This is a genomic window from Phormidium sp. CCY1219, from assembly GCF_035615515.1.
In the GTDB taxonomy this organism is placed as follows: domain Bacteria; phylum Cyanobacteriota; class Cyanobacteriia; order Cyanobacteriales; family Laspinemataceae; genus CCY1219.
In genome coordinates, this window is sequence record NZ_JAJENT010000875.1 from 1 (window position 1) to 44,759 (window position 44,759).

The following is a 44,759-nucleotide window of genomic DNA, read 5'->3' on the forward strand; positions in this document are numbered from 1 at the left end:
TTCATTTCAATGATACTAGTAGGATCTACTCAAGCAGCACAAATACTCGGGATTTCCGGTTCTTATATGAGAAAACTCTTATTAACTCAGAGAGTTTGCGGGGCCTTCAAAATCGGCAGAAACTGGGCAATTCCGTTAATCAACGGAATGCCGCAAGTCAGGAAAGGGACTCGCGGCCCAAAACCGCGATGGAAACCTGTGCCCAAATCTGCGATTACCTACATTCACGTCAATCAACACAAGATTCGGCAAAATAACAAGCAAGAGGAAAAAGAACCCGTAATTAGCGTCAAACGCGGCAGCAGCAATGAGTATGGGTTTGAAGTAAAAATTTCCGGATCTAGCGAAGTGGTGTATCGACCCGATAAGCCGCTACCTTGCGGGGCGAAGGTTTGGATCGAGACGCTTTCCCCCGTGGAGTTGCTGAGCACTTAAGCCACATCCCAGTGAAATATAGTGGTTCTTCTTGTATTGGTGAGGAGCGAGTATTTTTCACCTCGGAGGTACATCTCGAGGTTGGGACAGTAAAGACTCCTGACCGCATGAAGAAAGAAATTTGCTATCTAGCGATTCTCATATTGATGAGCTAGAGAATTGTTCTGGATTAGGTGCCTGCGCGGTAGGGACTATTCCGTTGCGTGCCAAATCAAGAAAGAGACCTGCTATACACTCGATCGCGTCTTGGGATGCAATGGGGTTTTCTGACAGGAACGCCAATTAGGTAGCACAAATAATAGTATTTGCCGGAAAGCGCGCCTGGATTTCCGTGAATTTTAATCTTTAGTATAAATATTCTCTTCGTTTCCGACTCGATAAAAGGTGGGCTTCCACTGCGCCCATCGGTGGCGAGAGTTGTGCCAAATTCCCCTGACAAAGCAAAGGGCCAACTCTGCTGAAAATGTTATACAGTTAGGAGAATGTACCCAGATGGGCTGGGTCTTCAATTATTCCCGGGGCTTACGCCATCATTTTGTTAACTTATCCTGACATTAGCCATGACAATTCAACACCACCTGCACCCCATCATTCTTTCTCCCTCTGCAATGGGAAAAACTTAAGAAATTGTTAAAGTCAGGAAAACCAAACGTCGGCGGATAGTCCTGGAAGTGGGAATCTGGGAAAACCGAGTCAAATCCGAGACGAAATATTAAAAAATTTGACAAACAATAAAAATTCTCAAGGTTTAACTGTAGACTGAAGTTGTGACACTGGATTATCGGCTGACGCCAAGCCGTGCAGGTGCATGGGGATTAGCGTCGATAGATCCGCGTCGCGGACGCGATCGCCCTTCCCGGCGTGGCCAACGCTCAGTTTCAGGTCGAGTCCTGCTTGCCAACCTACCGTTCATCACCGCGATATCATGGCCCATTTATCCCACACCAACCCACTGACAAAGCCAAAAAAACCACCCCCGATCGCGCGACAAAATAGCAACTCGGATAACCTCAAGGTTTCCCCCAGGTTATGAATCCTTGAAAATCGATCCATCCGATCCATCTCGCCCAAAAACCTGGGAAAATTAGAGCCGGAAGGGCAGAAAAAAGCGATCGCGCGGCGGGCATGTAAGCTAATAAAAAGAATAGATGGTTGTAGCATCGGATCGAGGCACAGTACCCGAAACGAATCGGCAAATTGTAACAGTAGAATAACCTAACCCTTCGCCGAACCAGACAAAGTTTAAATAGAGGACACACTTATGGGAAAACCAACTGGCTTTATCGAATATCTCCGCGAAATCCCCTCCGATCTCGCCCCGGAAGAACGCATCGGGAACTGGGATGAATTTCACCAGCACATGAGCGAGGACAAACTCCGCACCCAAGGCGCGCGCTGTATGGACTGCGGTACCCCGTTTTGCCATACGGGTACGGTCATCAGTGGCATGGCGAGTGGATGTCCGATTAACAACTTGATACCGGAATGGAACGACTTGGTGTATCGGGGGCGGTGGCGCGAGGCACTCGATCGCCTGCACAAAACCAACAATTTTCCCGAGTTTACCGGGCGCGTGTGCCCCGCCCCCTGCGAAGGATCCTGCGTCCTGGGCATCAACAACCCTCCCGTGACCATCAAAAACATCGAATGCTCGATCGCCGATAAAGGGTGGGACGAAGGGTGGATCGAAGCGGAGGCCCCCACAAAACGCACGGGCAAAAAAGTGGCCATTATCGGTTCCGGACCGGCGGGACTCGCCGCCGCCGCGCAACTGAACAAAGCCGGTCACTGGGTCACGGTGTACGAAAGGGCCGATCGCCCCGGCGGGTTGCTCATGTATGGCATTCCCAACATGAAACTAGACAAAGAAAAAGTAGTCCTGCGGCGCATCAAACTCCTAGAAAAAGAAGGGGTAAAGGTGGTCTGCAATACCGAAGTGGGCAAAGACGTCACCGCCGAACAACTGATGCAGGACTATGACGCCGTAGTGCTATGCACCGGTGCAACCCAACCGCGCGATTTACCGGTGGAAGGGCGCGAATTAAAAGGCATTCACTTCGCGATGGACTTCCTCACCGGCAATACCAAAGCCATCCTCGATCGCCACAGAAACGGCACCTATATTTCTGCCCAGGGCAAAGATGTGGTGATTATCGGCGGTGGGGATACCGGAACCGACTGCGTGGGCACGTCAGTTCGCCACGGGTGCAACAGCATCGTGCAACTGGAAATCATGCCCAAACCGCCGATGGAACGCGCCCCGGATAATCCCTGGCCCGAATGGCCGAAAGTCTACAAAATGGACTACGGACAAGAAGAAGCCGCCGCCCAGTTCGGTGCCGATCCGCGCGTTTATCTCACCACCGCCACCAAATTTGAAGGCGATGACAAGGGGCAGGTAAAAGCGGTGCATACGGTGCAGGTGAAGTGGGAAAGAAACGAACAAGGTCGGTTCGTACCCCAGCCGGTGCCCGGTACGGAAAAAGTGGTTCCCGCACAACTGGTATTGCTGGCAATGGGCTTCCTCGGTCCGGAACAACCGCTCCTCGATGCCCTGAAACTGGAACGCGATCGGCGCTCTAATGTGAAAGCGGAACACGAAAAATATACCACCAGCCTGCCTGGAGTGTTTGCGGCGGGAGATTGCCGTCGCGGTCAAAGCCTGGTGGTGTGGGCGATTAACGAAGGACGCGGGGCAGCGCGCGAGTGCGATCGCTACCTGATGGGCAGCACCGATTTGCCCTAAGCGCCCGGAATATCTCTTGTTCTCCGTGGGATGCGGTGGGAGCATTTCCCTCCCGCCCTCTCCTCCCCCATCGGGTGACTCGTGAGGCTGGTGAGGAGATGGAGAATACTCTGGCGATCGAGTATCCCCCGGTGCGACAATTGCAGCCATTTCGCCCTATCACCCGAGGCGAAATGGCTGCAATCTTTTGCCCGGGGTTGCAGATTGCCAATACAGTAGACCCGCAGTTCCTACCCCGGACACAATCGAGGTGAAGCTCGATAGCGGTGATGATGGGTTCGTGAATAAACGGGCAGAGTTGGGGATTCCGGCGACATACAGCCCGGGACTTTTCCCACGGGCTATCGGCGGTGTTTGCGGGGAAAAAGCCGGCTGGCTTTATCGATAAAACGGGCAAGGTTGCCATTCCGATGAATTTTGAATTACCGGCGTGATTTTCCGAGGGGGTGGCCCTGGTGCGGGTCAAGGGGAAAGCGGGGTAGATCGGGACAACTGGCGAGGGGGCGATCGCGCCCCAAGTCGTAGAGAGCGCGCCGTTGTTCTAAAGGATTGGCGGGGGTAGAGGTAGGAGCACATGGGGTAACAGTTGCCCCAAGCGATCGCATCTATACATACTCCCCGAAAATAGCCGCCCACCGAATTAGCCCGCGTAGTATCGGCTTTGTTCGCCTAGCCCCACCCTGACCTACGGGCTTGCTATTTCTATATTTTATCTCAAAATAGCTATTTTCCCATATTGCGCTTCATCCGTTCGAGTTCATCATCGGCTTCCCAGCGGCGAAACTCCTGCTCCAACGGGTCCGCGCCGCTGCTGAAGCTGCGATAACTTTGACTTTGATTCCAGCCGGTATCCCAACTCGAGGACTGAGCGCGGGCTTGAGCGCGGGCGGCTTCGGCTTCCACTGCTTTGCTTCGCACTTCCTGTCGGCGCACTTGAATCTGACGGTAGAGTTCTTTGCCTTTCTCGATTCGTTCTTTCACTCCTTGCATTTGTCCCCACAGTTGATTTCCTTGGCGCAGTAACGCCGCTTCCCGCTCTTGTGCGGCGCGAGCTAAATCATCGCGATTGGCGGCTTGGGCTTTTTGTATCCGTTCGTGCCAGCGCTGGATATCTTGAGCGGTGGAGAGAATGTTATCTTGTAATTGCTTCTCCTTGCGTTGCAGCTCTGCAATGAGTTTGAGGGTATCTTCTTCTTGCTCGCGCAGTTGTTCTTCGAGGACTTGCAACTCCAGATGAGGATTATTCCGCATAAATTCCTCTAATCTGGTTTCCAAGAATCGGCTCATATCTTCAAATAAACCCATTGCAGGCACTCCCAATCATAGTTGCATTTCTATGTTATTCCATTCTTAAATGGGGCTTCAAGGGCAATCGGGAGCAGGTGGCGCGCCTTGCGGGGGAGAAAGGGGCCGATCGCCCCTTTCCGCCGGGAGTCCTTACAACGACTGACCGGTAAAAATCGAGCGCACTTCACCATTGCGGCGAACGATCGCCTCTGCGTCTTTCACTTCCACCAAACTCCAGCCACTCGATCCGATTCGTTCCCCGATATTCACCCGACGAGTCACCCCATCCACTTCAAACAACGCTGCAGAGCGATCGCCCAATTCCAGAATCCCCACCAGCTCATGGCTGACTTGAGACGTGGCGGGCGTCGGCGTCGGCGTCGTGCTTTCTGCCCGAGTCGGTTTCGGTTCCGGTTCCGAGGATTGTTCCGCCTGCGCCGGAGATTGCTCTCGCGCCGTAGCGGAAGCGGCGGGTTGCGGCGAGGGTGCCGGTGCCGAGGATGCCACTTGCGGCGATAAAGCCGTGGGTCTTCCCACCGGTTTAGGCGTTTCCGCCGCCGGAGATGGTGCGGGAGATTCTTCCGGTTTGGGTGCTTCCTCAGCCGCCGGAGAAGGGGCGGGAGAGGGTTTTGGCGAAGCCGCCACCGTGGGTGCGGGAGACGGTGCGGGAGACGGTGCGGGAGACGGTGCCGGTGCCGGTGCTGGTGCCGGTGCTGGTTTCGGCGTGGGCGGCGTAGGTGCGGTAGCGGTTTGCGGCGGCGGTGCCGGATTTCTGGGAATCTGCACCGTGAGGTTAGGTTGCACCAAGGTGGGATTGATGCCTCGTTCCAGGGCGATCGCGATCCGATTGAGGACCTCCGCCAAATTCCCTTGATGCGGGGTATTCACCGTCACATTCGGCGTGGGGACCGTCAGATTCGGATTCACCGTCACGTTAACTGGCGGCGGCGGTGCGGGAATCGGTAACGCCGAGTTCGGTGCCGGCACCGATGCGGTGGGTTCGCCGGCAGCATTGCGGTCCATAATTTCGAGCGATCGCTCCATGTAGTTGATAAACTCCGCATCGGCTTCAGCTTTCAGTTGTTCCGGCGTTTTCGGCGCTGCCACGGTTTCCGCTTCTGGTGCCCGCTGAAACTGTAGCGCGAATTGCTGTAAATAGCCGCGATTCCACAACCACAACCCCAAGGTAACGAGCAGCAACCCACAGGCGGAACCCAACAGCCAGCGATCGAACGATTTGCCGGATTTTTTCGGCTTCTGGGAGGTAGAGGTTGCCTTGGCTTCCACAATCTGCCCCTCTTCTCGGGCCGATTGCGGTACCATCATCGGGGGCAAGACAATTTGCGGCACTTGCACCGATCGCAGGGATACCTTATCCGGTGCGGCGGGTTTCCGTGCGCGGCTACCCCCGGACAAAATCCGGTCCACATCTTCGAACAAATCGTCCATCAAGCGATCGGCGCAATTATCCACGGACCACTCCGGGGTGCCGATGCTATTGACCGGAATTTCTGCTTGCTGGGACTCTATGGTTTTGGTGCTAACATCCTGAGACATGGCTTTATTAATCAAGTGATGCGATCGCTTTTTATTTTACGGCGCGAACCAGCGGTTTTTCCCCCGGGTTTACGGGTCTAGCTTAGTCTTACCACTGGATTTTCGATCGCGCAAGCTTTTGTTACGAGTTGCAACAATTCTGGGCCTGGGGCATCGGTGGTGGAGGGTTCGCGGGCGCGCCCTCCACCCCGGGAGTTAGGCGGAAACCTCTGTGGGCACCTGACGTCTCCGCACCTCCAGATAAATCAGCAAAGCGTTGATATCTGCCGGGTTCACCCCGCCGATGCGACAAGCTTGCCCCACGGTGAGGGGTTTGACTTCGGCGAGTTTTTCCCGCGCTTCCTTGGAGAGGGTGGAGATATTGGCATAATCCAAGTCAGGGGGCAATTTGCGGTTTTCCTCCCGGGAAACCTGCTCGATTTGGTATTGTTGGCGTTGGATATAGCCGGCGTATTTGATGTCGATTTCCGCCCCTTCGAGTTCCGCTAGGGTGAGCGCTGGGTTGTCTAGTTGGTAGCGCTTCAGGTTGGAGTAGTGGAAACCCGGGCGACGGAGCAATTCGGCGAGGGTAATCGACCCTTTGATTTTTTGCTGGATATCCGCCGCGATCGCCACCCCGAGTTCCTCGCGCTCTTTAATCCGGGTGGAGTGCAAGCGCTCTTTTTCGGCGGCGATGTTTTCCTGCTTGCGGGTAAATAGTTCCCAGCGGCGATCGTCGATTAACCCGATTTCGCGCCCCACCGGCGTCAGGCGGCGATCGGCATTATCCGATCGCAGCAATAAGCGATACTCGGACCGCGAGGTGAGCATTCGATAGGGTTCGCGCAAGTCTTTGGTACAGAGGTCATCGAGCAAGGTGCCGATATAACTTTGCTCGCGCGCGAACACCATCATCTCTTCCCCACGCACGAATTTGGCAGCGTTGATCCCGGCAACGATCCCTTGTGCGGCGGCTTCTTCATAGCCCGTGGTGCCGTTAATTTGCCCCGCACAGAATAACCCCTCGATTTTTTTGGTCATCATCGTGGGATAACATTGAGTGGCGGGTAGGTAATCGTATTCGACGGCATAGGCGGGACGCAACATGGCGCAGTTTTCCAACCCCGGTAGGGTTCGCAGCATTGCCAGTTGCAAGTTTTCCGGCAATCCGGTGGAAAAACCTTGGATATACAGTTCCGGAATGTCCCGCCCTTCCGGTTCGATGAAGATTTGATGAGCGTCTTTATCCGCAAATCGGACGATTTTATCCTCGATGCTGGGACAGTAACGCGGCCCTTTGGCATCTACCCAACCACCATAAACGGGAGACAAATGCAGGTTTTCCCGGATTAGGCGATGGGTTTCGGCGGTGGTCCGGGTTAGATAGCAGTTCATTTGCTCTGTTTCTACCCACACCTCGGGATCGAAACTGAACCAGCGCACTTCGGAATCCCCCGGTTGCAGTTCCATTTTGTCAAAGTTGACCGATCGCCGATCCACCCGCGCCGGGGTGCCGGTTTTCAGTCGCCCGGTTTCAAATCCTAGGCGGTTGAGGGTCTCGGTTAATCCCACGGCGGGAAATTCTCCCGCCCGCCCCGCCGGCATGGATTTGTTGCCTACCCAAATAATGCCGCCGAGAAAGGTGCCGGTGGTGAGAATTACGGTTTTGCACCCGAAGGCAACGCCGAAGTAGGTCTCGACGCCGATAATTTCATCGTTGTCCCCGAGCACTACATCCGTCACCATGCCTTCGCGCAAGGTCAAGTTCTCTTGGGTCTCGAGAATGTTTTTCATCACTCGGGCGTATTCGCGCTTATCGGTTTGCGCCCGCAATGCCCACACTGCCGGCCCTCGGGATGAGTTGAGAATCCGCTTTTGCACGTAAGTGCGATCGGCCATTTTGCCGATTTCGCCCCCGAGGGCATCCACTTCATGGGTGAGTTGGGATTTCGCTGGCCCTCCCACTGCTGGGTTGCAGGGTTGCCACGCGATTTTATCTAGGTTTAAGGTTAACAGTAGGGTGCGACACCCCAGGCGTGCGGTGGCGAGTGCCGCTTCGCAACCGGAATGCCCCGCCCCTACGACTACAACATCAAAAATATCTTGGAATTCTGGGGATTGCATGGTTATCGCTTCGGTTTGAGTTGGTTTGGACTCTTTATTAATCATAGCGGCGATCGCTTGATTCCCCACTGGGCAACTTTGGCGATCGCCCCCTGGATTTTCGGATCGATGCCGATTCGCCTCTAGAGGTGCCACACTAGAGATTGGACTTCCAGACAATTTCGGGAGGTTAGAACAATAAATCCTTTATCGCAAGCGTTGTTAAAACAACCGCAACAGCTTTCTTATGAGGAACGTTTGGAGTTAATCCAAACAGTAGCCGAACAGATGAAACAACCCCCCCTCAGCCGAAACCCTAGCATAAAATTAGTGAGTTTGCCGGCATGACCCCGAACTTGCTGGGTGGAAGAGATGCTCGATAATGGGTGAACCCACTCAGGGGTAAGTCGGTAGATCCCGAAACCGGGAGTTCCGATAGCGTATGAAGATAGAATCCGCTTTAGAGGGTATATCTCCTCTCGATCTCGATACCTCATCGGTGATTTATTACGTTCAAGGTGTGACCCCGTTTTTTCCCGTGGTTGAGTTCCCGTTTCAATCAGTCGAAACAGGCGCTTTGGTGGCAATATACTCGCCGATAACGGTGGCAGAATGTTTGGTTTGACCCTTGAGAGTCGGCGCTCCGATTTTACAACCAAGATTTGTCGAATTGTTGACGAATTACCGCTTATTCGCAGAGGGTGAAGCCGAAAGTAGGGCGATCGCCGTCCACCATCCCCTCAGATGGGCTTCTGTATAAAATTCGGAGAAGGTGGGCAATGCCTACCCGATCGCTCGCAAAAAAACCTGTTAGCAAGTTAGGCATTGCCCAGCCTACGTCTTGCATCGCTGCGAGTTCTCGTCGCTCGGTCGAATCCGTATTACAATCAATAACACAGCAGCACCATAAAACAGAGGGGAAACCACGATGAAAGGACTGTGGCTGGACCACAAAAAATTGCAGCTAAAAAGTGACCTGCCGATTCCCGAACCGCCAGCAGGAGAAGCCCTGGTGCGGGTTTTGCGGGCGGGGATTTGCAATACGGATTTGGAATTACTGCGCGGTTACTATCCTTATCAAGGCGTCCTGGGCCATGAATTTGTCGGCGTGGTGGATAGCGGACCGGACAATCTGGTGGGTCGTCGCGTGGTGGGGGAAATTAATGCAAGCTGTGGCGAATGTCGTTTCTGCAAAAGCGGCCAACCCACTCACTGCGAAAACCGCACGGTTTTGGGAATTGTCAACCGCAATGGCGCATTTGCCGAATATCTGAGCTTGCCCGTAAAAAATTTGTACCCAATTCCGGAAAGTATTCCTACAGATGTGGCAACCTTTACCGAACCGGTGGCGGCGGCGCTGGAAATCCAAGAACAAATTAAAATTACCCCAAACGAGCGCGTTTTGGTGGTTGGCGATGGCAAGTTGGGGCAATTGGTGGCGCAAACTCTGGCGCTGACGGGATGCGATTTGCTGGCGCTCGGGCGTCATCGGGAAAAGTTGGACAACCTGGAGGCGCGCGGAATTAAAACCGGGTTCGCCGATGCGCTAACCGATCGCGCGTTCGATATTGCGGTGGAATGTACCGGGAACCCCGCCGGATTCGCGATCGCCCGTCGCGCCTTGCGTCCCCGGGGTATCCTGGTGCTGAAAAGTACCTACGCGGGGGATTTAACCATCGATGCGTCTTCTCTGGTGGTGGATGAAATCACTCTGATCGGGTCTCGTTGCGGTCCGTTTGACAAGGCGATCGCCGCCCTGTCGGACAATCGCCTGGATGTGACGCCGTTAATTCACGCCCGCTATCCCCTAGATGACGCGATCGCCGCGTTCGATCGCGCCCAAACTCGCGGCGTCTTAAAAGTCTTGCTGGAAATTGGCCAAGAATAATCCCCGGCGATCGCTGCCCGTGAGATATTTTGTGTGAATAAGGTGCGAGAGATAAATTGGGTTCGGGACACGGCACCGCCGTGTCCCTACAGGGGTGGTTTTCCTCGCACACAAAGATCGAATATCGCTCTATGTATCTAGCATACTTCCCAGTCCCCGTCATGCGGACTATAGCGCTGTCGCCCCTTCGCGCTTTGCCTGTGCCTCGGCGCGATTTCAATCGCCCGCTTTGACCAATGCTTTGACAAATGCCACGTAGCGACAATGAGTAAATTGCGCGATCGCGTTTCAAAAATTGCAATTAGTCCGCGTAGGCGGGCTAATTGCATAGCGGCAGATTGAAATCTGCCGATACGGACTCCCGGATAACAGATTCACGATCGACAATGACCAAATTACGAATGCTGTCGAAAATCCATACAGCCGATCGCTTTTTCAGTCATAGCGATTTTAGGTTGAACCGGGCATTTCAGACGATGATCGTTGGTAAAGAAGGCGCAATTGCTGCAGGGGATTTGATGCATTCGCTTGGCATTGGCAATCGTAGAAGCGATCGCGCTGGTAATGCTCCAGACAATCATCAGTAGCAGAACCCATGCCAAAACAAAACAAATCGGGACTAAAAATGGCTGGATTGCGTGAATCAGAGGTCTTAGGAATTGCAACACGGCCAAATACTGTAAAAACGACATTTAAAATATAACGATATATCATACCATGCCAAAGCCCGGAGAAAATCAGAAAATCCTCAATTCCCACAGACAAAGGCCAGATTTTATGGCAAAATCACAAGAATAGACGATTTTGCGTTCGACTCGTAGAGAAACGCAGGGATGTTCCTCCGTCGCAGGGATCCGGTTTCCCACTTCACCCCAGTATCGAGGCGAGGTGAAAACCCCTACGATCGCTGGGCGGGGGCGCGCGGCGGTTGCGATCGGGGGTGGGGCGATCGCACCGTGACCCGATTATCGATTTTTAACCCAACTTTTGATTTTCTCATCAAAACCCACCCCATTAAAGCCGCGCGATCGGGGATAATTTTGCCAACAACCACCTAGAGGAATTCTCATGGACATCAGACACGGATTTGTCGGAACTGTGGGCAACACCCCCCTAATTCGACTAAACAGCTTTAGCGAACAAACCGGCTGCGAAATACTCGGGAAAGCCGAATTTCTCAATCCCGGAGGGTCGGTAAAAGACCGCGCCGCCCTGTATATTATTCAAGATGCGGAAGAAAAAGGTTTGCTCAAACCCGGTGGCACCGTTGTAGAAGGAACTGCCGGCAACACCGGCATTGGTTTAACCCACATTTGCAACGCAAAAGGCTACAAATGCCTGATTATTATTCCCGAAACCCAATCCCGAGAAAAAATAGACACCTTAAGAACCTTGGGAGCAGAAGTGCGCCCCGTACCTGCCGTTCCCTACCGCAATCCCAATAACTACGTCAAAGTTTCTGGCAGACTTGCCGAAGAAATGGACAATGCTATTTGGGCCAATCAATTCGATAATGTAGCCAACCGAAGGGCGCATTACGAAACCACCGGTCCGGAGATTTGGCGACAAACCGACGGCAAAATTGATGCCTGGGTATCCGCCACCGGCACCGGCGGCACTTATGCCGGAGTTTCGATGTTCCTCAAACAAAAAAATACCGAGGTAAAATGCGTCGTCGCCGATCCAATGGGCAGTGGTTTATATAGTTACGTGAAAACCGGAGAAATCAACGTCGAAGGAAGTTCGATTACCGAAGGAATTGGCAACAGTCGGATTACCAAAAATATGGAAGGTGCTCCCATCGACGATGCCATCCGCGTGGATGATAAAGAAGCGGTGCGGGTGGTTTATCAACTGTTGGAAAAAGATGGCTTATTTATGGGCGGTTCGGTTGGCATTAATGTGGGCGCTGCCGTGGCTTTAGCCAAAGAACTCGGTTCCGGGCATACGATTGTCACCGTACTCTGCGATAGCGGGCAGCGGTATCAGTCGAAGCTGTTTAATTCCGAGTTTTTGCAGTCGAAAGGACTGTTACTTCAAGGGGATTAAACTGTCTGGAGAAAAGGGTATTTTGCGTCTACTATCATTTTTCTAAAACCGCGATTTAGACCGCTGCCTGTCAGTACATGGCATGCCCTGTCCCTACATTTCATCTGCATCATAACTCGTTTCCAAGCTCCTGCCTGGGAACGAGTTCAATTAAATTTTTATCGATTTTTTTATTTGAATTCACCATATAATTTGCGAGGTAAAAAATGTAAAAAAAATGAGTCCGCGTAGGCGGACTTAGCTTGTAGAGGCGCGATTAAAATCGCCCGTTTGAATGAATCATCCACCGGATGCAGGATGATGTTATAATAGAAATTAAAAAGCTGTTGGGTTGGGGTTTAATAAATTGAATTCATCGGCGAAACGAGTGCGGGTATGTACCAATCGAACTTGTCGCAAACAAGGGGCAAAGAAAGTGTTGGCGGCATTGCGATCGCATCCTCTAGAAAATGTCACGGTGGAGGAAAGCAGTTGCCTGGGACAATGCGGCAATGGTCCGATGGTATTCGTATTGCCCGAGGAAATATGGTATTCGCGGGTGCATCCCGATGAAGTGTCCGCGGTAGTGGAACGACATTTGAAAGGCGGAAACCCGGTAAAAGGAATGCTTTATGATAAATTTCATCGCGAATTAAAGGGGAAGAATTAACCGGTTGGGAGGTAGAGTCTCAAAAATTACGTTCCTAGGTTTTACCTAGGAACGAGTTTAAACGGATTTTTTGCCTGTTATTTGGCGGCGAGATATCCGCGAGTTAAATAAGGCACATCCACCACTTCGGCGTCGGCGTCACCCACCTTAACCTGCAAACCCACACCGCCGGCTTTGGTGCGGATATAAGCCAAACCAAAAGCGCCGTCTGGGGTATCGGCGTAACTGGTGAGGGTGCCGATTTTATTTTCCCCAATGGTGACGGGGGTTCCGGGAGAGGCGGGGGCGCTGAGTTTGAGGCCCCAAAGTTGCTGTTTCACCCCTTGATAGGTATTCAAACGGGCGATAGTTTCTTGACCGATATAGCAGCCTTTTTCAAAAGAAATATTATGCCACAAACCGGCTTCCAAGGGGTTATAATCTTCGGTCAATTCATGGTCGGAAGCGGGACGTCCTTGAGAGACGCGGAGTTGTTTCCAGCACTGTTCTCCCAGGGGAATTGACCCGGAATCGGTCAAAGTTTGCCACAGTTTAGGCCCTTGGTTGGCCGCAAAAATCAGGGTAAAACCTTCAGTTGCCAAACCGCTGCCCACTGCTACGCGAACGTCTGCATCGCCGAGAGTAAGGGTTTGGTGACTGGCAAAAGGTTCATCGCTAGAGAAGCCATGTTGTGCCAAAATACTGCGACTTTGCGGACCGATTATGCTAAAAATGCCCGTGGTGTCGCTGATATCTTTTAAGTCCACTTTATCCGCAGGGAAAATATAGCGATCGAGCCATTCCATCATTTTTTGGCGGCGGTTGGGAGAGACCAACAACAGCACCGAATCATCGGTGACGTAAGCGGTCACGATATCGATGGTGCGGGCGGTGGAGGTGACAAAAACCGTCTCGCATCCTTGACCCGGTTGCAAATTTTGGAAATCGTTGGTGCTTTGGTTGTGCAAAAAGCGAAGTTTGTCCGCGCCAGAGAGTTGCAGGAGTCCCCAGTGGGAGCGATCGCATAACGCCACTCCCTCGCGCACTGCCTGCAACGCTTCTGCATCATTCCCATAGCTCATCGGCACCTCGATTCCCGAGGCAGAGGTGTTAAATGTCGCGCCATTTTTTGCCTGTATGTCGCGTAATTCCCGATCCATTATTGCTCCTGATTGCGCTCGAATTACCTTTTACTAACTTATCAGAATTGCTGACCCTTCTATCGCCGAGGGTCAAACTATGAAACCGACGGCAAATGGGAAAAAATATCCCTAACCACCTGTTTCGCCTTATCGTCCAGACGATTCCAGTCCACCTCACCCTCTTCATCCAGTAAACTGCTGTCTATTTCCACTTCTCGGGATTCCGAGGAGGAATGGGTGGGGGTGTAGTCGAGAAAGCAGATTTGAAAGCACATCTCCCAGACATCAAACCGCAGTTGTGACTCTCCCTGGGTCAAACAGAGGACGTAACCGGGGAAAGGAGTTTGCACTTCTTCATAGGTGCCTTTCCAAGGGGAGACTTCCAGATGCTTGCGGAGGTTATCCAAAACGCGAATTAAAGCCGGTTGCATCAGGATTTCTGCCTGATGCCACGCCACTGTATCTTTAAACGTTGGTTTCATTAGCCGCCGCTCCATCGAGGTTCTTCATTTACGATACTCAATGGGGTTGAGGAATTTTTATGAAATTCAAAAAAATTTACATTTCACCAAAACCCTTGCTGTGGGGTCAATTCTGGGGGTGGTGGCGGGGTGGGGAAAAATCTGTATGCAGGGGGATGGCGAAACCGGGCGATCGCTGCTGTGCTGGGAATAACCTGCATTGGAGTAAAGAAACACCGATGAATCAGCAAAGCAAAACTGCCTCAATTTGGCATGCCACCAGCGAAGGTACAAAATACCCGCAACTGAGCGGGGATATTTCCGTGGATGTGGCGATCGTGGGGGGTGGAATCACCGGATTAACCGCCGCTGTCTTGTTGCAGCGCAATGGGCTGAATGTGGCTCTGTTGGAAGCGTCGCGAATTGGCAGTGGCGTCACCGGCAATACCACCGCACATATTAGCGAAGTGCCGGATATGGGGTATCGCCAACTGATTGCCAGCTTAGGCGAAGAGCAAGCGCAACGAGTGGTGCAATCGCGCCGCATCGCTATCGAAACTATTGCTTCGTTTGTGAAAACGGATAAAATAGACTGCGAATTCGAGCGCTTGTCCGGATATTTGTATGCCGAGTCCGAGTCCGAAGTTTCCCAACTGGAACGCGAAACGCAAGCGGCCCGCAAGCTGGGGGTCAGCGCTTCGGCGATCGCCGATGTGCCCTTGCCTTTTCCCGTGAAAGGAGGGATACTCTTTTCCAATCAAGCACAATTTCACGCCCTGAAATATCTGCAAGGTCTCGCCAACGCCTTCACCGGCGAGGGAGGAAAGATTTACGAAGAAAGTCGGGTGTTAGATATTGACATGGATCGCGATCCGATCGCGATGTCCACCCCTGGGGGCAAGGTTACGGCAAAAGAGGTCATCTTGGCGACAATTATGCCGATTCACGATTTGTTGAAGATGCAGGAGATTTTGCCCCTAACTACCAAAGCAGCCCCCTATCGGTCTTATGTGATGGGCGTGCGATTGGATGGCATCAGCGCCCCGAAGGGACTGTTTTGGGATACGGCACAACCGTATCATTACACTCGCCGCTACAATACTCCTGCAGGGGAGATGCTGATTGTCGGCGGGGAAGACCACAAAACCGGGCAAGAAATTGACGAAACCGAGTGCTATCGCAACTTGGAGCAATATCTGCGCGATCGCTATCCCATTGCCGCGATCGACTATCGCTGGTCTGCTCAACTCTACGAACCGGTGGATGGTTTGCCCTTTATCGGGAGTAGCGCCTTGCACCCGCACCTGCATTTTGCCACCGGCTATTCTGGCAATGGGATGTCCTTTGGTACCATTGCGGGGTTAATCTTCTCAGACAGCATTTTGGGGGAAAAGAATCCCTGGGCAAAGCTTTACGATCCGAACCGATTCAACCTCGTCGCCTCCGCACAAGGGTTCCTCAGTGAAAATATTGAGGTGGCCAAGCATTTTATCGGCGATCGCTTTAAAAGCGACGTCCATTCCCTTTCGCAAGTGCCCCTAAAAGAAGGGAGAATCGCGGAAGTCGGCGGCGAACAAGTGGCAGTGTATCGCGACGAAAGCGGAAACCTGCACACCCTCTCTCCGGTTTGTACCCACGCCCATTGCATCGTCAATTGGAACGCGGCAGAGAAAAGCTGGGATTGTCCCTGTCACGGCGGACGATTCAGCGCCACTGGCGAGGTTCTCAACGGTCCACCGATTAAAGAGTTGCAGCAGCGCGCTCTCTTAGGAGGATCGACAACTCCCTCCCGAGACTGATACAATTCGCGATCGCAAATCCGGGAAAGTCCATCTGCAGAAGGATAACCCCAAGATGCGATCGGTGCTATTGTAAATACAACAGTTGAAAAACAGCAAGGCAACGAACGCGAATCGGCAGAGAGTTCTGTCGCTGTGGCTCTTAGCCGCACGTCGAAGGAGAGCGACGTCAGATGTGCGGACGATCCGCGAAGCCTTGTTGCAAGTTAGGACAGCAACGGTGTGGAGTTTTTGTCGCTTCCTCCACTTTGTTACTACCAGTGGGAGGTTTAATCACCTCATCAGAGCGATCTAAGGTCGTAAACGTTGCCGAGTCTAACTTTTCACCCAACGATAATCCAGTTTTGCCTGTTTGAGTAAACTGCTGGTCTTTAGTCCGGTATGTGTTTACCCACGGCAAATTCGGAAAATTCGGGTCGGCAGAGAGTTCTGTCGCTGTGGCTCTTAGCCGCACGTCGAAGGAGAGCGACGTCAGATGTGCGGACGATCCGAATCCCTTATGCGCCTTGAACCCTAAACGGTGTGGAGTTTTTGTCGCTTCCTGCACTTTGTTACTACCAGTGGGAGGTTTAATCGCCTCATCAGAGCGATCCGAGGTCGTAAACGTTTTAGGTAGAGCGTTTTGGTTAGTATCTCATTTCAATACAATTTTTAATTTTACTTTAATCAAAGTCCTGGTCTCGATACCGGGACTTTTTTTTTACTGACTCATCACTCCGGATTGATAACCCTAACGATGAGAAGATGGTGTCCGGTTGATTGCCCCTAAAAATAGCTCGCGTAGGAGAATGTTCCGTCCGGATAGGTCCAGTTTTTCCAGGGGGCGGGACTTTTTAAGGAGTCGCGTTGGCGGTTGAAGAGGGGCGAAGGCGCAACTGCAGTTGCCCTCATCTACAACCTCAGTATCGAGGAAAAAAAAGGGAAGCGATCGCTTCCCTTTACTCCTTACCTAAACTATCTAATTCCAACTTTGGACAACCGGATTACATCTACGAAACCATTGCTTGTTGATGGCGATTTTTGGCGTCTTTAAACTGTTTGGCCAGTGCCTCCAATTGGTCTTCATTCATCACCTGGCGGAATTGGGCAAACATGTTACTTTCTTCTTCATTCACATGCTCCTTGACCATGCGTTTCAATTGTTGGATTTTCTCCATATACGCGGGAGAAGTAGCACTGGTGGATTTAATGTCTTCGAGCAGTTGCTTCATTTCCGCTTGCTCGTCGTAAAGCTGTTGTGTTTTAGGTAATTTCTCGCGAATGGCGGGATAAACCACATCTTCTTCCGCGTTGGCATGAGCGGTTAAATCTTTGAAAAGTTGGCCGAAAAATTCTTGCCGCTTGTTCGGATCGTCGGTTTTCTTAATTTCTTTAAAGAGGGTTTCTACCTTGCGGTGATCTTCATAGATGATTTCCAGGATATTCATATCGCCCTTGGTGCGACTGGCGGCGGCACCAAACACACCACTTAATGCGGCGAGAGCATCTTGCACGCGACCCCAGACACCTTGTTCTGGATCTTGTCCGGTGAGTTCGCGAGTGCCGATGACTTCGAGAATTCCCTTCAGTTGTTCTTGATGGGTGCGATTTTCAAAGTTAACGGTATTGAGAGGCGTCAGGGCTTCTTCAATATCTGCACCGACGACTTGCCCGGATTTGTGGACGATGAGTCCGGTCATTACTTGAGCGTGTTTGAGCAATTCATGCTCGGCGATTTTTTCATACAGACTCAGCTCGGAACCTGACATGAGTTCGCGAGTTTTGTCAATCATTTGTTGGGTTTTTTCGTGCGGATTGGATTGATTGCCGTATTGCACGATGGTGGTTTCGATGATGCCGAGGTTTTTGCGGTCATCTTCGAGCATTTCTTCAAATCGATCGCGAATTTCCGGATCGGAAATTGCCTGCATCAGTGCCTCTTCATTGGAAATCACCAGATTTTGTAGTGCTTTCATATCTGCTAGCTTCGTGGCGATCGCCATGCGCTTGGCATCTTGTAGTTGCACTGCCATATTAGTGTTCTCCTCTTTTTCGAGTTGGTGTTTTTGATTCCTTTCTCACTCTAGAAGAGCGATCGGCAAACTACATCCTTCTTTAGACAGATCGTGGCGATCGCCACCCCGAATCGGAGGGCAATTCACCGCCTCTCATCAGTATAAATACTCGGGGCTCCAGTAAAATCCGCTACCAAAATCCCTCTCCCACTCCGTGCAAAGCAGGCGAAAGGCTCCCGGATTGAGTTCATTCCCCCTTCCCCCCACACCGCCCTCCAGGGATAGATTGGGAGATAGTTCTGCCGAACGTGAGTAGATCGCAGAACCATTACCCCCTCTCCCATGCCAGAATGCCCTTTTCTGTCCCTGCGCCCCCAAATTGAGAAAATTGAGTTAAAATAGCATTGCCCCAATCTGGGCAACCCTAGATTCTCATAACATAAAAAAAATTAGGAGCCAAAACCATGCAATTCATGCGACAAGGGGACGTCCTTTTGCAATCGGTGAAAACCTCTCGGGGGAAAAAGCTGCGCCACCTGACCCTAGCGGAAGGCGAGGTGACGGGGCACTCCCACCGCATCAGCAACGGAGAAGCGGAACTGTATGAAGAAAACGGCACCCTCTATCTGCGCGTCTTGTCCGATCGCGCCACGTTAATTCACGAAGAACACAAAGCCATTGATATTCCCCAAGGACACTGGATGGTGCGGATCCAGCGGGAATATCAGCCCGAAGGATGGCGCTATGTCGCAGACTAAAATCGCCTCTCTCACTCTAGAACAAGAGGTATTGCTTCCGGTTTATCGGGACGAATGGCGCGAACGCACCTTTTCTTGTCAGCCGATAAACCGGGAGAAAGCCGCACGCGCCGTGAAAACCACTTACGCGGCACTGGGCCTGCCAGAACCGGACATCGTGTTTCTCACTACCCCGGATGCATTGCGACAAATGCTGCTACAGCAATCTCCCAAAGCCCTGGCCCAGCAGTGGGGCGCACCCCTGCTGGCTTCCTTGGGCACCGCGATCGGCGATCGGGTGCGAGAACAGGTGGAAGACAGCCTCTGGATCGAACTAGAGAACGAATTGTCCCCCGAGGACTTTCCCCTAATGATGTTTGTCCTGCAAGATACCCTAGTGGGGCAAGATGGGGAACTGCTGACCCAATTGTGGGGCGAGTGGCAAGAGGGGATATTGCGACAAATGTGGGAACAGCAGGAGCGGGAAATGCGCCAAGAACTGCTGAAAATCCCCGGGATGGAACCCCTGACACAAGTGGGAGACTTTCTCTGGCAGCATATCGGGGAACCCCTGTCGCAGCAACTGGAAGAAACCTTCTGGAAGCCGATGGCGAACCAACCTTGGGTGCGCGAGTTGGAACGGCAAATGACCCAACCCTTGCTGCAACTCGTGGGTGGGATGGGATTTGTGTGGAATTTAGCGCACAATCTACAAGCCGGTTCGATGGCGACTCTGGATTTTTGTATTTCCGTACTCGGTTGCGATTGCGATCGCGCCGAGTGGGAGGCTTACATGGGGTTAGCAACCGAATGTGGCTTAACATTGCCTTTGGAAAACGCTTGTTTGGTGTGCGATCGCCCCATCAAGATCTCATTCGACAGCGATCGCCGCCTACACGCCGAAGGGGAAGCAGCGATCGCCTGGGCGGATGGGTATTCCATCTATGCCTTTCAAGGCGTCAGATTGCCCCCCCGCTACGGCAGATTGCATCCCAATTTATGGCGATCCGAATGGCTTTTAACCGAATCGAATGCCGAACTGCGGCGCGTCTTAATCCAAGGAATTGGTTACAGCCGCATCTGTCAAGAACTCGATGCGGTAGAGTTAGACTTTTGGCGAGAATATACCCTCATACGAATCGAAAATGAAGTGGATATCGAGCCAATTCATCTCTTAAAAATGACCTGTCCGAGCACCGGCTACATCCACGCCACCCGCGTTCCGCCCCATATTTTTTCAGCCCGCGAAGCCATTCGCTGGGTGAATTGGGATATCGACCCCGAACAATTTGTGGTGGAAAGTTAAACGGCTCAAAGGTCATTGGTCATTGGTCATTGGTCATTGGTCATTGGTCATTTGCCCAAAGGTCATTGGTCCAAAGGTCATTTGTCATTGGTCATTTGTCCAAAGGTCATTTGTCATTTGTCCTTGGTCATTGGTTTGGGGACGTAGGGTGCGTCACCCCCGCCAACCGATCGCGCACATCCACCAAATTTCTGCGGGGGTGACGCACCGCTTCCCGTTACGGTCATGGGTTTGGGGACTCTCCGTGGGGGGTGGAATGAGGGGAATTATGCCGGGTTTGATTTAACTCAATTTGACCACTGCTTTATCCTCCAACAAGGTGCGATCGGTAAGCAAATCTTCTACCGTAATCCGCAAAAAACGCTGTTCGTCTACCTGAAAAAATACCTTCACCCGATCGCTGCCCGGATTTCCCGGCGGATCGAGTTCGGCAATACTGCGTGCCCCTTCTTTGTCGTTCAGGGGTTGGACCGTTACCCGATCGCTTCCTACCCTGCGCGTCACCAGGCGATCGCCATCAAAATACACCTCCGTGCCGCCAGTTTGCGACCCTAACTCGCCAATAATTAACTCGATACTGGGCTGATTTTCCACAGAAGCGCCTAACACTAATTCCACCGGATTCGACATCGGATAGGGTTGTCCTTCATTAATCAACGGATGCCAACTCTGCCGTTTATTCCGCCGGTCCCAATAGCGAATTCCGTAACTGTGATACAGAAAATCTTTCACTTCCATGCCTCGCTCCAGTTGCAGTGCGCCTTGGGCAATTGCTTCAAACGGGCGATCGCTGCGAATTTTATCTGCATCAAAATATTGCTGCACCCAATTTTGCACCGCCGGAATTTGCGTGGTTCCTCCCACCAACAAAACCCCATCGATATCGGTCACTTCTAACCCCTGTCGTTTCGCCTGCTGTAGCACCTGATTCATCGCCTCATCCAGGCGCTCAAAAAAAGCATTGTCCCGCAAAATATTCTCCAGGCGATCGCGGTCTAAAGCCAACTCATAACTCTCCAAAGTTTCATCGTTAAAATACACCTCTTTGGCTTCTTGTTGCAACGAAAGCTTAATTTTCAAGCGTTCTGCCAACCGGGTAATTAACGGCGTCTTGGGCACTCCTTGGGTTTTCCCGAAATAATCCACCAGCCAATTATCGATATCGCTGCCGCCCAAATTTTTGCCAGATTTCGCCAAAACTCTGGCAGTTTTCACCTTCTGACCGGACTTTTCTGCTAACATGTTGTCGCCCCATTTCAGCAGAAATCCCAAGGTTTTTTTCTTCGCCGTACTCGGATCGAGTCGCACTAACGATAAATCCAGGGTTCCCCCGCCAAAGTCTACCACCAGGAGGTTTTCTCGTTCCGCCAGTCCGTAGCCCAACGCAGCGGCGGTGGGTTCGTCCACCATTCGCACTTGTTCTACGTTGAGAGATTGGCACACTTGCCCCAACCAGTGGCGATAGGCTTCAAAACTATCCACCGGCACGGTGAGTATCAACGACTCCACGGGCAAGGGAACTTGCCGAACCCGATGGATCAGTTGGCAGAGAAACCATTTCCCCACCCGTTCGAAGCTGACGGTTTGCCCGTCGAGTTCCGGGAGAAAACCTTGGACATCCGATCCGATACCGCGCTTGAAACTGCGGAAAAATCGCGGGTCGGATTTCAAATCCACACCGCGATCGCGCACTTCCTGTCCGATGAGGACTGTCTCAGCGCTGGCATCTTCCACATAAAGCAAACTGGGAATTAAAGGGGGATTTTGACCCACCTGCCAGGAAATGCGCGGCAGTTTTACCGTTTCCGGTTCTCCGGTGGCGGGATTGGTGCGTGCAATTACGGTATTGCTGGTTCCAAAATCAATTGCGATCGCCATTGGGCTTTCTTTACTTAACCACAACTTGAGTGAACGGTTCTATGCTATCGAAAAAAGTGCCCGTAAAACCAGGGCGACGAAAATCGCGCTTGAGCCACCCTCTTCCTACCGCCGCGCGACTCCACCAATGCCGGATCCGCGCCACTGCCGCCCCCCAGTCGCCCGCCGGGGGGCGGTGGGGGCTTCGGCGTCCCTGGGCTACCACCCTTTGCAAATCGGCTCTTGTCGGTTATACTTAAAGTAATCCCCGAGGCGATCGCAGGCTTGTGCGAGCAATGCGTCCAGCTTGGAGGCGGAGGCGAGATCCGCGTCCCCGGCGGCGGCAATGTCCTGGATATTCCACAGTTTCACGGTTCGATCCCAACTGCCCGATGCCAGCAGGGTGCCGATGGGGCTAAAACTACCGCTAGAGATGCGATCGCGGTGCCCTTCGAGGGTTTTGAGCAATGTGCCATCGCGCCGCCAAATTTTTACCGTATTGTCATCGCTAGCGGAAGCGATCGCCTCGCCATCGGCACTAAAACTCACCCACAGCACTTTATCCCGATGCCCTTCGAGGGTTTTGAGCAATGTGCCATTGCGCCGCCAAAGTTTTACTGTATTGTCATCGCTGGCGGAAGCGATCGCCTCGCCATCGGGACTGAAACTGACGCTATTCACTTCATCGGTATGCCCGGTTAACGTCTTTTTTAACTGGAACGAGTCCGCATCCCACAGGGCGATGGTTCGGTCCGCACTTGCCGAAGCCACGGTCCGGCCATCGGGGCTGAAATCCACGGCGAAAACGCGATTCTCATGGCCTGTGAGGGTGGCGAGGAGTTCCCCGTTGCGATGCCAGACTTTGACGGTGTTATCCCAACTGGCGGAGGCCAATCGGGTGCCGTCGGGACTGAAGGACACCGCACTCACGCGATCGCCATGTCCGGTGAAGGTGGCGATCGCTTTCCCATTCGGCTGCCACAGTTTAATCGTTTTATCCTTACTAGCGGTGGCGATCGCCTTGCCATCCGGGCTAAATTCCACCCCCAGCACCCAATCCTCATGGCCTCGCAATTGGTTATATAGGCTAAACTCCCGGTTTCCGGATTCCTCTTCCTCCTGCATCCGCCAAATCCTCACTTTTTGATCTCGGCTGGCGGAGGCGAGAAGCTGGCCGTTGGGGGAAAAACTGACCCCATTCACGCCATCCAGATGCGACTCTAGCACTTGGCGCAATCGCACTTCCGGCGTCCACAGTTTCACCAGATTATCCCCGCCTGCCGAAACCAGCAATGTGCCATCGGGAGACCAGGCCAGATCCCACACCGGGGCGCGATGAGCGTCTAGGGTTTTGAGCAATGTGCCGTTTTCTACCTTCCAAAGTTTGATGGTGTGGTCTTGACTGGCGGTGGCTAAGATTTGGCCGTCGGGGAACCAAGCGAGACGGGCGATCGCGTGGTCGTGGGCGATAAACTGTCGCTCTAACGTGCCATTCACTCGCCAGATATATACAATGCCATCCCCGGTGGCGGTGGCAATTTGTTGCCCGTCTGGGGAGAACAGCACGGTGGAAACCCCGTTGGTATGGCCGCTGAGGGTAGCGATCGGCACTGCTTTTTCCCCGGGAGGGTCGATGCGCCACAGGTTCACCTGGTTGTCATAACTGGCGGTGGCCAGTAGGGTGCCGTCGGGGGAAAAGCTCACTTCGCTCACTTCATGGGTATGGGCGGTGAGGGTTTGCAGCAGTTGGGGTTCCCCTTCCGGATCCTTGGGAATGCGCCAGAGTTTGGCGGTTTGGTCGCGACTGGCGGTGGCGAGTCGGGTACCGTCGGGGGAGAAGGCGACACTAAACAAGCTCTCATTATGTGCTGGGAGAGTATGCAGGAGTTTGCCTTGCAGATTCCACAGTTTGAGGGTATTGTCCGCACCCACAGAGGCGATCGCGCTTCCATCGGGGGAGAAGGTCACGCCATATACGCGATCGCCATGTTCTAAACGCTGCAGTAATTTGCCCTGGCGGTTCCACAGAATTACCGTGGCGTCGGCGCTGGCGGTGGCAATTTTCTCGCCGTCGGGAGACCACGCCACGTCCCACACCCATCCCTGATGGCCATAAAATCGATTCCGTTCTTCAATTTTAGAGAGAATATTTTCTAAATTAAAAATGGTTTCTGCGCGCAACGTTTGCGGGGCGGAAAGGGTTTGCAGTTCTCTCCCGGCGCGAATGGCATTCACTAATGCTTCTAGAGGTTCGTTGGCGGAGTCGCGAATCATTGAGGCGGAATTTAAGGCGTTGATTTTTGCCAATTGCGCTTGTTTTTTTTGCGCGTTGGCGCTGACGACAATGGTGGTGGCGACCAGGGAAAGCATGACAACACCGACCAGTCCGATGCTAATGGTTCGCTGGGCTTGGCGATAGGCGTCCTCGAGAATTCGGTTGGCTTTTTGTTCGGCGTTTAAAGTGATTTGAGTTTCGATTTTTTCCAGTTCGATCGCTTTTTTTTCTGCTTGTTGACTGGCGGATAAAAATTGATAGTCGCGATCGCTTAAACTTTTATCTGCAGCCCAGGCTAGGGCGTCGCGCAATGCTAACCCGCGCAACAAGCGGGATTCGTCAGCACAATTGCTGGCTATCCAAGCGGCGATCGCTTCCGAATACGGTCGCAAATCTGCCAGGTGTTTTTCCACCCAGTCTCGATTGAAAACTTGCCGATAAATCGGATTAAATATCCACAGATTTCCCGCTTTTTTGATGACTAATCCCGACAAACGCAAGGCGGTTTCTTCCGGACTGCCATCGGCGATCGCCCCGCCATTAGTAGCATCTTTTCGGGGAAAGGTATCGGTGGTTTGGGTCAAAATTTGCTGATACAGTCCCAACAGCCGTCCGGCGCGTTTGGGATTGCTGAGGATGCGATTGCGAATGGTTTTTAAATGTTCCGGTTCGTCTTGCGCTTCCCAATTGGTTATGATATACTCTTGCACCAGTTGTTCCACATTTGGCCTCGGATCCCTGGCTTTTTCTACCAGGATTTTACAGAGTTTTTGGGTTAAAAAGGGTTGCCCGCTGGTCCAATATAAAACATCCCCTAAAATGTCGGTCGGATTCGCGAATTTTTCCGCCAATCCCGGGATTAAGGCGGGGATAGCTTCTGTGAGGGTAAACCCATTGAGTTCGATCGCCTGTCCGATGTTAAAAGGGGTGCGCTGTTTGTCGGCGATTAAATCCGACGGGGTGGCGACGCCGAGGAGACAAAAGGTGAGGCGATTGTAGTGCGGATTGTCGGCGCGCTGATTGTAGCAGGCGCGGATAAAGGCAAAAAAATCATCGGTGGGAAAATTGAAGCTGAGAATGCTATCGATTTCATCGATAAAGATAACGATATTTTGCGGAATTTGCGCCAGTAAAACGGTTTCGATAAATTCCCGGAAGCGCCCCAAGGGGGATAACCATTCGCGATCGCGCCACCACTGGCGTAAATTGACCTCGAGTTGTAAATCTAAAGTTAAACTGCGAAGCAAGTTGGCATACCACTGATTTGCCGTTACCTGCTGCACGTTATCCATCGAAATATCGATGGCGCTACAGGCGATTTCCGCTTGTTGCAATTGGCGCATCACCTGTACGCGCAAGCTAGATTTCCCCGTTTGTCGCGAGTTGAGAACGTAACAAAATTGTCCCGCTTTCAATCCTTCATAAAGTTGGCGATCGGCTTGCCGTTTCACATAGGTGAGGGCATCTTCGGGCAGGGTTCCGGAAAAGATATATCGCTCGACCATTTGTCGCAGGGAGGATAGAGGACAGCATCTATTTTATTATGGAACATTTTTCTTTTCTCGGGGCAATAATTATCAAAAATTTACAATGACAAAAACCCCGCACCCCGGGTGGGGCGACCCCAAATAACTCCGCCGATGTGGGAGAATTTTCATGCAAGAGCGCTGCAAACCGGAGGAGGAATTTTTTCCATCGGCTATCGGAGTTAAGTTAAAGCCAGACGAACCGAAAAATACTGTCGATATAGCTCGAATCGGGGGGTGACATTATTATCTTGAAGTTGCACCAATCCCATGCTATAGAGTTTAAAAGCTCGTTCGGAAGAAATTTTCACCGGTTTATTCGCCATCACCACATCGCGGAAGGCGGCGGCGAGTTCGGGATGGTGTTGTAAGTTCCACAAATGTTGTCGCAGGTGGTCGCCAAATGGGCCGGCTTCCGTGGCGGCGATCGCGGCAAATTCCAGAAAAGAAATCCGATTTCGGTAGAGATAATCGAAGGCTTTTCTAACTAAATAAGGATGTCCGCCGATAATGTCGAGCAGGGGTTGAAGTTCGGTGTCGCTTTCCCACTCGAGTCCATAGCGCTTGGCCAAATCCTGCACCTGCGCGGGGGTGAATTCGGGTAAAGACACCACTGCGCCGAGGTTGGCAAGGGGGGAGTGATTGATATCCAGACCGCTATAAACTTCGGTGGAATGAACCACGATTAAGCGCAGTTGTTTCCAAATTGCGCCTCGGCGATCGCTGCGTCTGGCAATATCGTACCAAGCGCGCAATAAGCGACAAAAATCGCTGGCAATTTCGGGATGCTCGAACACCACATCTACTTTATCTAAAGCTAACACTAACGGCGTGGTGGATTCGGGTAAGATATATTCTTCAAAGTAAACGGTGGTATTGTTGTTGCAGCCAAAAATATCATCCCAATATTCGCTTAATTTATTGGGTAAACCGCACAGTTGTCCCACACTGGCACAAAACCACTGCAAAAATTTCCGCAAATCGGTAAAAACGGTGCTATCGGCTAAATCGAAACTCAGCGTAACGGTGCGATAGTTGGCGTTGCGGGCGCGATCGAGAATGCGATCGAGCACAGAGGTTTTGCCCATTTGTTGGGGGGCTTTTATCCGCAGAAGTGCTCCCGGTTGCGCGATCGCCTGCTGACAGCGTTCTTCGATGGGGTGACGCTGCACGTAAAATGGCGAATTTAGGGGAACGGTTCCTTCGGAAAATTCCAAACAAGGTGTGGCGATCGCCTCGGTTGGCGTGGCGATAAAGCTGCGATCGACGCTTTCCTGGGACATTTGCCACCGTCTTTGCAAGGCAGTTTTGAAATTTTTTTTACTGACTTTTTCCCCGAGAGCATCCGAGAGTCGGTCCCAAAACTTTTTGCCCACCATTCGATGTAGGTAATTCGCCGCATACTCGGTATTTTCGGCAATTTGTTCGTAGGTTTTATCTTGCCACGCCCCCCGAAAAATTTTCATTTCAATATCGCTGATATGCTTTCCGCTTTGGGCAAAAATGGCCTCGTCGGCGACTTTAAATGCTTCTTCAAAGTTAATTTCTTTTTCTAGCATAAAGCGTAATTTTTTTCAAAAAATAAAGATAGGCTGGGTTTAGTATTAGTCCGTATTATATCAAAGTCGGCGCGCAAGTCTCTTGCTCGGGTGTGGCCCGTGGTGTATGCTGAGTGGCTGGGGTTTGCCCACTGCGGATCCATTGCGGACGGTGAGGGGATCCGCATGGAACCACGGTCGAGACCCGCCCTGGCGCGTCGGGGAGGGGTGCAATTTTCGCTGTCACGAAATAAATGCACTACAAAAAGCCGGAGCAACTCCGGGAATAGGTGTCGTAAATCCCTGTAGGGTAATAGCTTCAGCGATTTACCCCTAAACAATCAGCAACAGATAAATTGCAAAATTAGAGTAATTATTCTGGTTATAACAAATCTTTATTTATCGAGGGAGAAAATTTGTCAAAAAATTTTTTTTTCTCTCCGGATATCTGCACAGGCGAAAAGTATTGGAAAGTCATACGCGATCGCCAGCCGAAACCCGAATGTTACGGTTTCTTGACTTCAGCGACCGGATCCAGGTCATCAAAAGTCATCGGCGATCGCCTGTTATCTAAACAAAAGTTCACCTAGGAGGGTGCTATGTACTATGCTTATTTGACGGAATCGGATAACCAATTCCAAGAATTGTTTCCGCAAGGAGTGCCTACATGGGGCTTAACGCCGGATGATTTTATCGAAATCTACGACTCATGCGGTTGCGAGTTAATCGATATCGAACCGGCTTTTCGCGTTAACATTGCCGGATTAACCCCGGAACAGGAGTTAAAACTTTTCCAAGAATATGCCTCCACGATGAATGACCCCCGATTCGTTCGCGGAATGTTTAAATTAATGGAAAATGGATGGATGAGCATTCCCGAATCTCTGGTACAATTCGTGGTTTGGCGCGATCGCCAGGAAGTTTTTTGCTTTAAAGTAAAAGATAAAAATTTCGGTACCGATCGATTGGTTAAGTAAGTGATAAAATTTGCCCGGAACAGGAAACTTTTTCCCGATCCCCTTCTCCTAGCCCGCGAGATGGGGAATTTTTCTGTCTTTTATATCTCTTAATTGAATCGATATAAAATCTTATTTTGGATTTGTTTTGCACTTGAATTGCCATTGGTTTATTAATTGAAAAATTCAGACTCGCTTCAGTGATTTCTTTCTCTAGAATAGCCGCGCGATCGGGAGAATTCCGATAAAAAGGATCCAGTTTTTCAACTGGACGAATCTGCGCCCCAAACCCCGGCGCTAACCGCTGTCTGCGCCGCGATCGCCGCCGCCCATCAAAAATCAACGTCGCCCCCGTCACTTGTCGATTTCAGGGAATCCGCTATAATCAAACCAATATTTATCCATTCCCCTGTGACGAAAGCAACTTTACACCAATCATGGCCGCGATCGAACTCAACTCCGAAAAAACAACCGATTTTAATCACTCCATTGCTTCCCTACGCGATGCCCAAATTTTCAACCATTCCCAACGATTTATCCAAGGATGGTACTGGGCAATTCCATCCCGCGAATTGAAACCGGGTCAAGTCAAACCCATCACCCTTTTAGGGAGAAAAATCGCCATTTATCGCGGCGAAGCGGGCAAAGTCTTCGCCGTAGATGCCTATTGTCCTCACATGGGCGCTCACCTCGCCGAAGGAAAAGTCGAGGGGAATGGGTTGCGCTGTTTTTTCCACAATTGGAAATTCGACGCTGACGGAATTTGCGTAGACAGTCCTTGCTTGGGAAAACCAGTTTCCGTCACCATAAAAACCTGGCCCACAGCAGAAAAATACGGCATGATTTGGGTGTGGACGGGCGAAGAAGCGCAGCAACCCATTCCCTTTGTGCCCGAATTAAAAGAGGACAGTTGTGATGTGATGTTGGCCGCGCGATTTGAGAAAAATTGTCACCCGAATGTGGTGATGATTAATGCCATTGACGCCCACCACTTTAACACCGTTCATAACCTGCCGGTGGATATCGTTTTCCAAAAAAAAGAACTCCCCGAAAATGCCATTACGTTTAGCAATATTACCCGGGGCGGCGATGATTCCTGGTTCGTCAAACTGATTCGTCCCCTTTACCAAAATGAAGTCACCTATAAAATGTGTTATTGGTATGGCAGCATCGGTACCGTCACCCTCGGTCCGGACTTTTTTCACTTTCACATTATGTTCGCCCTGCGCTTAACTGAAACGGGCAAAACTGAGGGGCAGACGCTTTTACTCACCCAAAAACGCCCGGGATTGTGGGGATGGATATTCAATCGCTTCGTGCTTTGGATAACCTGGATAGTGGGAAATTATTTTGCCAAAGGAGATACGCAAATTTTTCAAACGATTAAGTTTGATTTCAAAACCCCCACGAAAGCGGATAAATCGATTATCGAGTTTATCGACCATCTGGAAGGGCAAACCGCTTTAACCTGGGAAACTTGGCAAGCGGTAGAGCGCTAATCCACATGGCAATCTTTTCGTTTGCTATCAGTTGCCTATCCCGGAGATATTCAGTTACTTTTCTGCCAAAATATTAGGAAAAATATGGTTAATTTACCCACAAAATTCTATAGTATATCGGGATTTGAGTTGCCAGCTAGTGGCGCAGAAGATAAGCTAAATTGCCTTTTGAATTCTGCCTTAAAACACCGATTCAGGGATAATTTTCAGGCTCCAGCAGTGCCCGTGCAATCTCTGTGGGAGGCGGGTTATTTTGGGTTGGACAAGGTAAAAATTTTTCGCGATTCTAGTGGGGCTGAACAAGAGAAAATCTTGCAGCTTTGCACGCGATCGCTCCTGGAAGAAGCCTATTTTATCGAAAAAGCAGGGGTGGGTTACATGGCCAAAATGGTCATGCTGGCGCAAACTACGGAAGAAAGAATGCTTTACGGACTGTTTGCTTCAGATGAAGCCAGTCATTTGGCACAGATTAGCCGCTTTATCAAACCAGACTATATCGGAGGACAGGAGAGAGCTTTTTTGCGCCTGTTATCCACTGTGGTGGAAAATGAAGATAAAAGCGTTTTGTTGTTTGTCATTCAGGTCGTATTGGAAGGGTGGGGTTTGAGTCACTATCGGAATCTGGCGAAAGGGTGCAAAAATGCAGAAGTGGCGCAGATGTTTCGCGGGTTTTTGCAAGAAGAAGCGCATCACCACGGAACCGGGATGATGTTGTTCGATCGCCGGTCATTGTCGCCATCGAGTCGAGATGCGATCGCCGAAATTCTGGCCTTATTTTTGCGAATGGTACAAGTCGGGCCGCAAAGCGTAGTGAGCGCGATCGCCCGCGTCAAAGGTCATTTATCCCCCCCGCAAAAAGTCAGAATATTGACCGAATTAGATACCGAAACTCAAAGCGGAACTCGGCTAAAATTGCTGCGATCGCTCATGCAGGGCAAAACCGCCTCGCCCATCGTTCACCGCTTAGAAATACAAGGGGCATTCGAGCCATTTTCTCCCGAAGACTGCCTGCGATCGGTTGAATCATAATCCCCGTTTTTCAGCAACCACACCCAGGCAATTGAACTCGCAGTATTTTGATTTATCCTAAGTTTATAATTAAGGCAAACTCCATGAAAACCCTATTTAACGAACCCACAACCAACACCTTGCGAGAAAGCGAAAAAGTTTATCGCAAACTGCAACTAAATTACCAGCGAAACAAACAGCAAGACCGCACCGAAATGCTGGATGAAGCGGCGCAGTCTTTCCACTACGAAACCTGCAAAAACGAGTATTGGAATCCGGAGGAATTTTCCCTGCTTTATGGCACGCCGTTATGGGACCAGGCGAGTGCTTCTCAAAAAATTATCCTCAATCATCTCTATTGGGTCGCCTATTATTCGCAAATTATCTCCGCCGAAATTGCCACAATTTTATTCAATCAAACCAGCGCCGCTGGACTTTACGCCCAAGAAGATTTTCGCCTAATTTGCGATATGCTAGACCTGGAATCGGCGCAAGAGAGAACCCATATCAGCGCCTTTAAAACCGTCTCCGAACAGGTAGAATCGGCATTATTTGGCAAGCGAATTTTTACCTACCCGATGCGCGGTCCTTATGGAGAAACGATGGTATATGCAGATACAAATGTCCTCAAAACTTGGTGGAAAAAACTGCAACTGCAGTGTTTCGGGTTGCTTTCTTCCGGAAATACCTTTCTCGCCTGTCAGTATTTCACCGTGCGCGGGGTGCGAACCCTAAATGGAAAGCTGGTACAGCACAAGCTCAGTGGCTATTACCAAACCCATCCCGAGAAAGAGAAAGCGCCAATTCCGGCTAAAATCTCTTACTATCATTTTATGGACGAGAGCTTTCATTTTAATAGTTCGACAATTTTATCCCATGATGTGGTAAAGTGTCTGAAAAATCCCACGGCATTCGAGCAGTTCGTGGCCAATTTGGGGTTACGGGGGTGTCAGAAAGACCACTATCATTTTTCCGTGGCGATTAACGGAATATTTTGGTACGATCCGGCACTTTATCCGGCAATTTATCAGGTGTTGTGTTCGGAGATTTTCGGGATGAGCGATCGCGAAGCGAAAGAGATGATGCGACGCTGCTTTACCGAAGAATCTCTGGGTCTGCATCGCAGTTGTCAAACCCATGAGGAGGCGATCGCATCTTATAAAGTCTATCTCGAAAAGGTCGATTACGCTTGGAAAAGCAACCGGGAAATGGAGATAATGGCCGCAAATTCCCTGTCCAAATATCTCAGCCTTCAAAAACAGGCATTTGCCAAATTTGAATGATGACATAAATTAGCAAAAACCGGAGAAAATATGAAGACAAAAACCAAACTTTCCCTCGCCTGCTACACCCTCGGCATTTTAATTGTGGCATCTGTAGCCGTGGTGTACCTGTTTACGCCACAACTGTTACCCTATCAAGAAGCCGCGATCGGCGCATCCTGGTCCGAACTCAATGAAGGGCTACAGGTGCAATTTTTATCCTTGTTAAAAGTGTGCGGCGGCGGATATTTGTTTACCGCAATTTCCCTAGCCGTTTTATTGTGGATTCCCTTTCGCAACGGCGAACAGTGGGCGCGCTGGGCCATTCCCGCCATTGGCATTCCGGCAATTTTAATCGTGAATTATGCCGGATTGACGATTATTTTAAATACGCCGGGACGCCCCCCATTAATTGCCGGCCCGATCGCGATCGGCTTTTTCCTAGTTGGACTATTTTTGTCCTCTGAAATCGATGAAGTCGAGCAAACCACCCTCACCGAAAGTCCCGAACCCCAAGAATTCAACACCAATCCCGACTAATTCTCGTTCCCCCCAGGGGGGGAACGGACCTCCCGAACGCCTGCCTGCTGCGCTACAAACTAAAGCCAAAAACCAACTATGCGATCGCCCAATCCCCACCCCCTTCAAAACCAAAATACGCAACCGATTATCCCTCGACCAATCTTTAATAACTGGGACATCGTGGCCAAAGGGTGGTACATTGCTTGTTCCAGCAAATCCCTGCAAAAAGCGCAGATAAAATCCTTAGAACTTTGCGGGCAAAAAATCGTTGTTTTTCGCGGAACTGATGGCACCGCGCGCGCATTAGATGCCTATTGCCCGCATTTGGGAACCGATTTAGGAATTGGGCGCGTCGATGGCAATTTTATCCGCTGTTTTTTCCATCATTGGGCATTTGATGGCGCGGGAAACTGTCGGGATATTCCCTGTCAATCCACCATTCCGGAAAAAGCACGGCTGCAATCTTATGCCACCGATGAAAAATATGGGTTTATCTGGGTATATCCCGATGCCAAAGCACCAGAAACCGTGGCAGAATTTGACGAACTCAAAGGCAAACCCTTAATGACAATTGCCGATAAAGCCTTTGAACGCCAGTGTCACCATCACATTTGCATGATGAATGGCATCGACGCACAACATTTGCGAACCGTGCATCAATTAAATATTAACATGAATCTGTCATTGCAGCAAAATCAATCCGGTACGCAAATCGATTTTACCCTCTCCGGAGAGTTTCCCCATTCCACCCGCAAAGAACGGATCGTGCGACGGGTTTTAGGGGAAAAATATGCCTATACCATGCGGTATGCGGACGGATGTATCGGACTGCTGACTATGATGAAAAACGTTAAACTCTTTCCGCCGTTGCACATGATTTATGCCTATACTCCCGTGGCACCCGGGCGCACCCGAATTCAGCCGATTTATGTAGCAGCAAAAAGAGGCGGAATTTTTGGAATACTGGTGACGCGCATTTTACTCGAGTTGACGCGCTTATTCTATCTATTTTTGAAGGGAGAAGATGGTAAAATTTACGATAATATTCGCTATCATCCCAATACATTGCTCGATATCGATACGCCCTTAGTCCAATACATGAACTATGTCGATCGCCTCTCTCCCTCTATTTGGTCTAAACATTGGCAATCTCTAGAAAAAATAAAAGCCAGCTGCAACAACAAATCCCATTAATTATGTACTTTGGGGAAGGAACACCATTCCACTATTAAATTAGTGATAACAAATAAAATAATCGGTGTAAAAAATGCGAATTTTAAGGGGTTTAGGAGGCAGAGCCTCCGAATTGGCGTACCCAGGCTGAGCCTGGGAACGAGAGAAGGAGAGAAGGAGAGAAACGAGAGAAGGAGAGAAAGGAATGAAGATTAAAAGAGAGTTAGGAATGAGCGATCGCCCCTGTATTGTCCGATTTCCCGGCACGAATTACCCAGCCATCACGTTAGAACCTTATCAAAACCTGTCCGAACATTTGACGGTGCAAAATTCCCCGGTTTTGTTTGGATGTCGCACGGGAATTTGTGGCACTTGTTTGGTACTGGTGGAGGGAGAAATTCCGCCACCGAGTCCGGAAGAAAAAGAAGTGTTAGAAATGCTTGCACCGGAAAATCCGCAGGCGCGATTAGCCTGTCAGATAGCCCTGACGAACGATATTGAAATTACGCTTTATCGGGAGGAACTGTGAAATTTGAGGATTTTTGGTATGCGATCGCATTAAGCGAACAACTCAAACCCAATGCAACACTTTCGCGCATGGTTTTAGGGGAATGGTTGGTGATTTTTCGCGCCGAAAATGGCTCCCCCGTAGCATTGCGCGATCGCTGCATGCACCGCAATAGTCGCCTCTCCCCCGGTAAAGTTTGCCAGGGAAAAATTCACTGTCCCTATCACGGTTGGGTTTACGATAAAACCGGACAAGTGGTGGCGGTTCCCGCCGAAGGAGAAAACTTCAAATCCCGCTCATCTCGCCGCACCCCACGCTACCCAACCCAAGAAAAAGACGGCTATATTTATGTCCGACTTTGCGAAACGCCCACAGAAGAATTCCCACCCTTTCCCATGCCATACTACGGTAAACCCGGATGGGAAACCCTGCGCGTCATTAACCGATTTCGCAATAGCGTCACCAACTGTGCGGAAAATTTTATCGATATTCCTCATACCGCTTCCGTGCATCCCGGCGTATTCCGCAACCCGCGCAAACAACAACTAGAAATGACCGTAGAACGACGCAACGGATCGGTTTTTGTCGAGTATCGCAACGAAACCACCAATCTCGGTTGGTATGCCAAATTTCTCAATCCTCAAGCTTCAAAAATTCGCCATACCGATAGTTTTCACATGCCAAACGTCACCTGTGTGGAATACGATTTTGGCCCAAAACGGCGGTTTTTTATCACCAGTCAATCTATCCCCGAATCCGAAAACTCCACCTTAGTTTACACCGACGTAACCTTTAATTATGGAATTTGGAACAAACTCGCGCGTCCTTTCGTTCGCTGGACCGCCCAATATATTATCCGCCAAGATGTGGAAATTTTGGCCGTGCAACAAGATACAATTGAAAAATACGGCACGCAGTTTTCTAACACCCCAGCCGATACCATTCACGTGTTTTTAGAGTCGATTATCGAGCAAATTGCTGCCGGAAAAGACCCGCGAAACCTTCGCGATCGCACGGTTAACCTCACCTTTTGGGTGTGAATTTTTTAACAATACTCCCCTAGAAATATTATGCCAGTGTTTATTGCATTTTTTACCTTGATGGCAATCACAGTAGCAACGGCTCGCGGTCGAGATAGCTTGCAAGCAAAAAGCCGCGAAGATTGGCTGCTCGATGGTATGGGTTTGTTCGTGCAGGGGGTGGTAATTCCCTTCCTGCAAATTGCCGTAATTTATCAGCTTTATGTCGTTCTTTTTCCCAAGTATTGCGATTGCCTGATATGGCATCCAGTGGCAGATTTTTTACTCAGTTTTGTTGCTGTAGATTACCTGTATTATTGGAATCATCGGTTGCTGCATGCGCGGCAATTGTGGCCCTTGCATTGGGTTCATCACACCATGACCCAACGCCACGTACTCGGCACTTCTCGCAACACGTTATGGACTAGTTTTCTGATTCTTTATCTGTGGGTTCATGCTTTGTTTATCTATTTGCTGCAAGATCCAACCGCTTATGTGGCGGGGGTGAGTCTGACTTCGGCGCTGGATTTGTGGCGTCACAGCGACATCGAACCGACACCGGGTTCCGCACTGCATCGGGTGCTATCGCCCTGGTTGATTTTACCGCAAGATCATGCATGGCACCACACCAGCAGCGCCACTCACAAGAATTATGGTGCAAATTTCAAACTTTGGGATAAAATACATAAAACGGCTTGGGAGTGCGAAACCGCACCGGAATCCCTGGGAATCGAAACCCATCTGAGTTTAATCCAAAAACTCGTTTGGCCATTTTACTGGGATAAAGTTGAAGGTTAATTTGCCAAAATTGGCGGTTCCATTTCCCCGCAATTTAACTCGAGATTCGCTCTAAATGCAGTAGAATGAACCAAGAAGAATTTCAACTCAGAACCAAAAATTTCGCCTTAGAAGCGATTCGACTGGCGCGATCGCTTCCGGAAAATTCCACCGCAGCAGAAATCGGCAAGCAATGGGTGAATTGCGCCACGGCGGTGGGTGCCCATTATCGCGCCGCCCGTCGATCGCGATCGCGCCGGGAAACTCTCACTTACCTCAACCACCTCGCCACCAAAGCAGAGGAATGTCTATACTGGATAGAACTCCTGCGGGAAAGCGAATTGCTTCCCGAATCCGACTTAAATAACCTCACTTTAGAGACTCGCGAAATATTAACCTTGACCGCCGAAGCGCTTCCCCGTCATTCCCCAGACCAATTATTTCCCCCTTCTTTCTGGTCCCGGCTCAATTTTCCCGCCAAAATCAAAACCGGCATGACCCCATTAAGTACCTTTTTCTCATTTTTTCCCCTGTTGGTGATGGGAATAGCACTCGCCGCTTTCCTGTTTCTCTGCGCGCAACCGGGACTATTTAGCTTATTGGTACTTCTCTTTTCATTGTATGGATTTCCCCTGCTTGTTTATCGGATTCACCAGTATTTTTATCCCGTAAAAGAAGGGATTAGCTATCTGCGCCGTCGCCAATATTCTCCCTGGTGGGGAAGTCACCAAATCCAACTGATTTACATTGCCTTTCCCGCACTTGAATCCCTGCTGCGTTTGATTCCCGGTGCATTTTCCCTGTGGTTGCGATTGTGGGGAGCAAAAGTGGGTCGCGGGATTTATTGGATGCCCGAGTTAGAAATTGCCGATCGCGGAGCGATTGAAATCGGCGATCGCGCAGTTATCGGTCATAAAGTCGGCATCTATTCCCATATTATCAAACCCAAAAAACAAGATTTAATGCTCTATGTCAAAACCGTAAAAATCGGCAACGATGCTTTTATCGGTTCCGCCTCTCGCCTCGGACCTGGCGTGACAATTTCCGATGGTTCCTACATCCCCGTCACCAGCGATTTATTCCCCAACAAAAAAATTAATCCCAGCGCTTAATTCTCAGGGTTATTTGCTATTTTGCAGGTTATTGAAACTTGTAATGGATAGAGTGCAATGGGTGAAGATTGTCGGTTGAGGCACCCCCCCTACTGAGAAAAAAATATTTAATTAAATTTTAAAACCGATGATTCGATTGACGATAAAATTATTTGCAAAACTGCTACAATCCCACGCGAAGCGATTTCGCAAAGCGCTGGAAAATCCGCAAACCGCACAGGAACTCGTTCAACGGGAACTGTTGCGCCGACTCGCCGCCAGTGAGTACGGAAAATCCCTGGGAATTGCCGAGGAAGGGTGGAAAAATCCAGCAGAAAACTGGCAGCGGATTCCGATTGTAGAGTACGACGAGATTAAATCTTGGATAGAAACTCCTGGAAGGAATGGTAACAGTGAAGCATCGAAAAAAAAGCTCGATCGCCGAAGTAGTCTGACACCAGAACCGATATTATTTTACGAGAAAACATCCGGGAGTCGGGGGACAGCGAAATGGATTCCCTACTCGAAATCTCTGCGGCGGAGTTTCCATCATCTCTTCTGCATTTGGGCGGAAGACTTAATTAAAAACGGACCCGAGTTTTGCACGGGGAAATTGTATTTTTGCATTTCTCCGCAAGTGGGCGATCGCGAAACCGAAAGCCAAGTAACGCGGGGACTGGAAGATGATTCCGACTATTTAGAAGAGTGGTTGCGCTGGTTCCTGCGTCCTTTTCTCGTTTCGCCTGCGGGATTAAATCGCATCCGAGATGTAGCGGAGTTTAAAGAAAAGCTCTGTTTGGCACTGTTAGCGGAAGAAAACCTAGAGATTATTTCGATTTGGAGTCCGAGTTTTCTCCAGATTCATTTGGATTATATCGCGCAAAATCACAAGCGACTGGTAGAGAATTTGGGAGGGCGAATTTCTGTATTTCGCGCCGTCTTGTTAGAGCAATCGGAGATTCCCTGGTCAAAAGTTTGGCCGCATTTAAAATTAATTTCTTGTTGGGATAGCGCTCATTCTGCCCAACAAGCTGAGGGTTTGCGAAGGCAATTTCCTCAAGTATTGGTGCAGGGAAAAGGACTGCTGGCGACCGAAGCGCCGATGACCATTCCCTTAATTGCCGCCGGAGGATTTGTGCCGATACTCGATGAGGTTTTTTTTGAATTTGAAGACAATTGCGGCAGGATTTTTCCCCTGCAAAACGTCAGGGTAGGAGAAGCTTACTCAGTGATTATTTCTCAGAAAGGGGGACTGTATCGCTATCGAATCGGCGATCGCATCCGCGTCACCCATTTTTATCGGCAAACCCCTTGCTTAGAATTTATCGGACGCTGTAAAGCCACCAGCGATTTAGTGGGAGAAAAGTTGCACGAAAGTTTTGTTTGTGATATAATTAAAAGATTGAACGTGTCCGACACATTTTTTAAGATAGTGGTGAGCGCGACGAAACCCACAGCTCATTATCTGTTGTTGTTAGACCGGGCGAATCGGTCAGCGGAGGAGATCGCGCAACAATTCGACGCAGAACTGATGCGATCGCCGCACTATTGCAAAGCCAGAGCGATCGGACAGCTATCGGCGGCGCGGGTGCTGATTTCGCCGCAAATGCCCAATCGCATGGCGCAATACCGCACCGATGGGGGAAAGAAATGGGGAGATTTGAAACCCGAAGTGCTGGCGATCGCGCCCATCGAAGAAAAATTTCTCGCCGAACTCGAAAAACACTGCATAAAAAGCGGCAGCTCTCAACCCTCCAGCCTAGCCTAAATCCGGGAAAATTTGCGATGAAAGCCTGGAGAGTGGCGAGAAATTTTCCCGCTCAATTGTCGGGCGATCGTCCAGGGGTGACATCTGCGCCAATGGTATGATAATAGATTAATTTACCCGACCTTTTCAATCCCCGGAAAACCATCAAGAATCGTGAGGAGAACAGCACCGTGGACGCCTTTAAAAAGATGTTAAATTCCAGAGACTTTGACAACATTTCCCTATCAAAAGCCGAAGCCTTTGCGGCGATCGGGGTATGTGCGTTAGCCGCCGATAATTTACTCGTCCCCGATGAAATGGAGCATCTGTTATTGCTGCTCTCAGAAATTCCGCTATTCAAAGGATATTCCCAGCAACGGAAGAACAAAATGCTCAATTTCCTGCTCGAACTGGTCAGACGCAAAGGCATCGAAACCACCATTGTCAAAGCCAAAGAAACCCTACCCCCAGAACTGCGCTCTGCAGCGTTTCAGGTGGCCAAGGAAATCATCTGGTCCGATGGAGAATATCATCCCACGGAAGAAGCCTTTTTGCAACACCTGCGCCAAGTCCTGGAATTACCGGAAGAACCCGACAGCTAACCAGCAGAGGCGATCGCCACCGCACCCCCAGCGAAAGGCTTCACACCAGAGTCCCCCACCCCAAAATCACCTCCTCTTTGGCATTTAGCACGTGAAAGGGGCATTATGTTTTGAGGAACAATCAGGCAAACAGGCCAAAAGGAGAAAAATCGCAATGGCAACCAACCCCGAATTCATCAATCAGGTTGTTACCCTAGTCAATCAAAGACGCGCCGAAGCGAACTTACCCCCCTTAACCGTGGATTCCCAACTAGTCCGCGCCGCGCAATTCCACGCCGAAGACATGGCGGACAACGACTTTTTCAGTCTCACCGGTTCCGATGGATCCACCACCGCTAGTCGTCTGCTCTCCCTGGGATATCAATTCACCGCCTTCCAAGAAAACATCGGGGCCTCATTTCCCACCCCCGAACAAATCGTCGCAAGTTGGTTTAACGATCCCGGACAGCGAGGCACCCTGCTCAAAACCGGCGTCGAGAATCTCGGTGTCGGGTACTTCTTCTTGCAAAACGACACCGGCACCTTCAACCCCAACCATTACTGGAGTTTAGTGGTCGCCGCCCGTACCCCCGGCAGTAACATTGTAGGATTCAACGCCCCCAACACCCTGCAAGGCAGTATCGGCGACGACACCATCGAAGGCAGTATCGCCAACGACGCCCTGTTTGGCAATGGCGGCAACGATTTAATATTCGGTCGGGCCGGAAACGACTTGCTACAGGGCAACCAAGGAGACGACATCCTCAACGGCGAAGAAGGCGACGACCAACTCCTCGGCGGAATTGGCAACGACATTCTCAACGCCGGAATTGGGAACGACCTACTCCTCGGTGGTGGAGGAGACGACCAACTGATTGCCGGTCTTGGCAACGACACCCTCGATGGGGAAAGCGGGAACGACTTTCTCGCCGGGGAACAAGGAGTAGATCTGCTCCAAGGGGGGGAAGGCAACGACCAACTGTTTGGCGGATCCGAAGACGACACCCTCACTGGGGGGGATGCCGACGACCAACTGTTCGGGAACGAAGGTAACGATAGTTTAATCGGCGAAGTGGGCAACGATTTGCTCAACGGCAACCAAGGCAATGACATTCTAAACGGCGGTAGCGCAAACGATACCATTTATGGCGGGAAAGACAACGATAGTGTGGTAGGCGAAAGCGGCGACGATGTCATGTTCGGCGACCTGGGCAACGATGAGCTATTTGGCGGCGATGGAAACGACCAAGTATTTGGGGGGGCGGGAGTCGATCGCGTCTTTGGCAACTCCGGAAACGACTTTCTCAATGGGAATCAAGGCAACGATAGCGTCGCCGGCGGTGACGGGGACGATACCCTTTATGGTGGTAAAGACGACGATCAGTTATTTGGCGACGGCGATGCCGACTTACTGTTTGGCGATCTCGGGAACGACACCCTCGCCGGCGGTGAGGGGAATGACTCCTTGTTCGGTCTAGATGATGATGATGTGTTAGGCGGCGAAGAAGGGGACGACTTTCTTAACGGCAATCAAGGTAACGATAGTCTCAGAGGCGGTGTCGGCAATGACACCCTGTTTGGCGGCAAAAACAACGATTTGTTGTTTGCTGAAGACGGAGATGATTATCTCTCGGGAGACTTGGGCAACGATACCTTGTTCGCCGGCGAGGGAAATGATGTGTTAAATGGACTCGACGCGAACGATGTGTTATTTGGAGAAGCGGGTAACGATACAATGTCAGGAGGCATAGGCAATGATACCCTGCTCGGCGACGTCGGCGATGACATCCTGGAAGGGGGCGGCGATGCCGATACTCTCTCCGGTGCTGCCGGCAGCGATACCCTGCGAGGAGATGAAGGAGCCGATACCCTCAGTGGCGGCACCGAAAACGACGTGCTAGAAGGGGGTGAAGATGAGGATCTGTTGTTAGGTGATGAAGGCAACGATAGCCTAGACGGCGGTGCGGCGAACGATACCTTGTTTGGCGGGATCGGGGAAGACTTTATTGCCGGCGGCGCTGAAAATGACCTGGTTTTCGGGGAAGGCGGGAACGATAATCTCAGCGGCGATGATGGCACCGATAGCATTTCCGGCGGCGACGGGAACGACACCATCGACGGCGGTACCGGAGACGATAGTCTGGTGGGCGAACTCGGCAGCGATATTATCACCGGCGGTGACGGCGCAGACCGCATCGACGGCGGCGATGGACCGGATAATTTGGCCGGGGATGGCGGTAACGATTTGTTAATCGGCGGGGCGGATAACGATACCCTCGACGGCGGCGACGGTAGCGATAGTCTCAATGGTGGCCCGGGAATTAACGAATACACCGGCGGCGCAGGAAGGGATTTCTTTGTGTTGCAACCGGATGCTCAGGTGACGATTACCGATTTTGAAGACAATGCGGATAAGTTGGTACTCGCCGGCGGGTTGACGCCCAATGCGCTGCTGCTGACTGCACCGGTGGAGGAAAATCCCACGGATACCACGATTGTGCTGGCTAGCGATACTTCTGTGGTGTTGGCTACTTTGGTGGGTATCGACCCGGCATTCCGCGATGTGATTATTACCACTGGCGATTTCGTGGTTCTCTAACTTCACGTTGTACCGACCGATCGCCTCGCGAGCGATCGGTCGGTTCCCCAACCATACTCCCCGGGCAGCGAGAATACTAACTTTAATATGATTTTAGCACATTTACTACCATAGGTGGTGGATTCCAGTTAGAGAGGAGTCCCGGATCTGAGGCAATTTTTTCATGCAACAGAGCAATACAAAAATAACCCCTTTACCTGACTCTAATGCCTTCGATAGAAATCGGTGGCAGAGGGCAGCTTAAACTATGGGGATAACAGAAAGAAAAGAGACGCTCGATCGCCCTTTCTAGGAAAATCACCCTCCCAAAACGAGCCTGCAAGCGTTAGGAGTGCGAGCTTCCAGCACCCTAATTTAATTTTAAGGGGCGGTGTAGTTTGGCAAAAAGCAGACTTGAAAGCGGGGAAAGGTCTTTCTCGGATCTTAAGAATAATTTCCTATATCTGCTTGAAGCAAACCCCTAAATCCCATCGGTACTGTAGAAAAAAATCACCATTGAGGCTCCTTCAATTCTTGCAAATTTTCTATAACATAGATTTTTTTATTGCAAAGAGTTTATATTTCTGAAAAATTGGGTAAGATGCACGGAAATGTTAATCAGCTAAGGGAGCAGAAAAAGGAGGTCTCTGTATTCGGTCAAGTCAGAAGAAATCAGTTGCCAAAGCTAATAAATGACCCTGCAATCTAGGGAGGCATCGGGCGCAGTCCAAAGCGCAGGGCGAAAAGTTGCCCCATCGGTTGAAATTGAACACAGTTATTGAATTGAAAAGCTTTACCATGTTGCAAATGAGTGGTTCGATTGAGGAAAGATTTCACAGCATCAGTTGTGGTTCGAGCAAGAGCGTCAGGGAATTAGTCATCGTTGACCCCCATGTTGAGCAATGGGAAATACTTGTCCCTGGAGTGCGCCCCCAGTGTGAAGTGGTGGTACTGCATCCCCACGAAGATGGGATTCAGCAGATTGCTGAGCTGTTAAAGACGCGGCGCGATCGCGCGGATCGAATCCCAAAGCGGATCCCTCAGTACCATCCACATTATCTCCCACGGGTCTGCCGACACCCTCTACCTGGGCAACAGCATCCTCAACCGCGAAACCCTGCAAACCCGCTACAGCGAAGCGATCGAACAATGGCGAGAGGTTCTCAGCGAGAATCCTGACATCCTCATCTATGGCTGTAACGTAGCGGCGATCGACCCAGATGCTGCCTCCCAGACTTCCTTGCTTTCCCTGTTGCGCGAACTCACCGGGGCGAATATTGCCGCCTCCACCACTGCGATCGGGAACCCCGCAAAAGGCGGCAACTGGAACCTCGACTACAGCACAGACCACCAGCAAGCAACCCGCCTTAGCATTTTTACCGGAAGTAATGGCCAATTACCCGGGAATCCTCGGTAAAGGGCCGGGGGGCGTCGGAACCACTGATGGCACCTCTACCTTAAAATGGTGGCTCAAAGGCGATGCTGGCGTCACCCAAACCAGCAATGCCGTCAGCGCATGGGTAGACCAGTCGGGAAACAACCTGGATATCACCCAAGGTACTGCTGCCAGTCAGCCCACTTACGTGACGAATCAGCTCAATGGTTTACCTGTTGTCAGTTTTGACAGTACCGATGACTGGTTAAACACTGGCACGCTTCCTGCTGATTTTGCCACTTCCAACGTTTCAATCTATATTGTCTCTCTAGTAGATGCGGCACAAGCGGGTAATCCTGCTGTATTAAAGGCACAAACAGACGATATAAATAACCGACTCAATCTACACCTGTTTCCGACCAGCCTTAAGTTCCATCATGGAGACATATCGGGAGCCGGACGGTTGGAAACTACCACTGGAGTGACTTTAGGTCAATTTGATACCTATCATTTTCAAACCGGAGGCACAGGCCAAAGCATCTATGAAAATGGAAATCTACTCCTGAGTGATACTGACAGTGGCACATTCGATCCAACGGGTAAAACCCTAGATATTGGCTACAACCTTAATACGGACACTTATTGGGGTGGAGATATTGCCGAAGTATTCATCTATAACGAGGCTCTGAATACTGCGAAGCGCACCATTGTCGATAACTACATCAGCTCCAAATATGCTCTAGCTACCGCAACGGATAAATATGTTGGAGATGATGCAGCAAATGGCGATTATGACTTGAATGTAGCCGGAATTGGGCAGGAAGCCGATGGCAACAACACCAGCGCCACTTCTGCCGATTTAACAATCGCCAATAACACCTATCTGCAAGACAACGGCGACTATCTGCTCTTCGGTCACAATCAAGCCACCAATTCACTGGTCACCACAGATATTCCCACCGGCACTACCAATCGCTGGAACCGAGTGTGGTATCTGGATAAAACCGACGCCAATACCAACAACGGCACGGTGGATCTGACCTTTGACTTTTCTGAATTGGGAAGCACTCCCAGGGGCAGTTATGCGTTACTGTTCCGTAGTGGAGCAACCGGGGCGTTTTCCGCCGTCACGGGCGTTTCTGCTGGTACCATTAGCGGAAATCAAGTGGTTTTTAGCGGCGTCGATGTGAGCGCCCTCGCAGACGGCTATTACACCTTGGGTTCCGACAGCAGCGCCCCCACCTTATCATCAGTTAGCATTGCCTCAAATAATGCCAATGACACGAGTTTGGCGAAAGTGGGGGATACGGTAACGGTGACATTCACCGCTTCCGAAACCCTGAGTGGAACGCCCAC

The 44,759-nt window shown here is 50.8% G+C and carries 34 protein-coding genes and 1 pseudogene; 24 read left to right on the forward strand and 11 right to left on the reverse strand.

The features are described 5' to 3' along the window. Positions 1 to 198: 198 nt before the first annotated feature. Together LKK83_RS28495 and LKK83_RS28500 are read left to right on the forward strand one after the other, a co-directional pair. Positions 199 to 435 (forward strand): hypothetical protein, encoded by a 237-nt coding sequence (locus LKK83_RS28495; RefSeq protein ID WP_324634843.1) that lies wholly within the window; start codon positions 199 to 201, stop codon positions 433 to 435. Positions 436 to 1,696: 1,261 nt separating this feature from the next. Next, positions 1,697 to 3,181, forward strand: a complete 1,485-nt coding sequence (locus tag LKK83_RS28500; RefSeq protein ID WP_324634844.1) for a glutamate synthase subunit beta — start codon at positions 1,697 to 1,699, stop codon at positions 3,179 to 3,181. Positions 3,182 to 3,904: 723 nt separating this feature from the next. On the opposite strand, the gene LKK83_RS28505 is transcribed toward LKK83_RS28500, so the two are convergent. From LKK83_RS28505 to mnmG, 3 genes are all read right to left on the reverse strand, one after another. After that, a complete protein-coding gene (locus LKK83_RS28505; protein WP_324634845.1) occupies positions 3,905 to 4,486 on the reverse strand; it encodes a TIGR04376 family protein in 582 nt (193 codons plus the stop codon). A 132-nt stretch (positions 4,487 to 4,618) separates the two neighbouring features. Beyond that, positions 4,619 to 6,025, reverse strand: a complete 1,407-nt coding sequence (locus tag LKK83_RS28510; RefSeq protein WP_324634846.1) for a hypothetical protein — start codon at positions 6,023 to 6,025, stop codon at positions 4,619 to 4,621. 195 nt (positions 6,026 to 6,220) lie between these two features. Beyond that, a complete protein-coding gene (gene mnmG / locus LKK83_RS28515) occupies positions 6,221 to 8,134 on the reverse strand; it encodes a tRNA uridine-5-carboxymethylaminomethyl(34) synthesis enzyme MnmG (protein WP_324634876.1) in 1,914 nt (637 codons plus the stop codon). Between the two features lie 901 nt (positions 8,135 to 9,035). Here mnmG and LKK83_RS28520 point away from each other — a divergent pair. Further along, positions 9,036 to 9,995: an MDR/zinc-dependent alcohol dehydrogenase-like family protein gene (locus tag LKK83_RS28520; RefSeq protein WP_324634847.1), complete on the forward strand. Its 960-nt coding sequence runs from the start codon at positions 9,036 to 9,038 to the stop codon at positions 9,993 to 9,995. Positions 9,996 to 10,390: 395 nt separating this feature from the next. Here LKK83_RS28520 and LKK83_RS28525 read toward each other — a convergent pair whose 3' ends face one another. Both LKK83_RS28525 and LKK83_RS28530 read right to left on the reverse strand, forming a co-directional pair. Next, positions 10,391 to 10,663 (reverse strand): hypothetical protein, encoded by a 273-nt coding sequence (locus tag LKK83_RS28525; RefSeq protein ID WP_442957381.1) that lies wholly within the window; start codon positions 10,661 to 10,663, stop codon positions 10,391 to 10,393. Between the two features lie 230 nt (positions 10,664 to 10,893). Next, positions 10,894 to 11,049: a hypothetical protein gene (locus tag LKK83_RS28530; protein WP_324634849.1), complete on the reverse strand. Its 156-nt coding sequence runs from the start codon at positions 11,047 to 11,049 to the stop codon at positions 10,894 to 10,896. A 14-nt stretch (positions 11,050 to 11,063) separates the two neighbouring features. Here LKK83_RS28530 and LKK83_RS28535 point away from each other — a divergent pair, with 14 nt between their 5' ends. Continuing rightward, positions 11,064 to 12,044, forward strand: a complete 981-nt coding sequence (locus LKK83_RS28535) for a cysteine synthase A (protein WP_324634850.1) — start codon at positions 11,064 to 11,066, stop codon at positions 12,042 to 12,044. A gap of 346 nt (positions 12,045 to 12,390) precedes the next feature. Then, positions 12,391 to 12,693, forward strand: a complete 303-nt coding sequence (locus LKK83_RS28540) for a (2Fe-2S) ferredoxin domain-containing protein (RefSeq protein WP_324634851.1) — start codon at positions 12,391 to 12,393, stop codon at positions 12,691 to 12,693. Positions 12,694 to 12,770: 77 nt separating this feature from the next. Here the strand turns inward: LKK83_RS28540 and ygfZ are convergent, their stop codons facing one another. Together ygfZ and LKK83_RS28550 are read right to left on the reverse strand one after the other, a co-directional pair. Further along, positions 12,771 to 13,832 (reverse strand): CAF17-like 4Fe-4S cluster assembly/insertion protein YgfZ, encoded by a 1,062-nt coding sequence (ygfZ, locus tag LKK83_RS28545; protein WP_324634852.1) that lies wholly within the window; start codon positions 13,830 to 13,832, stop codon positions 12,771 to 12,773. Between the two features lie 77 nt (positions 13,833 to 13,909). After that, entirely contained in the window at positions 13,910 to 14,296 is a 387-nt protein-coding gene (locus tag LKK83_RS28550) for a hypothetical protein (RefSeq protein ID WP_324634853.1), read from the reverse strand. Positions 14,297 to 14,514: 218 nt separating this feature from the next. Here LKK83_RS28550 and LKK83_RS28555 point away from each other — a divergent pair, with 218 nt between their 5' ends. Next, complete coding sequence (locus LKK83_RS28555) at positions 14,515 to 16,074, forward strand: FAD-dependent oxidoreductase (RefSeq protein ID WP_324634854.1); 1,560 nt, start codon at positions 14,515 to 14,517, stop codon at positions 16,072 to 16,074. A 989-nt stretch (positions 16,075 to 17,063) separates the two neighbouring features. Here LKK83_RS28555 and LKK83_RS28560 read toward each other — a convergent pair. Continuing rightward, positions 17,064 to 18,086, reverse strand: a complete 1,023-nt coding sequence (locus tag LKK83_RS28560; RefSeq protein ID WP_324634855.1) for a hemerythrin domain-containing protein — start codon at positions 18,084 to 18,086, stop codon at positions 17,064 to 17,066. Positions 18,087 to 18,532: 446 nt separating this feature from the next. Between LKK83_RS28560 and LKK83_RS28565 the strand changes: the two genes are divergently transcribed. Together LKK83_RS28565 and LKK83_RS28570 are read left to right on the forward strand one after the other, a co-directional pair. Next, positions 18,533 to 18,826 carry a hypothetical protein gene (locus LKK83_RS28565; RefSeq protein ID WP_324634856.1) on the forward strand — a complete coding sequence of 98 codons (294 nt, stop codon included), beginning with the start codon at positions 18,533 to 18,535 and terminating at the stop codon, positions 18,824 to 18,826. Then, positions 18,813 to 20,111 (forward strand): DUF6745 domain-containing protein, encoded by a 1,299-nt coding sequence (locus LKK83_RS28570; RefSeq protein WP_324634857.1) that lies wholly within the window; start codon positions 18,813 to 18,815, stop codon positions 20,109 to 20,111. Before LKK83_RS28565 ends, LKK83_RS28570 begins: the two co-directional genes overlap by 14 nt. A gap of 282 nt (positions 20,112 to 20,393) precedes the next feature. Here the strand turns inward: LKK83_RS28570 and LKK83_RS28575 are convergent, their stop codons facing one another. From LKK83_RS28575 to LKK83_RS28585, 3 genes are all read right to left on the reverse strand, one after another. Further along, complete coding sequence (locus LKK83_RS28575) at positions 20,394 to 21,989, reverse strand: Hsp70 family protein (protein ID WP_324634858.1); 1,596 nt, start codon at positions 21,987 to 21,989, stop codon at positions 20,394 to 20,396. A gap of 198 nt (positions 21,990 to 22,187) precedes the next feature. Further along, positions 22,188 to 25,748, reverse strand: a complete 3,561-nt coding sequence (locus tag LKK83_RS28580) for an AAA-like domain-containing protein (RefSeq protein ID WP_324634859.1) — start codon at positions 25,746 to 25,748, stop codon at positions 22,188 to 22,190. A 203-nt stretch (positions 25,749 to 25,951) separates the two neighbouring features. Beyond that, on the reverse strand, positions 25,952 to 27,328 hold the full coding sequence (locus LKK83_RS28585; protein ID WP_324634860.1) for an AAA-like domain-containing protein: 1,377 nt from the start codon (positions 27,326 to 27,328) through the stop codon (positions 25,952 to 25,954). Between the two features lie 578 nt (positions 27,329 to 27,906). Here LKK83_RS28585 and LKK83_RS28590 point away from each other — a divergent pair. The 16 genes and pseudogenes from LKK83_RS28590 to LKK83_RS28660 form a co-directional block, all read left to right on the forward strand. Continuing rightward, the gene (locus tag LKK83_RS28590; protein ID WP_324634861.1) at positions 27,907 to 28,284 is read left to right on the forward strand and encodes a hypothetical protein; all 378 of its coding nucleotides are present in this window, start codon (positions 27,907 to 27,909) and stop codon (positions 28,282 to 28,284) included. A 416-nt stretch (positions 28,285 to 28,700) separates the two neighbouring features. After that, positions 28,701 to 29,762, forward strand: coding sequence for an aromatic ring-hydroxylating dioxygenase subunit alpha (locus LKK83_RS28595; RefSeq protein ID WP_324634862.1), 1,062 nt, complete (start codon positions 28,701 to 28,703; stop codon positions 29,760 to 29,762). 219 nt (positions 29,763 to 29,981) lie between these two features. Next, positions 29,982 to 30,791 (forward strand): ferritin-like domain-containing protein, encoded by an 810-nt coding sequence (locus LKK83_RS28600; protein WP_324634863.1) that lies wholly within the window; start codon positions 29,982 to 29,984, stop codon positions 30,789 to 30,791. A gap of 83 nt (positions 30,792 to 30,874) precedes the next feature. Next, entirely contained in the window at positions 30,875 to 32,053 is a 1,179-nt protein-coding gene (locus LKK83_RS28605; protein ID WP_324634864.1) for a P-aminobenzoate N-oxygenase AurF, read from the forward strand. 30 nt (positions 32,054 to 32,083) lie between these two features. After that, a complete protein-coding gene (locus LKK83_RS28610) occupies positions 32,084 to 32,572 on the forward strand; it encodes a hypothetical protein (protein ID WP_324634865.1) in 489 nt (162 codons plus the stop codon). A gap of 78 nt (positions 32,573 to 32,650) precedes the next feature. Continuing rightward, the gene (locus tag LKK83_RS28615; protein ID WP_324634866.1) at positions 32,651 to 33,748 is read left to right on the forward strand and encodes an aromatic ring-hydroxylating dioxygenase subunit alpha; all 1,098 of its coding nucleotides are present in this window, start codon (positions 32,651 to 32,653) and stop codon (positions 33,746 to 33,748) included. A 184-nt stretch (positions 33,749 to 33,932) separates the two neighbouring features. Continuing rightward, entirely contained in the window at positions 33,933 to 34,256 is a 324-nt protein-coding gene (locus LKK83_RS28620; RefSeq protein ID WP_324634867.1) for a 2Fe-2S iron-sulfur cluster-binding protein, read from the forward strand. Next, on the forward strand, positions 34,253 to 35,275 hold the full coding sequence (locus LKK83_RS28625) for an aromatic ring-hydroxylating dioxygenase subunit alpha (RefSeq protein WP_324634868.1): 1,023 nt from the start codon (positions 34,253 to 34,255) through the stop codon (positions 35,273 to 35,275). The genes LKK83_RS28620 and LKK83_RS28625 overlap by 4 nt, the downstream gene beginning before the upstream one ends. A gap of 30 nt (positions 35,276 to 35,305) precedes the next feature. Further along, positions 35,306 to 36,052, forward strand: a complete 747-nt coding sequence (locus LKK83_RS28630) for a sterol desaturase family protein (RefSeq protein ID WP_324634869.1) — start codon at positions 35,306 to 35,308, stop codon at positions 36,050 to 36,052. A gap of 65 nt (positions 36,053 to 36,117) precedes the next feature. Further along, complete coding sequence (locus LKK83_RS28635) at positions 36,118 to 37,143, forward strand: acyltransferase (RefSeq protein ID WP_324634870.1); 1,026 nt, start codon at positions 36,118 to 36,120, stop codon at positions 37,141 to 37,143. Positions 37,144 to 37,270: 127 nt separating this feature from the next. Next, positions 37,271 to 38,890 (forward strand): GH3 family domain-containing protein, encoded by a 1,620-nt coding sequence (locus tag LKK83_RS28640; RefSeq protein ID WP_324634871.1) that lies wholly within the window; start codon positions 37,271 to 37,273, stop codon positions 38,888 to 38,890. Between the two features lie 188 nt (positions 38,891 to 39,078). After that, positions 39,079 to 39,471 carry a tellurite resistance TerB family protein gene (locus LKK83_RS28645; protein WP_324634872.1) on the forward strand — a complete coding sequence of 131 codons (393 nt, stop codon included), beginning with the start codon at positions 39,079 to 39,081 and terminating at the stop codon, positions 39,469 to 39,471. 154 nt (positions 39,472 to 39,625) lie between these two features. Next, positions 39,626 to 42,049 carry a CAP domain-containing protein gene (locus tag LKK83_RS28650; RefSeq protein WP_324634873.1) on the forward strand — a complete coding sequence of 808 codons (2,424 nt, stop codon included), beginning with the start codon at positions 39,626 to 39,628 and terminating at the stop codon, positions 42,047 to 42,049. Positions 42,050 to 42,835: 786 nt separating this feature from the next. Next, positions 42,836 to 42,958 (forward strand): annotated as a pseudogene (locus LKK83_RS32450) (hypothetical protein); the annotation flags it as partial. 127 nt (positions 42,959 to 43,085) lie between these two features. Then, the gene (locus LKK83_RS32455; RefSeq protein ID WP_442957382.1) at positions 43,086 to 43,445 is read left to right on the forward strand and encodes a DUF4347 domain-containing protein; all 360 of its coding nucleotides are present in this window, start codon (positions 43,086 to 43,088) and stop codon (positions 43,443 to 43,445) included. Next, a partial coding sequence (locus LKK83_RS28660) for a LamG-like jellyroll fold domain-containing protein (protein ID WP_324634875.1) occupies positions 43,417 to 44,759 on the forward strand: 1,343 nt, incomplete at its 3' end. The genes LKK83_RS32455 and LKK83_RS28660, both read left to right, overlap by 29 nt.

Bases quoted from the DNA above. Each gene is read 5' to 3' on its own strand.
- LKK83_RS28620 (WP_324634867.1), top strand. From the start codon at position 33,933: ATGAAGATTAAAAGAGAGTTAGGAATGAGCGATCGCCCCTGTATTGTC.
- LKK83_RS28635 (WP_324634870.1), top strand. From the start codon at position 36,118: ATGAACCAAGAAGAATTTCAACTCAGAACCAAAAATTTCGCCTTAGAA.
- LKK83_RS28575 (WP_324634858.1), bottom strand. From the start codon at position 21,989: ATGGCGATCGCAATTGATTTTGGAACCAGCAATACCGTAATTGCACGC.
- LKK83_RS28565 (WP_324634856.1), top strand. From the start codon at position 18,533: ATGCAATTCATGCGACAAGGGGACGTCCTTTTGCAATCGGTGAAAACC.
- LKK83_RS28630 (WP_324634869.1), top strand. From the start codon at position 35,306: ATGCCAGTGTTTATTGCATTTTTTACCTTGATGGCAATCACAGTAGCA.
- LKK83_RS28640 (WP_324634871.1), top strand. From the start codon at position 37,271: ATGATTCGATTGACGATAAAATTATTTGCAAAACTGCTACAATCCCAC.
- LKK83_RS28505 (WP_324634845.1), bottom strand. From the start codon at position 4,486: ATGGGTTTATTTGAAGATATGAGCCGATTCTTGGAAACCAGATTAGAG.
- LKK83_RS28510 (WP_324634846.1), bottom strand. From the start codon at position 6,025: ATGTCTCAGGATGTTAGCACCAAAACCATAGAGTCCCAGCAAGCAGAA.
- LKK83_RS28610 (WP_324634865.1), top strand. From the start codon at position 32,084: ATGAAGACAAAAACCAAACTTTCCCTCGCCTGCTACACCCTCGGCATT.
- LKK83_RS28605 (WP_324634864.1), top strand. From the start codon at position 30,875: ATGAAAACCCTATTTAACGAACCCACAACCAACACCTTGCGAGAAAGC.
- LKK83_RS28560 (WP_324634855.1), bottom strand. From the start codon at position 18,086: ATGGCAGTGCAACTACAAGATGCCAAGCGCATGGCGATCGCCACGAAG.
- LKK83_RS28590 (WP_324634861.1), top strand. From the start codon at position 27,907: ATGTACTATGCTTATTTGACGGAATCGGATAACCAATTCCAAGAATTG.
- LKK83_RS28500 (WP_324634844.1), top strand. From the start codon at position 1,697: ATGGGAAAACCAACTGGCTTTATCGAATATCTCCGCGAAATCCCCTCC.
- LKK83_RS28615 (WP_324634866.1), top strand. From the start codon at position 32,651: ATGCGATCGCCCAATCCCCACCCCCTTCAAAACCAAAATACGCAACCG.
- LKK83_RS28570 (WP_324634857.1), top strand. From the start codon at position 18,813: ATGTCGCAGACTAAAATCGCCTCTCTCACTCTAGAACAAGAGGTATTG.
- LKK83_RS28555 (WP_324634854.1), top strand. From the start codon at position 14,515: ATGAATCAGCAAAGCAAAACTGCCTCAATTTGGCATGCCACCAGCGAA.
- LKK83_RS28520 (WP_324634847.1), top strand. From the start codon at position 9,036: ATGAAAGGACTGTGGCTGGACCACAAAAAATTGCAGCTAAAAAGTGAC.
- LKK83_RS28595 (WP_324634862.1), top strand. From the start codon at position 28,701: ATGGCCGCGATCGAACTCAACTCCGAAAAAACAACCGATTTTAATCAC.
- LKK83_RS28645 (WP_324634872.1), top strand. From the start codon at position 39,079: ATGTTAAATTCCAGAGACTTTGACAACATTTCCCTATCAAAAGCCGAA.
- LKK83_RS28580 (WP_324634859.1), bottom strand. From the start codon at position 25,748: ATGGTCGAGCGATATATCTTTTCCGGAACCCTGCCCGAAGATGCCCTC.
- ygfZ (WP_324634852.1), bottom strand. From the start codon at position 13,832: ATGGATCGGGAATTACGCGACATACAGGCAAAAAATGGCGCGACATTT.
- LKK83_RS28550 (WP_324634853.1), bottom strand. From the start codon at position 14,296: ATGAAACCAACGTTTAAAGATACAGTGGCGTGGCATCAGGCAGAAATC.
- LKK83_RS28650 (WP_324634873.1), top strand. From the start codon at position 39,626: ATGGCAACCAACCCCGAATTCATCAATCAGGTTGTTACCCTAGTCAAT.
- LKK83_RS28585 (WP_324634860.1), bottom strand. From the start codon at position 27,328: ATGCTAGAAAAAGAAATTAACTTTGAAGAAGCATTTAAAGTCGCCGAC.
- LKK83_RS28535 (WP_324634850.1), top strand. From the start codon at position 11,064: ATGGACATCAGACACGGATTTGTCGGAACTGTGGGCAACACCCCCCTA.